The following is a 55,956-nucleotide window of genomic DNA, read 5'->3' as shown; positions in this document are numbered from 1 at the left end:
AACTCCGCTGCCCGGCGCCACGAGCGCCCTGTCGCCGTACGGCTGTCCGTCCCTAGCCGATGCGGGACACCTGATAGTGGGCGATGTACCAGTCGTCCTCCACGCGGGTCAGGAGAACCGCCAGCTTGACCGCGAGCGCGGGCCGGTCCGTGAACGAGAACTCGGCGTCCAGGTAGCCCAGGACGACACCGTCGGCGGGTCGCCGTGTCTCGAGGACGCGGTAGGCCGCCTTCAGGCCGGGCGGCTGGGAGTCGTAGTACTCCGCGACGCCCTGGCGTCCCACGCTGTAGGGATGCAGCCCCTGGAAGACGGCGTCCTCGGTGAACAGGGCGGCCACGCGCTCCGGTCGGTGGGCGTCGACACCCGCCTTCCAGCGGTCGAGGACTGCGCTCAGGATCGCCTTGTCATCCATGGAAGTGGTCATGTCCGCTCCTTGGCAAATGAGTTGACGGCCCGTCAATGTCCGGCGCTCATACCGCCGTCGACGTGCAGGATCTCGCCGGTGACGAACGGTGCCGTCTCCAGGAAGAGCACGGCGTCGACGATGTCGCTCACCTCGCCCATCCGCCCGACCGGGTGCAGGGCGGCGAGGAACTCGTGGGTCTCCTCGGTGTGCATCGGCGTCTTGATGGTGCCGGGCGACACGGCGTTGACGCGGATGCCGCGGGTGGCGTACTCGACGGCGAGGGACTTGGTGGCGGACTGCACTCCGCCCTTGGTCAAGGAGGCCAGGACGGACGGGACGTTGGAGTCCGCGTTGTCGACCAGGCTGGTCGTGATGCTGACGATGTGGCCGCCGCCCTGGGCGAGCAGGTGCGGGAGCGCCCGCTGGGTGAGATGGAAGACTCCGCCGACGTTGATGCCCGTCACGGTGGCGTAGTCCTCGGCCGTGTACTCGGTGAACGGCTTGGCGACGAAGACGCCCGCGTTGTTGACCACGGTGTCGATGCGGCCGAACCGCTCCAGGGCAGCCTCGACGACGCGGCGCGCGGTGTCGGGGTCGGCGATGTCGCCCTGGACGGTGAGGACGTCCGCGTCGTCGACCGGGGCGATGGTGCGTGAGGTGGCGACGACGGCGTGTCCCAGCTTGCGGTAGCCCTCGACGAGGGCGGCGCCGATGCCCTGCGAGGCGCCGGTGATGATCGCGACCTTCTGGTTCCGGGTGCTCATGGTGACCTTCTTCGAGTCGGTGACCGGTACTAGCCGACCGGTCGACTATTCGGAAGGTAGGCCGGTCCGCCGACCGGAGGAAGGATCGGCTTCCTCCTGCCTGGAAGGCAGGGACTCCCAGCGCAGGTCAGCCCGGGACCGCGTACGGATCATCGGCGGGCAGCCAGGCGTCCGGGGCATGGATGCCCAGCCGGCGGCCGAGGTCGCCGGCGTCCTCGCACAGCGCGTCCACGACGGCCAGGACACCGGCGCGGTCCTCCGTCGCCCGCCACACCAGGGACCACGTCCAGTAGACCTTCGGTGCGACGATCTCCCGCCGCACCAGGTCCGGCGGCAGCGGACTGGTCTGCCCCTTGGGCGAGTTGACGACGGGACGGGTGCAGCGGCGCACGTGGTCGAAGAAGGCGGGGCCGGTGATCGCGCCGTCGGAGATGCGTACCGTGCGGGCGCCGGTGTCCTGTGCGAGCTCTTCGGCGTACACGTTCCAGGCGGCCCAGGCGGTGAGGTCGTCGTCGACGAGCACGTCGGTGTCCCGGGCCTCGACGTCGGGCACGTCGCCGCTGTCGCCGCCCCTGGAGACGGCGTAGAGCCGGTCGGCGCCGATCAGCCGGGCCCGCAGCCCGAGCCTGCTCAGGTCCTCGGTGCGCACCCAGCACACCGCGAGGTCCAGGCTGCCGTCCGCGACCCGCGCGGCCTGGGTGTGGGAGGGCGCGACCCAGGCGTCGACGTGCACCTGGGCCACCGCCGCCGTTCGCGATGTCAGGTCCGGGGGAAGCCAGTTGACGTACCCGAGCCGCACCGACCGCGAGCCGGACAGGCTGCCGGCCCGGCGTCTGAGGTCGTCGGCGCGGTCCAGCAGGGCGCGGGTGTGCGGAAGGAGGGCGGCGCCGGCCTGGGTGAGGGAGACCTTGCGCCGGTCCCGGTCGAACAGCCGGACACCCAGGTCCCGTTCGAGCGCCTTGATCTGCTGGGAGAGCGAGGGCCCGGCGATGAGCAGCCGCTCGGCGGCCCGGCCGAAGTTCAGCTCCTCGGCGACCGCGACGAAGTACCGCAGCTGGCGCAGTTCCACGGGCGCCATCGTACGCGCGCTGGGAGGCTGCGCCTATCAGCAGCGAGGCAGCCGGTCGTGGCATCGGTGCAGGTGACGCGCGCAGGATGGGATCACCGACGACGAGTGGAGCGCGTCATGCGAGAGTTCCTGGTCGAGATCACCACCATCGTTCCCGAGGGCACCGCGCAGGAGGAGGTGGACCGGCGCCGGGCCGCCGAGGCCGTCCGTGCGAAGGAGCTGGCGGCGACCGGCCGTCTGGCCCGACTGTGGCGCCCCGTGGGCGAGTTGCGCAGCATCGGCGTGTGGCGGGCCGCCGACGAGGAGGAGCTCCATGAGAAGGTGCTCGGCACTCTGCCGCTGCACCCGTGGATGACCTTCACCGTCACTCCGCTGGAGGCGCACCCGAACGACCCCGGCACGAAGTGAGCGCCGCGTCCCCCTGGGGCCATGCCGCCCGGGCGGCGGCCGCGCTCGCGGCGGCCATGGGAGTGGGCCGCTTCGTCTACACCCCGATCCTGCCCCTGATGCACACCCAGGCGGGCCTGTCCGCCGGGGCCGGGGCAAACCTGGCCACCGCGAACTACGCCGGCTATCTCGTCGGCGCCCTCGCGGGCATCCTGGCCCCCGTGCTGGTCCGGTCGCGTGCCGTACTGCGCGCCTGTCTGCTCCTGCTGACCGGCACGCTCGCCGCGATGCCCCTCACCCACAGCACTACCGTCTGGAGCCTGCTGCGGCTCGTGGCCGGCATGGCGAGCGCCCTGGTGTTCGTCATCGCGGCCGGCTCCCTCCTGCACCATCTGCGGGCACACCCGCCGCACCTGTCCGGCTGGGCGTTCGGCGGAGTGGGCGGCGGCATCGCGCTGTCGGGGCTGCTGGTCCTGGTGGTGCGGCCCGTCGCCGACTGGCGCACCGCCTGGTGGACCGCCGCCGCACTCGCCGCGCTGCTCGCCGCCCTCTCGTGGCAGCTGCGGCCCGAGGAGGCACCCCTCACCACCGTGCACCGGAGCGGCACCGGGCCGCCCCGCACCCACCGCTGGTTCGCTGCGCTGTTCGTCAGCTACACGCTGGAGGGCGTCGGCTACATCATCGCCGGGACCTTCCTGGTCGCCGCCGTCGGACAGGGTTCCCCCGGCTGGGTCGGCAGCGGCGCCTGGGTGCTCGTGGGCCTGGCCGCCGTACCGTCCGCGGCACTGTGGGCCCGACTGGGCCGCCGCTGGTCACGCCCCGGACTGCTGCTCACGGCGCTCGTGGTCCAGGCGGTCGGCATCGCGCTGCCCGCCCTGGTCGGCGGGACGGTCGCGGCCCTCGGTTCGGCGTTGCTGTTCGGCGCCACGTTCATCGGCATCAGCACGCTGGCCCTGGCCGCCGGTGCGCATCTGCGGTTTCCCCGCTCGGTCGCCCTGCTGACCGCCGGATACTCGGTCGGCCAGATCCTGGGCCCGCTGCTCGTCGCCCCGCTGCTGCACGACGGGCACGACGGCTACCGGCGGGCGCTGCTCCTGGCCGGCCTCGTGGTCCTGGTCGCAGCCGGGGCCGCCGCCGTGCTGCGGATCGGTTTCCCGTACCACGTCGCCGCAGAAGGCCCCACGGTCCCCGGACAACAGCGAGAATCGACCGGGGACGCCCGGCCCGCCCCGGCCGGCCCCTGAGCACTCACCGCCGCACCCGGCCAACTGATGTGGAGCCGCTGATGACCACCGCACGGGACCTCGCGATCGTCGCCCTTGACGTGGCCGCCGACAAGCCGGTGGAACAGGGCGATCTCTCGCTCGCGCTCGCGGCGGCCGAGGTGCTCGACCTCCTCGACGCCCGCGCCCTCGACCTGGACGGCGACCGCATCCTGCCCCTGGCCCCCTCCCCCACCGGTGACCGTCTGCTGGACGAGGCCGCCGAGGCTCTCGTACGACGGGAACCGTACGAGTCGGTCGAGGACTGGCTGTGGCGCCGGGGCCGCGGGCTGTCCGCGGCCTACGTCGACGACCTGGAGCGGATCGGGCTGACCACCCGCACGCGGGGCCGCCGGATCCCGCTGCGGACCGGGCGCACGGAGCTGGTCGACTCGGCGGCCAGGCGGCAGGCGCAGGAGCGCCGGGCGGCCGGCGACCCCGTCCTCACGGCCCTGGCGTCCGCCGCCGGGATCGGCGACGCACCGGCCGGCGAGCTCACCGACGAGGCGGTCACCGTCCTGGCCGCCGTCGGGGACGCGGTCATGGAGCTGGAGGCCGTGCGTCAGCGGAAGGTCATCGAGGACGCCGCCTTCGACAACGTCTGGCGCGGTTACTAGGCGGCGCCTGCACCGAGCAGGGCACGGCAGTTGTCCCACAGGGGGGTCAGGCGCCGGGGGCTGTTGTAGAGCTTGGCGAACATCACCTGGCCCTCCAGCTGGGCCACCACCGCCCGCGCCGCCTCCCGCGGGTCGGCCGCGGTGACGTCGCCGCGGTCCCGGGCCTCGGCGACGACCGCCTCGACCATGTCGACCTGCGCGTCGAAGATCTCCTGGAGCCGTCCGCGCACGGGCTCGGCATGATTGCTCAGCTCCAGAGCGAGGTTCCCGAGCAGACAGCCCGAGACCGTGCCGCAGCCTTCCTGGACGGCGCGCTGGCCGGCCTCGGTCTGCTCGAAAAGCCCGCGCAGTCGCTCCAGTGGGACCGCGTCCCCGCCCAACGCGCTCTCCCAGTCCTGTCGTTGGGCCGCCCAGTGCTCGTCGACGACGGCGAGTGCGAGGGCCTCCTTGGACTCGAAGAAGTAGTAGAAGCTGCCCTTCGGCACCCCGGCCGCCTTGCAGATCTCGGCCACGCCCAGCGCCGAGTAGCCGCGCCGCTCGATGAGCGAGCGTGCGGCACCGAGAATCTTCTCCCTGGCGTCACTGGTGCGTCCCACACCTCCAGTGTAGGGAGTACTAGACCGGTCGGCTAGCAAGCTGTCCGTCTCGCCCGTCACAGCACCGGGAGCCCGTCGGCCTCCCGTCGCTCCAGACGCGCGACGAGTTCCGCCGCCGACGACTTGATGGTCTCCAGACCGGACTTCCCCCAGCTCCGGGGCTCCACGTCCACCACGCACACCGTGCCCAGCACCATCCCTGTGGAGTCGAGGAGCGGTGCGCCCAGATAGGAGCGGATGCCGTACTCGTCGACCACCGGGTTGCCCGCGAAGCGCGGGTAGTCGCGCACATCCTCCAGGACCAGCGCCTTGCGGCGGACGACCACATGGGGGCAGAAGCCATGGTCGCGCGCCATATAGCGGCCCACTTCCGGCTTGGCCTCCTCGCCGTCCGCCGGGGGCCGGGCCGCGGGGATCCTGAGTCCGGCGAAGAACTGCCCGTTCTCGCCGAGGAAGTTGACCATGGCGTACGGCGCCCTCGTGCGCTCGGCCAGCCGCTCGGCGAAGGCGTCCAGCGCGGGCTCCGGATGCTCCCCGAGGCCCAGCAGTCCGAGCCGTCTCGCCCGGGCCGGAGCCTCCTTGTCCTCCGGGGTGAGCAGCAGACGACCGGCCGGGCGTGGTGGGTCGTAGCTCATGGGCGGCCGTCGATGTGGACGTCGGTCATATGCGGCTCCGTGGCGGTGGGTGCGGGGGTCACATGTGGGCGCCGTGGCTCGGCGCGGGCGCCGGGCTGTGGGCGATGAGATGCCGTACAAGGGTGAGCAGGGTCTGCACACCGGAACTGGAGATCCGGGCGTCGCAGCGCACGATCGGGATCTCCGGAGGGAGGTCGATGGCGGCGCGGACCTCCTCGGGGTCGTAGCGGTACCCCCCGTCGAACTCGTTGATCGCGACGATGAATCCGAGGCCGCGCTGCTCGAAGAAGTCCACGGCCGCGAAGCAGTCCTCGAGGCGGCGGGTGTCGGCGAGGATCACCGCCCCGAGCGCGCCCTCGGAGAGCTCGTCCCACATGAACCAGAAGCGCTCCTGCCCCGGCGTGCCGAACAGATAGAGGACGTGTTCCGGATCGAGGGTGATGCGGCCGAAGTCCATGGCCACCGTCGTCTCGACCTTGTTCTCGATGCCGTCGAGGCTGTCGGTCGCGGCGCTGACCGTGGTGAGCAGTTCCTCCGTGCTGAGGGGGGCGATCTCACTGACCGCTCCCACGAAGGTTGTCTTGCCGACTCCGAACCCGCCCGCCACAAGGATCTTGAGTGCGGTGGGGAACGGGTCAGAGTTGTCGTCGTAGTCCATCGAGCACTGCCTCCAGAAGAGCCCGGTCAGTCGGGTTGTGGGTGAACTCGGGGGGCTTGGTGGTCAGTGCCCCGCAGTCCACCAGGTCGGACAGCAGCACCTTGGTGACCACCGCCGGCAGCTTGAGATGGGCGGCCACCTCGGCGACCGAGACGGGCGCGCGGCACAGGTCGAGTGCCTGCGCGTGCTCGGGGCCGAGGTAGCCGATGGGGGTGGCACCGGTGGCCATCACGTGCGACAGGAGGTCGAACGTGATGGACGGCCGGGTGCGGCCGTTGCTGACCGTGAAGGGCCGCACCAGCCGCCCGGCCGCGTCGTCGAGCCAGGGCCCGTCGCCGGCCGCCGCCACGCTCAAGGCCTCATCGCCGGGGATTCGACGGCGTGCTGCCGGGGCGCGGTCACGAGGTAGGGGCGGACGCTCTTGACGAGCATCGCCATCTCGTAGCCGAGGACGGCGGCGTCGGCCTCGCGCCCCGCCAGTACGGCGAGACAGGTGCCGGAGCCCGCGGTGGTCACGAACAGCAGCGTCGAGTCGAGTTCGACGACGACCTGGCGGACGTCTCCGCCGTCGCCGAAGCGGACGCCCGCGCTGCGGCCGAGGGAGTAGAGGCCGGAGGCCAGGGCCGCCATGTGGTCGGCACTGTCCCCGTCGAGGCCGTGAACCGACTTCACGAGGCCGTCGCAGGACAGCAGGACCGCGCTGCTGGTGTGCGGCACGCGCTGCACGAGGCCGCTCATCAGCCAGTCGAGGTCGGATACATGGCCGGTCGGCGCTTCGCTCGCCATGGTGGATCGACTCCTTGAGGTACGAAGGTCTGCGGGAGCGCTGGGGGGTGGGGTGTACACGGGGGTGGTCATCCGGCGGGTGCGCTCCCGTCGTGCCGGGGGGTGGTGCGGTCGTGATCGAGGCCGTGCGCCTCGGATATGTGGGGCCGCTCCATGGAGGTTGCGTCAATGGCGGCGGTGTCGGTCGTGGGTGCGGTGTCCGTGTGGTTCGCGCCGCGTCGGAAGGTGAGGTCGAAGTCGAAGGAGGCGGACGGGTGGGGGGACGGGGTGCGGCGGGGCTCCAGCGGTGCGGCTGCCGACGATCCGGTGCCGGTGGTGTCCGTGCCGGTATGGGCGGTGTCCGTGTGCGGGCGGCCCGTGGTCGCCGCGTCCGTGTGGGCGGGGCCCATATGGGCGGGGTCCATATGGGACGGGTCCATGGGTTCGCGGGCCGCAGCCGGGGAGGGCATGGCAGTGGGGTCCATGGCTGCGGACGACACCGTGTGTGTCGGGTCCAGGTGGCCGGCCTCCCTGCGCGGTGACGGCAACGGCAACGGCGTGGTCGGTTCACCGTGCTCCGCCTCCAGGTGCTGCTGGGCCTCGGCGAGACTGATCCCGCGCTGGAAGGCGGCCATGAGTCCCGGGTCGTGGAAGGCGAGGTGCTCGGCGTCCTGCCGTGGCGCCGGTCCGCCGCGCAGCTGGGGTGCGATGTGCTCCTGGGCGCGGCGCCGGGGCAGTTGGGGCTTGCCCATGGTGCCGCGCACGGTCCCGATGCGCGGGGTGGGCGGCGCGGCCACATGCTCGGCGACCAGCCGCCGGTCGTCGGGCCTGATCCCGGGCACGGCCTCGGCAGGGGTGGGCCGCTCCCCGCGGGCCCCGCGCACGGGCAGCGGCGCGGGACGCACGGGGCGTGCCCCACCGCCGTTCGGCCCGCTTCCACCACCGGCCGACCGGTCGGCCACCGTGCCCTTGTCACCGGCCGGGGACCCGCTCCCACCGGACACGGCACCGCTTTCGCCCACGAGGGGCCCTTGCCCGCCTCCGCCAGGACCGCTCCCGGACACCCCCGAGCCACCGCCCACGAAGGACTCGCCGCCCAGCACCGAACCCCTGCCACCGGAGGCAGGCTGCTCCCCGCTCGACACGGCACCACCACCGAGCGACGCAGACCCGCCACCGCCCGGAACGCTCCCGCCCCCGTGCGTCGGCGACCCGGCTCCGCCGGTCAGGGAGCCGCCGCCTTTCGGTGCACCGCCGCCGTCTCCCGGCGCGCGCCCCCTGCCGTTCGGTGCCGGCCCGCGGCCGTTGCGTACGTGCCGGGCGGCCTGCGGTACCGGCTCGCCGCTCTTCGCCGTGGGCGCCGCGGTGCCGTTGAGACCGGGCTGCGTGCTCGGGGGCTCGCGCCGCTGCGTGTCGGTCCCGGGGCGCGGCTCCGCGGGCGCTCCCCGGTGCCGTGCCTCGTGCCCGGGCCGCGGTTGCCCCGGGTCCTGCGGCGATACGGCGGCCCCCACGGCGCCGCTCGTCACCGCGGCTTGCGGCGGCTGCGCACCGACCGCTCCCGGCGCCGTACCCAGCAGCGCCTGCGGCACGACGAGGACGGCCTGGACGCCGCCGTAGATGTTGGTCTGGAGCCGCACGTGGATGCCGTGCCGCTTCGCGAGCTGCGAGACCACGAACAGCCCGATGCGCCCGTCCGCCAGCAGGCTCGCGACGTTGACCTGGTCCGGGTCCGACAACAGGGCGTTCATCCGGTGCTGTTCGGCGACCGGCATGCCGAGCCCGCGGTCCTCCACCTCGACGGCCAGCCCGGAGGTCACGAGGTTGGCGCGCAGCAGCACTTGGGTGTGCGGGGCCGAGAACACCGTGGCGTTCTCGACCAGTTCGGCCAGCAGATGGATGACGTCGGCGACGGCGTGCCCGCGCAGCGTGCCGTCGATCGGCGGCACGAGTTTGACGCGCGAGTACTGCTCGACCTCGGCGATGGCGGAGCGCAGCACCTCGGTCATGGAGACGGGGTTGCTCCACTGCCGACGGGAGACGGCACCGCCGAGGACGGCGAGGTTCTCGGCGTGCCGGCGGATCCGGGTGGCGAGGTGGTCGACGTGGAAGAGTCCCTTGAGCAGGTCGGGGTCCTCGATCTCGTTCTCCAGCTCGTCGAGGATCGAGATCTCGCGGTGCACCAGCGACTGAAGCCGCCGCGCGAGGTTGACGAAGACCTCCAGTTTCTGTTCGCTGCCGGCCTGGCTGGAGAGCTGGGCGGCCTGGACGACGGCGGTGACGGCCCCGTCGTGGGCCCGGGTCAGGTCGGCGGCGAGCAGCTCGAAGTCGTCGGCGCCGTCGGGCGGTCCGCTGCGCGGGCCGGGCCCCGGCGGCACCTCGCCGCGGCGCAGCCCCTCGACCAGGGCCCGCAGGTCGGCCTCGCGGCGCGCGCTGCTGCGGCGCAGTGCGCCGACGCGGTCGCTCACGGTCTTGGCGGCGCGGTCGGCCGCCACGGCGGCGATGAGGATGCCCGCGAGGGTCACCGAGACCGCTCCGGCCAGGACTCCCCACAGGATGAGGCTGGGCTGCGCCCCGGTGGAGCGGACGGTGAACAGGACGGCCGCGCAGCCGCTGAGGGCGACCGCGACCGGCGGGAGCACGGCCAGCCGCACAAGCTGTGGCCGTAGGTGCGTCTCGGGCAGCGAGGGGGCGGGGCGGGCGACCGGGCGACCGTGCCGCCCGCCCTCACGGCGGTCTGCGCGTGCGGCCGGTGCGCGGAGGTGAGACATCGGTGTCCTTGTAGTGGTCCGTCGGTCCTGTCGGCCGGAGGGCCCCGGGCCGACCGGCCCGGATCGGCGAGCTCCGGCGCGTGCCCCTGCGGGTTTCGGGGCGGGTTGCCGGGCGGGTCGCGCGGCGGCATGGTCGTCGGTCACCGGCGCGTCGCCTCCCTCCTCCCCGCACCCCGGCTGTTCGCCGTGGGCATGCGTCATGGCGTACCGGTCGAGAGACCGAAGACTTCAACCCCTCGTCGCCCGGCGGACACTCACAGTAGTCGCCAACGCATCATGTGCGAGCGGCAGTTGACAAAGTCCCCCGCACGACGTCCCGCTCTGGTATGAGTCCTCGCACGACAGACCGACAAGCCGACCGGACAGGGGGACCCGAACGAGTGAATACCGATCAGCCCTGTTCAGAAGCGGTCAGGCCCGACCGGCCGGGCCGGGGGCGCGCACGCACCCCGGTCGTCATGCCGGCCCGTTTCAGGCGCACGAAAACCTGGCCCACGCCCCTCCGGAACGTTGGCCCGAGCCTTCCGCATTGTCACTGAACGTGTCGGCCGCACGGGAACTGCGGTCCGAAATCCGGGTCGCGTCCGACGGCTCCGCGCGACGCGGCCCGCCACCGGGTCGGCAAGATCATCATGAGCTGCGGCACGCAGCCGCGAAGGGACCACGGCAGGCAGCCCTGACGGACCGCGGCACACAGCCGTCACCGAGCGACGGGGCGCTCCCGGCCCTCGGAGCGTGCGCCGTCGAAGCACCCTCAGCAGCACCCACCCACGGCCGCGGGGACTATGCGAGCGCGCCGTCGACGCACGCTCAGCCGCACCCACACCCACGGCCGCGGGAAACTACACGAGCGCACGCCGCCGAAGCACCCTCAGCCACACCCGCACAGGGCCGCAGCGAACCACGCGCCCATCCCCCACCGCCCCGCAGCCGCCCGGCAAAACTCGCCCCCCTTAGGAGGCGACACCACCGCTCAGTGCTCGACCACGACCTCCGGTTCCCCCACAGCCGTCGGCACCGCGGCCCACCCCCCGGCCGGAGCCTTCGCCACCGCCCGCCACCAGGGATCGACCACCGGCGCCGCCCCCGGCTCGAACGGCTCTCCCGGACGCGGCGACGCCATGGCGACTCCCGCCTTGTGCGCGAGCAGCATGGTCCGCTCCGCGGGCTCCGCCCAGGGATGCATCGCGAGGTTGAACGTGCCCCAGTGGATCGGCAGCAGCACCCCCTCCGCCGCGTCCCCGCCCTGCAGATCCAGATGGGACCGCACGGCCTCCTCGGGCGTCATGTGGATGTCAGGCCAGAATTCCGAGTAGGCGCCGAGCTGGATCATCGTGGCGTCGAAGGGCCCGAAGGCCGCGCCGATGTCCTTGAACCCGTCGAAGTACCCGGTGTCGCCGCTGTGGTAGATCCGGTGCTCCTCGCCGGAGACGACCCAGGACGCCCACAGGGTGTGCTGGGTGTTCCGCAGGCCCCGCCCGCAGAAGTGCCGCGCCGGGGTCGCGGTCAGCGTCAGCCCGGCGACCCGGGTCGACTCGTGCCAGTCCAGCTCGTGCAGCCGGTCCGCGGACACTCCCCAGTGCTCGAGGTGGGCCCCGACTCCGAGCGGCACGGCGAAGACGGTGTCCGTCCCGGCCAGTTGCCTGATCGTGGGCATGTCCAGGTGGTCGTAGTGGTCGTGGGAGATGACGACCACGTCGACCGGTCCGAGCGCGGCGAGCGGCAGCGGTACGGGGTGCAGCCGCCTGGGCCCGGCGAAGGGGAACGGGGAGCACCGCTCGCCCCACACCGGATCGAAGAGCACCCGCCGCCCGTCGATCTCGGCGAGAACGCTGGAGTGCCCCATCCAGGTCAGCCGGAGGCCGGCGGCCGGGGGCCTGGAGAGGTCGGCGAGCGTGGTGGGATGCACCGGGATCCGCCCCTCGGGAGCCCGCTGCTGCCGGCCGTCGGTGTCGAAGAAGGCCTTGGTGAGCTCCACCGCGGACGCGTCGGGACGGGTGCGGGTGGTTCCGCCGGGGTTCTGGAAGACGCCGTCCTTGAAGTGGGGGGATCTGCGGATACGCGCCATGCGCTCGCCGCTCGGGTCCGCACCGAAGGCCGCGGGCTGCAGCGCGCGGAGCCCGGAGCTCAGGGAACGGAAGCCGGTCACGGTACCTCCAGGTGGAGTGGCTGAGGAATCCATTATGGTCCGCCCCTCTGACAGTGCCGGGGTCTGTCCGGTCACACGGGGAAGGACGCAGGAGGGGCGGTCCACGTTGACAGAGCGCACCCGGATGCCAATACTGACTGCCCGTTCAGTAGCCGTCCGTCCACTCCGGAGCCCGCGTGACCACCCCCCTGCTGTCGCTCACCTGGACCGACCACGTCACCGGCCGCCAGGGCTTCCTGGTCGTCGACCGGCTGGTGCGGGGGGTCGCCAGCGGCGGCCTGCGGATGCGCCCCGGCTGCACACTGGACGAGGTCGCCGGCCTCGCCCGCGGCATGACCATGAAGGAAGCCCTGCACTACGACCCCGCGGCGCGGTACGTCCCGCTGGGCGGGGCGAAGGGCGGCATCGACTGCGACCCCCGGGACCCGGAGGCGTACGGCCTGCTCGTGCGCTATCTGCGGGCCGTGCGACCGTACGTCGAGAGCTTCTGGACGACCGGCGAGGATCTCGGCCTCAGCCAGGACCTGGTGGACCGGGCGATCGAGGAGACCGGCCTGGTCTCCTCGATCCAGGCGGTCTATCCGCTGCTCGACGACGAGGCCGCGGCCCGGCGGCGGCTCTCGGACGCGTTCGCGGTCGAGGTGGACGGCATCGGACTCGACGAGCTGGCGGGCGGCTGCGGAGTGGCCGAGTCCGCGCTGACGGCCCTGGACGCGGCCGGAGTGCCCTGTGCGGGCACGCGCGTGGCCGTGCAGGGTCTCGGCACCATGGGCGGGGCCACGGCCCGCTTCCTCACCCGCGCGGGGCTCACGGTCGTGGCCGTCGCCGACATCAAGGGCACGATCCACAACCCGGCGGGGCTCGACGTCGAGACGCTGCTGGCCGCACGGGACACCTACGGCACCGTGGACCGCTCCGCCCTTCGCCCCGCCGACCGCGAACTGCCCGGTGACGCCTGGCTGTCGCTCGACGCGGAGGTACTCGTGCCCGCGGCGGTCTCGTACGCGATCGACACCGGCAACCAGGAGCGGATCAGGGCCCGTTGGATCGTGGAGGCGGCCAACATGCCCGTCCTGCCCGCGGCGGAGACGCTGCTGGCCGCGCGCGGGGTGACCGTGCTGCCGGACGTCGTGGTCAACTCCGGGACGAACGCCTGGTGGTGGTGGACCCTGTTCGGCGACATCGGCGCGGACGCGGACGAGGCCTTCGCGCACATACGGCGTTCCATGCGCGCCCTGGTCGAGCAGTTGCTGGCGCGCGCCGACGCGGACGGCACCTCGCCGCGCGCCGCCGCGCACGCCCTGGTAGCGGACCGGTTGCCGGTGATCGCGGAGCGGTTCGGCCGGTACCGCTGACCTGGCTCGCCCGGGCGGTGCCCCGCAGGGGGACGGATTAGGGTGATCCCGTGGCGAGAGTGCGGTTGACAGTGGCCGAGCGGCGCGAGGAGCTGCTGCGGGCGGCCATCGAGCAGATCGAGGCGCGGGGCGTGGCGGCCGTCAGGATCGCCGACGTGGCCTCGGCGCTCGGGGTGAGCAACGCCCTGGTGCTCTATCACTTCTCCACGAAGGAGAAGCTGGTCGCCGCCGCGTTCACCTATGCCGCCGAGGAGGACCTGGCCCGGCTGCGCAAGCTCCTCGGCCGCCGCACGGACGCGCTGCGCCGGCTCCGGTCGGCCGTGCGCTGGTACGCCCCGACGGGCCAGGCCAAGGGCTGGCGCCTGTGGATCGAGGGCTGGGCGGTGGCCCTGCGCGAGCCGGCGCTCCAGGAGGTCATCCGTGACCTCGACCGGCGCTGGAAGGCGGCGCTCGCCGAGGTGATCGCCGAGGGCGTGGCAGCGGGAGAGTTCCGCTGTCCGGACCCGCAGGCGACGGCCCTGCGCCTCACCGCGCTGCTCGACGGCCTGGCCGTCCAGCTGACGTCCTACGCGGGCGCGGTGCCCAGGTCCCGGGCCCAGGAGTGGGTGGACGAGGCCCTGGCGCGCGAACTCGGGCTGGACGGCACGAGGTCCGCATAGCGTCGGGCAGGAGCACCTCGCCCCGCCCAGCTCCGGTTCCGCGCGTGTCTCAGGCCACCGAGGCGATCCGCGACTTGATGTCGTCCGGCGACAGCACGCCCTTGGCCGTCACATGGTCCCCGGAGGACTCCCCCCGGAGCCGGCGCCCGATCCACGGCACCAGGTACTCGCGCGCCCAGTGCACGTCGTCCCGCCGCACGTCCAACGGGCCACGAGGGGGAAGCGGCGGCCAGGGCTGGTCCGGATCCGCCGGCACCTCGAGACCGAGCACCTGTCCCGCGCGGAGCGCCACGCGCGTGTGCCCCTCCGGGGAGAGGTGCAGCCGGTCGCCGTCCCAGGCCCGCCGGTCCTGGACGGTCTTCAGGGACCACAGGTCGAGCACCGGGCATCCGTACCGGTCGGCGATGGCCCGCACATGTCCGTTGTACGTGGCGATCTTGCCGCGCAGATGCTTGAGCACGGGCACGCCACGGGTGTCGAAGCCGGTCGTCACCATGACCGTGCCGCACACCTCGGTGAGCCGGGCGATCGCCCGCTCGAAGCGCTCGGCGACCTCGTCGGGGTCGGTGCCGGGCCGGATGATGTCGTTGCCGCCGGCGCAGAACGACACCAGGTCCGGTGCCAGTTCGACGGCCTGCGGAAGCTGGTCCTCGACGATCTGGTCGAGCAGCTTCCCGCGTACGGCGAGATTGCTGTACCTGAAGTCGCCCTCGGGCCGCCGGTCCGCGAGAAGCACCGCGAACCGGTCGGCCCAGCCGACGAACGCCCCGTCGGGGCCGGGGTCGCCGACGCCCTCGGTGAAGCTGTCCCCCACCGCCACGTACGACCCGATCACTGATCTGCTGTCATTCTTCGAATCGTCTGCCACAGCAGTTCATGATTCACCTTCGATTGTGACCTACGCGACCGTAGGAAGGACTTGACTCGCGGTGAGATAAGCCACTCCTAAAGGGTTGACCAAACCAGGAATAGGCCTCCCGTCAGGGATGTTGACGCTGCGACCGCCACACCCTGAAGTCGCTGATCCTGAAGTCGCTGATCCTGAAGTGGCTCCAGGTCGTCCGGAACGCGAAGTGCCCCTTCGTGTAAGGCTCCTGGTCGGTGTAGTCGAAGACGAGCCGTCCGTTGTTCCACCACTGCACCGTGGGGCCGTCGGAGACGATCCGCACCCGGTTCGGCTCGTTCGCGACGAGCAGCGGCTCGGTGCAGTCGCGGATCAGCGGCCGCACTCCGGGTTCACCGACGTATCGGCGCAGCCGTGTCGTGGTGTTGTAGTTGGCCCCGTAGCCGGAGTAGTACGTCCTCAGGTAGTCGTACTCCGCGAGCGCCCCGCCCCGGCGGGTGGCGAACAGGTCGGCCGGGGACCGGACGTCGACCGCGTTCCAGAAGTTGTTCAGGTCGGACACCCGGTCGTTGACCCCGCCCTCGGACACGGGCGTGGCGGTGTACTCCAGGACGTACGGCCCCTCGAGCGGCTGCCTGAACCAGATCGTCGCGCCGGCGGGCACGTCGACCTCCAGGACTCCGTGCCGCGCCGTGACCGTGCCGCCCTGCTCCAGTTCGACGGCCCAGCACCGCAGGCCGTGGCGGAACTCGTCGTGTGCGATGAGGCGCCGGTGGCGGGGCGAGGCGCTCGCGGTGCCCGCGGGGGCGAGGGCGGCCAGAGCCGCTCCGGCGGCGAGGGCTCCGAAGGCTCTGCGCGTGGTCGTCATGGCGGACGGTTCCTTCCGTAAAGGAGCTGACCCGTAGAAAGCGCTTGCACAGCAAGGGAGTTCACTGTGCCCGGCCCCTCCCCCACCTGTCGACACTCACGGACGCCTGCCACGAGAACGCAACGAAGTGACCATGAAGACGCGGTCGGATACGGCCGCACCGTCTCTCGCGCGGAGAACACCGAAGGCCGGACCCGGGGATCGGGGTCCGGCCTTCGGTGGCACAGGGGGCGTCGTCAGCCGACGGCCACGCCCTTGGAGCGGAGGTAGGAGACCGGGTCCACGTCGGAGCCGTAGTCCGGCGTGGTGCGGATCTCGAAGTGCAGGTGCGGGCCGGTCACATTGCCGGTCGCGCCGGAGAGTCCGATCTGCTGGCCCTCGCTCACGGTCTGGCCGGCCGAGACGGAGAGCTGGGACAGATGCGCGTACTGCGCGTAATAGCCGTCGTTCAGCTTGATGACGACCTGGTTGCCGTAGGCACCGCCCCAGCCCGCGGAGACGACCGTGCCCGCGGCCACGGCCTTGAGCGAGGTGCCGGTCGGGACGACGAAGTCGACGCCGGTGTGGTAGCCGCTGGACCACATGCTGCCCGTCACGCGGTAGCCGGTGCCGACGGTGGCGCCGCTGACCGGGAGGGTGTAGCCGCTGGAGCTGGTGGTGTCGGCGCTCTGCGTGACGGCCGTCGACTTCGAGGACGACTTCGACTCGGCCTTCTGCGCCTTCTTCGCCTTGGCGGAGGACTTCGCGGAGGACGACGAGGAGGAGCCGCTCTTCGTCGTGCTCGCCGCGGCCTTCTTGCCGATCGAGAGCTTCAGACCCGGGTGGATCAGCGACGGATCGTCGCCGACGGCCTCCCGGTTGTCGGCATAGAGCTTCTTCCAGCCACCGCTGACATTCTGCTCGTCCGCGATCTTCGAGAGATAGTCACCGACGCGCACCGAATAGGTGCGCACGGTCGAGGTTTTGGCGGCGCTCTTCTTGGCGGCCGCCTTTTCCGCGGACTTCTGCGTGACCGGAAGCGACTGGACGGCCTTTTCCGACACCGACTGGGAAGTGGCGGCGTGAGCGCCGGTGGCTCCCATGAGCGGGAGGGCGAGCGCGGCGCCCCCGGTTCCGGCGACGGCGATCGAGCGGGTGAAGCGCTGGGACTTCGGACGGCGGTGCTTACCCTTCGCGGGCATGGCGAATTCCTCTCCGGCGCCTGCGAGGTGAGCTGTCGGGTGCGAGCTGGAGATGCCCGGCCGCGCCGAGACGCGGCTAAACCCCAAGCCTGTTCCGGAGACCGGAACAGGCGGTACTGCCTGTGGGTCCCCCGCTCCTGCCGTGGACGGGTGAGTGTGTGCGGAATCCGTTCGGCGGCAGGATTGGGCGTCCGACCGGATCGGTGGCGAACGTAAGCGAGCAAGACGCAAAGGGACAAGTGAGAGGTTCCCTGTGCATGCCTTCCTGTTGATCCCTTATGAGAATTACCGGTCACCCTGCGTCAATCGGGCACCCGTCATCCGACCTGAATCCCCTTGAAAAGCACGTGAATTACGTGAACATGACGGGCGACACACCGTCACCGATATGACGCTCCTCACGTCACGAATTCACAGGAGCCCTATTCATGGGCGGAGTTGGAGGGAAGCCATTAATTCGGACAGAAGCCCTAGATGCGACGCAGCCGGAGAACCGTCGCATCGAGGTCGCCACGCAGACCGGTGCGAAGTCCGTGATGCAGCAATACGGCCCCTCGGTGCACTTCGCCCGTTTCGAGGCATTCGTACGACGCTGTCGGGTCGAGTCCGCGCAGCCGCAGGGACGGCACGGGCTCGCCGTACTTCTGCGCCTGAAGCCAGGCGAGGACGACGGTCTCGTCCCCGAGGACGTACTGCACCGCACTGAGCCCACCCCGCGGCGGCCGCAGCCGGTAGAGCTCGCCGCGCTGCACCAGGGGTCGGATCTCCTTGTAGAGAGCCACCCACCGCCCGGCTTCGGCGAGCTCCTCCTCGGTCCACTCCGCGAGGTCGCCGCCGACTCCCAGCACTCCGGCCATCGCGCTCACGAACCGGAACCGCAGCGAGCTGACCCGGCCGTTGAGCTGGGTGTTGGGGCTGTCGGTGACCCAGGCGGCCATCACGCGCGCGGGGTGGATCTGGCTGAAACCGTGCTGAATCGCGAGTCGGTCGAGCGGGTCGGTGTTGTCGGAGGTCCACACCTGGTCGGTACGGCTGAGCACCCCCAGGTCGATCCGGCCGCCACCTCCCGAGCAGGACTCGAAGGCCACACCGGGGTGCGCCGCCCGCAACCGGTCCAGGAGGGCGTAGAAGCCGCGCACATGGTCGACCCACAGGCGCTGCGGGTAGGACTCGCCGGGCCAGCCCGCGTCCGTGAAGCAGCGGTTGAAGTCCCACTTCACATAGTCGATCGGGGCCGAGGAGAGCAGGGCGTCGAGCTGCTCCCACAGGTACTCCTGGACATCCTCGCGCGCGAGGTTCAGCACGAGCTGATTGCGGAACTCCGTCCGCTTTCGTCCTGTTTGGTACTGCACCCAGTCCGGGTGGGCGCGGTACAGCTCGCTGTCCGGGTTGATCATCTCCGGTTCGACCCAGATGCCGAACTCCATACCCAGCGCGTGCACGTAGTCGCCGAGCGGCTTGAGGCCGGAGGGGAAGCGGTCGGGGTTGGGCGCCCAGTCGCCGAGCCCGGCCCGGTCACTGGTGCGGGCACCGAACCAGCCGTCGTCGACCACGAACAGCTCCACGCCCATCGCCGCGGCCCGCCGGGCCAGGGTGCCCTGCTGCTCCTCGGAGATGTCGAAGTTCGTGGCCTCCCAGGAGTTGAACAGCACGGGACGGTCCTGCTCGGCGTCCGGGATGACATGCGCCCGCTGGTAGGCGTGCCAGGCGCGGCTCGCACCGCCGAAGCCGCCGTCGCTCCAGAGACCGGCGAAGACGGGGGTCGTGAAGGACTCCCCGGCCGCCAGCCGGAGCAGACCCGATTCGTCGTATCCGACGCCGCCGGTGATCTGCACGCGCGCGTCGGGCAGTTGCGCCACGGAGATCCGCCAGGACCCCGACCAGCCGAGGGCGCAGCCGTAGACCTCGCCCCGCTCCTCGGTGGCGTCGGTGTCCAGGGCGACCCAGGGCAGGTGCTGGTGCCCGGTGTGGCCGCGGCGGCTGCCGATGACCTTCTCGCCGTAGGTGAGGGGGGTCCGGGTGAGGAGGGACTCGGCGGCCCAGCGGCCGTGCAGCTGGGACAGCCGCCAGCCGTCCTCGCGGTCGGGCAGGGTCCAGGTGGCGGAGTCGGCGCGCAGCAGCTCCACCGGTGCCGGGTCCTGGTTGTCCAGGGTCACCCAGCGCTCCAGGACGTCGCCGCGCATCCGGTAGTGCAGCGTGATGCTCAGCCCGCCGTCGCGGAACCGCAGCCGCAGCTCGTCGCCCTCGCTGTCGTACGCCTCGAAGCTCCACTCGGTGCCGCGCCGCTCGTCGGTGCGCACGGACAGTGCGGGGCGGGTGAAGCGGGGGCCGCCCTCGACGGGGTACTCCTCGCGCCCGTCGAGCGGGGCCTCGAAGGGCCAGTACGCGGGCAGCGGGCTCACGGCGAGGGCCTCGGCGTCGGCGAGGGCGATCCTCGGGCCCCAGTGCAGGTGCAGCAGCTCGTCCTCGGCGGTGAGGTGCAGGGCGTAACTGCTGGCCGGCCCGGACAGAATCCACGTACGGCCGTTCTCGGCGATCTCCAGCATCGTGCTTCCCTCACAGATCCGAACAGGTGCCAACAGGTGCACTCAGGCACCAACATCATCAATGGCCGACCGCCCTGTCGGCAACGGCTGTGGACGACTCATTGCCAGGCTTGTGGACAACTCATTGCCCCAGGAACCCATGTCGTATCGTCGAGAGCGTGCCCCGCCGACGAGCCGCGTCGGCGGAGCCCGGCTGGGAGGAGCCCCCGTGACGCAGCAGATCCCGTCGACCGAACCCGAACTGGCAGGTGTCCGCAACTTCCGCGATGTGGGCGGACTGCCGACGGCCGACGGGCGGCGGGTGCGGTACGGGGTGCTGTTCCGCAGCGGTCACCTCGCGCACGCGACCGAGGAGGACGCGGCCTTCCTGTCCTCTCTCGGCCTGCACACCGTCTTCGACTTCCGCAACGCGGCGGACCAGAAGCTGGAGGGCCCGGACGTCGACCTGCCGGGCGTCACCAATGTGAACCTGCCGCTGAGCGACCCGGCGGAGGGGACCTGGTTCTGGAAGATGGTCCGCGACGGCGACATTGAGCAGCTGCGCGAACTCCTCGGCGACGGCAAGGCCGCCCAGCGCATGACGAACTCCTACCGCACGATGGTCAAGGAGCGCACCGCCGAGCACTCCGAGGTGCTGCGCTCCCTCGCCAAGGACAGCGTGCCCGCCCTCATGCACTGCGCGGCCGGCAAGGACCGCGCGGGTCTGTCCATCGCGGTGACCCTGCTCGCCCTGGGCGTGGAGCGCGAGGCGATCGTCGCCGACTACCTGGAGTCGAACGCCAAGCACCGCCGCTACAAGGTGCGCCGCACCAGCACCTCCGCCGACGCCTACTCCCCCGAGGTCATGGAGCTGCTCAGCCCCCTCTTCGAGGCGCGTGCCGAGTATCTGGCGGCGGCCTTCGAGACCATCGAGGAGACATGGGGCGGCGTCGAGGAGTATCTGGCAGAGGGCCTCGGCCTGACTCCGGAGCTCCGTGAGCGGCTGCGGGAGCGCCTGCTCGACTGAGCCGTGCGACCGCTACTGCCCGGCTCCCACCTCGAAGAGCAGGAAGATGAAGGCCGCGAAGACGTGGCCGATCGCCAGGTAGATGATGAGGCGCACCCACAGGGCGCGGGGGAACTTCTCTTCCATGTCCTTCATCGCGTCTCTCCAGGGGTGGGACCCAGGCACAGCGCGGCCGTGGGACTCTGCAACAGGGTGTGGACGAACAGGAGCTCGACGCCGTCGGGATCCTGGGCGGCGATGCGGTGCGGGGTCAGCGAGTCGAAGTGCGCGCTGTCGCCCGGGCCGAGCAGGTGCGTGGTGTCGCCGAGGCGGAGCCTGAGCCGTCCCTTGAGGACGTACAGCCATTCCTCGCCGGGGTGCACCCGCACGATGTCGCCCTGGGAACCGTGCGGCACCTGCACCCGCAGGGCCTGCATGGCGCGTCCCGGCGCGCCCGCCTGGAAGTAGGTCCAGCCGCCCGCCGCGGTCGGTTCCATGTCGGCGGCGCGCACCACGGCGTCCCGCTCGGCGACCGTCTCGCCGAGCAGCTCGGAGACCGTCGTACTGTAGATACGGGCCAGCGCGAGCAGCATCGGCAGCGAGGGCTGGCGCTGCCCGGTCTCCAGTCGGGAGAGGTGGGCGGGGGACAGCCCCGCCGCACCGGCCGCCGCCTCCAGGGTGAGGGAGGCGCGGCGGCGCAGGGCGCGAAGCTGGGGAGCCACCGAGGGCAGCTCCGTGGAGGCTTCCGAAGAGCTCATACCTCCATTGAGCCGTGGATTTGCCTCTGCGGCAATTTTCTTGCCTCAGAGGCAAACCTGCGCGGTCAGCGGTTGGCCACCGCCTGCTTCACCAGCGTCCTGCCGAAGTCCCACATCAGTCCGCCCCCGCTGTGCGCGTCGTCCATGACGTCGGTGAAGGCGTCGACGAACCGGTCCACTTCCTTCTCCCCGATCACCAGCGGCGGAATGAGCTTGATGACCTCCAGGTGGTCACCGGAGACCTGGGTCAGGATCCGGTGCCGCTGCAGAAGGGGGACGACGACCATCTGCGCGAACAGGCCCTTGCGCGCGGCCTGGAGCATGGTCCAGCGGCTGCGCAGCTTCAGGGACTTCGGCTTGCCGAACTCGATGCCGATCATCAGACCCCTGCCGCGCACGTCGGCGAGCAGCTCGTACTTGTCGATCAGGGCCGCGAGCCGGGACCTCAACAGGTCGCCGGTGGCGCGGGCGTTCGCGACGATCTGCTCGTCGTCCATGACCGACAGGACGGCGAGCCCGGCCGCCATCGCCTGGGCGTTGGACCCGAAGCTCGCCGAGTGCACCAGCACCCGGTCCATCGACGAGTAGACCTTTTTGAAGATCCAGTCCTTGCCGAGGGTGGCGCCGACCGGGACGTAGCCGCCGGAGAGCGCCTTGGCCACGCACACCAGGTCGGGTTCGACCCCGTCCTCGTGCTGGTAGGCGTAGAAGTCGCCGGTACGGCCGAGTCCGGTCTGCACCTCGTCGGCGATGAGCAGGGCCTTGTGCTTGCGCAGCAGTTCCTGCGCGGACCGCAGATAGCCGGGCGGCGCCTCGTGCACCCCCTTGCCCTGGATCGGCTCGACGACCAGGGCAGCGACGTCCCCCTTCTTCAACTCCCGTGCCAGGGCGTCGAGATCGCCGAGAGGGACGGCGGTGTCGGGCAGCAGGGGCGCGAACCCGTCCCGGAAGCCGGACTCGCCGTTGACCGACAGCGAGCCCGTGGTCAGCCCGTGGAAGGCGTGGTCGCAGTACAGGACGCGGGGCTTTCCGGTGGCGTACCGGGCGAACTTCAGCGCGGTCTCCACCGCCTCGGTGCCGCTGTTGCCGAAGAACACCCGGTCCAGGTGCGGGCTGTACGCGAGCAGCTTCTCGGCCAGCAGCCCGGGCAGCGGCTGGCAGTCGAAGCGGGTGAGGTCGGCGAGCTGCGCGTCGAGGACGTCGTGCAGTGCCTTGCGGACGACGGGGTGGTGGCGCCCCAGGCCCATCACCCCGAACCCGGCGAGCATGTCCAGGTAGTCGTTGCCGTCGGCGTCCCAGAAGTAGGCGCCCTCACCCCGCTCGTAGACCTTGTCGAAGCCGATGGTGTGCAGCATGCGCGGGAGTTGGTGGTTCAGGTACTTCCCGTGCAGCTCGTAGCGCTCGGCTCCGCGCTCGGCCAGGAGTCTGCCGAGGTCGAACTCCGTGGTCATTCAGGTTTCTCCTTGACTTCGGCCTGCTCCTGCACCAGGACCTCGGCCTGTTCCTGCTCGACGGCCTCGGCCTGTCGCTTCACGGCCAGGCTCGCGCTGATCCGCCCCGCCACCTCGACCGGCGTCAGACCGATGTCGGCGAGCACCTCTCCCCGCTTGGCGTGCGCGAGGAACTGCTCCGGGATCCCGAACCGGCGTACGGACACGTCGACCTCGGCGTCACCGAGCGCCAGCGCCACGGCCGCGCCCACCCCGGCGGCCCTGCTGTTGTCCTCGACGACGGCCACCAGCCGGTGCTCCGCGGCGAGACCCGGCAGCGCGGCATCGACGGGCTTGACCCAACGGGGGTCCACGACCGTGCAGTTGATGCCCCGAGCCTCCAGCAGCTCGGCGGCCTGGAGACAGACGGGCGCCATGACACCGACGGCGACCAGGAGGACATCCGGCACGTCCGAGGAGCGGTGCAGCACGTCCAGCCCGCCCACCCGGTCGATCGCCGGCACCGCCGGACCCACGGACTCCTTCGGGAACCGCACCAGCGTCGGCGCGTCGTCCACGGCGACCGCCTCCCGCAGCTGCGCCCGCAGCTGGTCGGCGTCCCGGGGTGCGGCGATCCTCAGCCCGGGCACGACCTGGAGGATCGACATGTCCCACATGCCGTTGTGGGAGGCCCCGTCGACGCCCGTGACCCCGGCCCGGTCGAGCACGAAGGTGACCCCGCAGCGGTGCAGCGCGACATCCATCAACAGCTGGTCGAAGGCACGGTTCAGGAAGGTGGCGTAGACGGCGACGACCGGATGGAGTCCCCCCGTCGCGAGACCGGCCGCGGAGACCGCCGCGTGCTGTTCGGCGATGCCGACGTCCCACACCCGGTCCGGGAACCGCGCGGCGAACTTGCCCAGCCCCACCGGGTGCAGCATGGCCGCCGTGATCGCCACGACGTCCTCGCGCTCCTCGCCGATCGCCGCGATCTCGTCGCCGAACACCGAGGTCCACGACGGCCCGTTGGACGGCGCGAGCGGCTCGCACGTGAGGGGGTCCATCACCCCGACGGTGTGGAAGTGATCCTCCTCGTGGGCGAGGGCGGGTTCATAACCGCGGCCCTTCTCCGTCAGGCAGTGGATGAGCACCGGCCCGTGGAAGCGTTTCGCCCGCCGCAGTGCCGACTCGACGGCCCCGATGTCGTGTCCGTCGATCGGGCCGACGTACTTCAGCCCGAGGTCCTCGAACATGCCCTGCGGCGCGAAGGCGTCCTTGAAGCCCTTCTTCGCTCCGTGCAGGGACTCGTAGACGGTGCTGCCGACCAGCGGGGTCTTGAGGAGTACGTCCTTCCCCCAGGCCAGCACCTTTTCGTAGCCGTCGGTCGTGCGCAGGGTGGCCAGGTGGTTGGCGAGGCCGCCGATGGTCGGCGAGTACGACCGCTCGTTGTCGTTGACGACGATGATCAGTGGCCGGTCCTTCGCGGCCGCGATGTTGTTCAGCGCCTCCCAGGCCATGCCGCCGGTGAGCGCGCCGTCGCCGATGACGGCGACCACATGGCCCTTCTCGCCCTGCACCTGGCGGGCCTTGGCGAGCCCGTCGGCCCAGCCGAGCGCGGTGGAGGCATGGCTGTTCTCGACGATGTCGTGCTCGGACTCCTCGCGCGAGGGGTAGCCGGACAGGCCGCCCTTGCCGCGCAGCTTGGAGAAGTCCTGGCGTCCCGTCAGAAGCTTGTGCACATAGCTCTGATGGCCGGTGTCCCACACGATGCGGTCGACCGGCGACTCGAAGACCCGGTGGAGCGCGATGGAGAGTTCCACCACCCCCAGGTTGGGCCCGAGGTGTCCGCCGGTCCTGGCCACCGCGTGCACCAGGAACTCCCTGATCTCCTCGGACAGTTCGCCGAGATCCGACTCGGACAGCGCCTTCAGGTCGCGTGGTCCCCGGATGTTCTCCAGAATGGTCACGGTCGGGCCCCCTTCGGTCCGTGCTGTTCAACTCACGGTGACGGCCGGCTCCCCCGCCGCGACGCCGTCCTGTTCCATCTGCTCGGCGATCTTCATCGCCTCCTCGATGAGGGTCTCCACGATCTTCGACTCCGGGACGGTCTTGATGACCTCGCCCTTGACGAAGATCTGCCCCTTGCCGTTGCCGGAGGCGACCCCGAGGTCCGCCTCCCGCGCCTCGCCGGGACCGTTGACCACACACCCCATCACCGCGACCCGCAGGGGCACTTCCATGCCCTCGAGACCCGCCGTGACCTCGTCGGCCAGCTTGTAGACGTCGACCTGAGCGCGCCCGCAGGACGGACACGACACGATCTCCAGGCGCCGTTGCCTCAGCCCCAGCGACTCCAGGATCTGGATGCCGACCTTGACCTCCTCGGCGGGCGGGGCGGACAGCGAGACCCGGATGGTGTCGCCGATCCCCCGTGACAGCAACGCCCCGAAGGCCACGGCCGACTTGATGGTTCCCTGGAAGGCGGGCCCGGCCTCCGTGACGCCCAGGTGCAGCGGATAGTCGCACTGCTCGGCCAGCTGCTGGTAGGCGCTGACCATCACCACGGGGTCGTTGTGCTTCACGGAGATCTTGATGTCCCGGAACCCGTGCTCCTCGAAGAGCGACGCCTCCCACAACGCGCTCTCCACCAGGGCCTCGGGGGTCGCCCTCCCGTACTTCTGGAGCAGCCGCCGGTCCAGGGACCCGGCGTTCACTCCGATCCTGATCGGCGTGCCGTGGTCCTTCGCGGCCCGTGCGATCTCCTTGACCTTGTCGTCGAACTGCTTGATGTTGCCGGGATTGACGCGTACGGCCGCACAGCCCGCCTCGATGGCCGCGAACACGTACTTGGGCTGGAAGTGGATGTCGGCGATCACCGGGATCTGCGACTTGCGCGCGATGGTCGCCAGCGCGTCCGCGTCGTCCTGCGTGGGACAGGCGACGCGGACGATCTGGCAGCCGGACGCGGTGAGTTCGGCGATCTGCTGGAGCGTGGCACCGATGTCGGAGGTACGGGTCGTCGTCATCGACTGCACCGACACCGGGGCCCCGCCCCCGACCGCCACCGGCCCGACCATGATCTGCCGCGACACGCGCCGCTCGGCGATCGGCCGGACCGGTACCTCGGGGACGCCCAAGGGAATGGCGGTCATGGCGCTACTCGCGGTTTCCGGAGACCGTCTCGCGCATGGCGCGCAGCGACTCCTTGAGCGAGCCCATGGTGGCGAGGACGGCGGTGGGCTCGTAGCCGCAGTGCGCCATGCAGTTGGCGCACCGCGGGTCCTTGCCGCGGCCGTACTTGTCCCAGTCGGTCTCCTCGATGAGTTCGCGGTACGTCGGCACGTAGCCGTCGCTCATCAGGTAGCAGGGGCGCTGCCAGCCGAACAGGGAGTAGTTCGGGATCGCCCAGGCCGTGCACGGGAAGTCGACCTTGCCCTCCAGGAAGTCCAGGAAGAGCGGTGAGTGGTTGAGCCGCCACTTCTTGCGGTTGCCGCCCGCGAAGGCCTTCTTGAACAGCTCGCGGGTCTGCTCCACGCCCAGGAAGTGCTCCTGGTCGGGCGCCTTCTCGTAGGCGTAGGCGGGCGAGATCATCATCTCGTCGACCTTGAGGTCGTCGTTGAGGAAGTTGAGCACCTCGATGATGGTCTGCGGGGTGTCGGTGTTGAAGAAGGTCGAGTTGGTGGTGACCCGGAAGCCGCGCTTCTTGGCCTCCTTGATCGCCTCGACGGCCTCGTCGAACACGCCCTCCTTGGCCACCGACTCGTCGTGCCGCTCGCGCAGTCCGTCGATGTGCACCGCGAAGGCGAAGTAGGGGGAGGGCTTGAACTTGTCCATCTTCTTGCGCAGCAGCATGGCGTTGGTGCAGAGGAAGACGTACTTCTTCTTGGCCACCAACTGCCGCACGATCTCGTCGATCTGCGGGTGCATGAGCGGTTCACCGCCGGCGATGGACACCATCGGCGCACCGGACTCCAACACCGCCCCGACGGCCTGCGCCACCGGCATGCGCTGCTTGAGCACACCCGCCGGATGCTGGATCTTGCCGCAGCCCTCGCACTTGAGATTGCACGCGAAGAGAGGCTCGAGCTCCACGATCAGCGGGAACTTGTCCCGCTTGCGGAGCTTCTGTTCGGCCAAGTATGTAGCGACCTTGATGGACTGACGCAGCGGCATGGCCATCTGGCTCACCTCCTGGGGAGCAGCAAGGAACGGTGCCATTCGTAGAAAGCTGGAAGAACGGAACGAAGGACGCGGAAGGCTGATATTCCACCGCGTACCGTGCCGATCCGGACGAGTTCATGTTGTGGAGCGTCCACGACCACCCGGACGGCCGCAACGGGGCGCTCGCCCGCGCGCACGGCGCTCAGAAGCGTGGCCGCGGACTCCATGTCGACCGCGATCGCGCCGGTCGCGAACAGCTCCGACCGTTCGAGACCGCGGATGATGTGATCGGAGCCGGTGAGGGGTCCGGTGTGCACGGTACGTCCCGGTACGGCCCGTACGAGCTCCTTGACGAGTAGGTCGGTCTCCACACAGGGAACGGTTCCGTCCGGATCCCGGGTCTCCTCGGCGACCACCAGATCGCCGGGGTGCATCCCGGGGGCGAGCCCCGCGCAGAAGCCGGTGGCCAGGACGGCGGCCCCGGCGAGCGCGGGGTCCGCCAGGCGCCGGGTGACGGACCGTTCCGCCGCCTTGGGACCCATGCCCGTCCGGAGCAGGGTGACCGGCCCGCCGGCCCCGCCGCGCTCGCCGGTGCGCAGGGCGAGGTGCTCGATGCCGAGGGCGCAGGCGATCAGCAGCGGAGCGGTGGCGGGCTGGGTGCTCATCAGAGGGCCTCGGTCCGGGAGAACGGTTCTCCATGGACGTAGCGGCCCAGGGCGGTGAGCGGGAAGACCTGCCGGTAGAGGTGGTAGTTGATGGAGAAGTCCCAGGGGAAGCCGGTGCCGGTGAAGTAGGGCTCGTCCCAGGAGCCGTCCTCGCGCTGGGTGCTCGCGAGCCACTCGATGCCGCGTTCGACCGCCTTGGAGTCCTTCTCCCCCGCGGCCAGCAGCGCCATCAGCGCCCAGGCCGTCTGCGACGCGGTGGAGGCGCCGCGGCCGCTCCATTCCCTGGCGTACTTGTAGGAGCGCAGGTCCTCGCCCCAGCCTCCGTCGTCGTTCTGCACCTTCTCCAGCCAGGCCACCGCCCGCCGGATCGCGGGGTGCGAGGCGGGCAGACCCGCGGCCGTCAGCGCGGGCACCACCGAACCGGTGCCGTAGACGTAGTTGACGCCCCAGCGCCCGAACCACGAGCCGTCCGGCTCCTGTTCGGCTAGCAGCCACTCGATGCCGCGCCGGGTGCGCGGGTCGTGGGAGAGCCCCTCGACGGCCAGCATCTCCACCACATGGGCGGTGACGTCGGCCGACGGCGGGTCGATGACCTCGCCGAAGTCGCAGAACGGCAGCCGGTTGGGGAACGGGCTGGTGTTGTCGACGTCGAAGGCGCCCCACGCTCCGTTCTTCGACTGCATCCCGAGGTTCCAGCGCACCCCGCGCCCGATGGCCCGCTCCACCCGCTCGGGGTCGTGGTGCCTGACCCGGCGCAGGGCTAGGACGACCTCGGCGGTGTCGTCGATGTCGGGGTAGTTGTCGTTGTGGAATTCGAACGCCCATCCTCCCGGCGGGAGTTGGGGTCGTTTGACCGCCCAGTCGCCGGGTCGCACGATCTCCTCGCCGAGCATCCAGTCCGCGGCCCTGACGAGCTGCGGGTGGTCGGCGGGCACGCCCGCGTCGACGAGCGCGATGGTGGCGAGGCAGGTGTCCCAGACCGGCGACTGGCAGGCCTCGATCATCCGGGACCCGTCCTCGCGCCAGATGGCGAAGCGGTCCAGGGACTCGAGCCCGGCCCGCATGACCGGGTGTTCGAGGTCGTAGCCCAGCAGGTGCAGCGCGATCACCGAGTACACGGCCGGCGGCTGGATGCCGCCCCAGCAGCCGTCGTTCTCCTGCCGCTCGATGATCCAGCGGGCCGCGGAGTTCATCGCGGCTCTGCGCAGTCTGCGCGGGGCCACCTTGCGCAGCTGGTGCAGGGCCTTGTCGAGACGCTGGAAGGCGCCGTCCCAACTCGCCACGGGGGCAAGGGGCTTGGCCGGGTTCGGGTCGGCCGGGTCGGCGTGCAGCTCGTCGAGCGGGAAGGGCGCGGGCCGCACCGGGCGCTTCGCGGAGACGATCGTCAGCGGGACGATGGTCTGGCGGGCCCAGCAGCCGAAGTCGTAGATGTTGAGGGGGACCCACTTGGGGAAGTAGATGAGTTCCGGCGGGAGTTCGGGCAGGTCCTCCCACTTCCACCAGCCGAACAGGGCGAGCCAGATCCGGGTGAACACCCGGGCGGAGGCGATACCGCCCTGGGCTCGGATCCAGGCGGAGGCCCTCGCCATGTGGGGGGCGTCCGGCGCGTCGCCGTCCATGCGGAGGGCGACGTACGCCTCGATGGTGGTGGACAGTTCGCCGGGCCCGCCGTAGAAGCTCGCCCAGGTGCCGTCCTCGCGCTGCTCGCCGCGGATGAACTGGGCGGCGGCCCGGGTGGTCGACTCGTCACGGATGCCGATGAACTGACGGAGCAGCAGGTCCTCGGCGTCCATCGTGACGTTGGTCTCGAGGTCGCCCTTCCACCAGCCCTGGGCGTCCTGCCGGGCGAGCAAGTGCTCGGTGGCGCGCCGGACGGCGCGTTCGGCGGCTTCTTGTACCCCGGCCGCCACGGGGGTGTCGAGACGGGTTTCGCTGGCCGCGGCAGCGCGGGGCGGCAGAGCCCCGGTGCTTCCGTCGGTCGTCGCTGTCATGGCTTCCCCTTCGTGCAGTGTGCAATGTGGTGCTCTGCTGTGGGTCCGCCGTCGGCCGGTGCCTTTCCTTTCCTCGCAGCACCGGCCGGCGACTACGCGAGGGCTATTCGACCGATAGTGATCATCTCTTTCGTACGACGACGAAGTCCGCGAGCGCCGTGAACTGCGCCCGTACCCGCTCGGGCATGTCGACGGCGTTCAGGGCCTCGATGGCAATGGTGTGCTGACGGCGGGCCTCCCCGGCCGTCCACTCACGGCCTCCGGCCTCCTCGATGAGGGCGGCGCGGGCCGCGAACTCCTCCTCGGAGAAGTTCTCGAAGTCGCTGCTCTTGGCGTCGGCGGCGAGGATCTCGCCGAGCCGGTCGGAGGCAGCACCGCCGGCTGCGAGCGCGGCCACGACCGGCAGGGACTTCTTGCGCTGGCGCAGGTCGCTCCAGGTCTGCTTGCCGGTGGAGACCGGGTCGCCCCAGATGCCGAGGAGGTCGTCGACGGCCTGGAAGGCGAGGCCCAGGTGGTAGCCGTACTTCTCCAGGGTGTCGGCGGTACGGTCGTCCGCGCCGCCGAGGACGGCGCCGATGGAGCTGGCGCAGGCGAGCAGGGCGCCGGTCTTGTTGCCCTCCATCTCCAGGCACTCCTCGACGCTGACGCGGTCGCGGTGCTCGTAGGAGATGTCCTGCGCCTGGCCGTCGATCAGGGCACGGGTGGCGGTGGTCAGCCGGCGGGTGGCGCGTCCGGCCTCGACGGTGCCGAGTTCGAGCAGGACCTCGTTGGCGAGGGCGAACAGGGCGTCGCCGACCAGGATGGCCTGGGCGGGGCCGTGCACCTTCCAGACGGTGTCGCGGTGGCGGCGCTGCTCGTCGCCGTCCATCAGGTCGTCGTGGAGCAGCGAGAAGTTGTGGACGAGTTCGACGGCGACCGCGCCGGGGATGCCGGTCTCGGGAGCGGCACCGGTGACCTCGGCCGAGAGCACCGCGAGCGCGGGGCGCACGGCCTTGCCGCCGTCCCCGTCGGCGGGGTTGCCCTGGGCGTCGATCCAGCCGAAATGGTAGGCGGAAACGGTGTCCATCGGGGACGCGAGACGGTCCACGGCCGCCTTCAGCACCGGAGTGGCCAGGGTCCGGCCGCGCTCCAGGAGCGCGGTCACGTCCACCGCGGACCTCACAGCGGCCGTCTCGGCCGGGGGCACAGTGGGCACAGTCTCTCCTCTTGTTGCGGTACCGGAGGTGCTGGGGCCTGTCGCGCCGTGCTGATCGAGCATCACGCCGCCTCCTCGAACTCGAAGAGACGGGCGGGGCGGGGCCGGCCCAGGGCGGCGAGGGCGGCGTCCGCCGCACTCACACCGCTGCGGACCGCACTCTCCATGGTCGCGGGCCACCCTGTGGCGGTCCACGCGCCGGCCAGGTAGAGGCCGGGGGCTTTCGTACGGGCGCCGGGCCGCAGCCGTCCGACACCGGGGGTGGGAGCGAAGGTCGCCGTGCGCTCCCTTGTCACGAAGAAGTCCTTGACCTCGGCGCCGCGGGCGACCGGCAGCAGCCGCTCCAGCTCGGGCAGATAGCGCTCGCGCAGCACGGCCACCGGCTCGTCGATCTCGTCGTGCGCGGCCGACTGGGACAGGGCGAGGTACTGGCCCTCGCGCAGCCCGGAGGCCTCGGTGCGGTCGAAGACCCACTGCACGGGGGTGCCGAGAGCCGCGAAGAACGGCTTGTCGAGGACCTTGCGGTCGTAGACGACATGGACGTTGAGGATCGGCGCGGTGCCGATCTCCCGAAGATTTTCCGGAGCGTCGAGCGCCCCCTCCGGCAGCAGGTCACCCGCCTCCTGCTGCGCCACGGCGAGCACGACCGCGTCGGCCCGGAGCGTCTCCCCGGGAACCTGAACGCTCCAAGTGCCGTTCTCGTCAGTAGAGATGGAGGTGACGCGTGTACGGACCTCGGTACGCACGCCCGCGGAGTCGAGCGCCTTGCGGGCCAGCCGGTCGTGCAGTTCACCCAGCGGGACATGCGCCCAGCCGATGTCGGCCGCGCCCGGGTCGGACAGCAGACCGGTCTTGAACACCATCGCGGCGAGCCCCAGCGAGGCGTCGCCCGCGACCGCGTTGAGGGTGGCGACCCCGACCAGGTCCCACAGGGCCTCGACGGCACGCGTCGACTGACCGTGCGCGGTCAGCCAGCTGCCGAAGTCCTGTGCGTCCAGGCTCGGATCGGCGAGGTCCAGCCCCTTCAGCGCGAGCGCGGCACGCCCCACCCTTGCCCGCTCGGCGAGCGAGAGATGCGGATAGGTCGCGAGGCTGCGCCCCAGATGCAGCGGGACGGGCAGCGCGTCGCGCCGCAGTCTGCCGAGCCGTCGGCCCGCGGGCCGGGCCACGTCGAGCACGGGCACGTCGAGACGATCCTGCAGCGGTGCCAGCGCCGTCCCCTCGATGCGGTCGAGGAACCAGCGGTAGGCGGTGCAGCAGCGCAGGTAGACGTGCTGTCCGTTGTCGACGGTCAGTTCGCCGCGCTGGAAGGAGAAGGCGAGCCCGCCCAGGCGCGGCCTGCCTTCGAGCAGGGTGACGCGCACTCCGGCGTCCGCGAGCGCGAGCGCGGCGGTGATGCCGGCGAGCCCGCCGCCGATCACGACGGCGTCCCGCCCGGACCGCTGTCCGTCGGTCATCCCACACCCTCCCCTGCCCGGACGTCGTGGTGCGCGAGCGGTGCACGCCCGGCCGTTGCAGTCAGGGACGCCGTCGTCGACTGGAGGGTTGCGTGCCACTTTTCTCCAGCGGCATCACCTTGGACCGAATTGTCCACCTCGTCCATCAGGCGCGCCTCCTGAGGGCCTGCCGCGTCACATGCCTCGCGTCCAGACCGGACAGCCCGCGGACGGCGACGTACGCCTTCTCGCGTCCGGGCAGCGAGACCCGGCCGCGCAGCACCGCCTCGGGGTCGCGCTCGATGCGGTCGAGCAGCCGGCGGTAGATGCCGGCCATGGCGGCGACGCAGGCGCCGCTGCGCCGGTCGAGCATGGGGAGGAGCCGGTAGCCCTCGGCGAAAAGGGCGCGGGCCCGACGCACTTCGAAGTGCACGAGGCCCGCGAAGTCGGCGCCCTCCGGTGGCTGCGACCCCTTGAAGCCGGCCGAGCAGCCGAACTTCGCGAGATCGTCGGCGGGCAGGTATGTGCGCCCGCCCTCGGCGTCCTCGCGGACGTCTCTGAGGATGTTGGTGAGCTGGAGCGCGAGACCGAGCGTGTCGGCGTACTCCGGCGCGCGTTCGGCGGCGCGCGCCCCGGGTTCGGTACCGAACACGCCGAGCGAGAGCCGCCCGATGGCGCCCGCCACACAGCGGCAGTACACCTTCAGGTCGTCCCAGGTCTCGTAGGTCTCGCCGCGGACGTCCATCAGGACGCCGTCGATCAGTTCATCCAGGCCGTCCAGCGGGATCGGGAAGGTCTCGGCGGCATGGGCGAGGGCGACGGCCACCGGATCGGTGTCGTCCGCGTCGACCGAGCCCTCCCGCACCCGGGTCAGCATCGCCCGGGTGTCCTCGAGTCTCGCGGCCTTGACGTCGCCCGCCAGCGCGCCGTCCCCGATGTCGTCGACGCGCCGCGAGAACGCGTAGAGCGCCGACATCGCACGCCGCTTGGACGTCGGCAGCAGCCTGATGCCGTACGCGAAGTTACGGGCCTGCTGTCCGGTCACGGCCTCGCAGTAGCTGTAGGCGGCGAGTACCGGTGCGGACACATGCGATGGTGACTCCACGGTCCGGATCACCCCTCTCCTCGCAGAGTGACGCCCACCTCGCGCAGCAGCTGGAGCTTGCCGGGCTTGGGCGGGCCGGGAAGTACGTCGTGTTCTGCGGCGGCGATCGCACGGAGCGCCGCCCTTCCCCCCGCCACGAACCCTGCGAGCAGCAGCTTCAGTCTGCCGTGGACGCTACCCACGAGGGGGGCGCCTTCATTCAGGAGTTCGCGGGCGCGTTGTGCTTCGTATGCAACCAGAGCGCGCACCGATGCGCCCGCGCTTTTCGTGACGAGATCCGCCTCCTGGACGTGAAAGCGCTTCATGTCCGCGGCGGGCAGATAGATCCGGTCGCGGCCGAGGTCCTCGGCGACGTCCTGGAGGTGTTCGACGATCTGGAGGGCCGTGCAGATCGCGTCCGAGAGGCGGATCCGCTCGGGGGTCGAGGTGCCGGTGACGGCGAGCACGAGACGGCCGACGGGGTTGGCGGAGAGCTCGCAGTAGGCAAGCAGGTCGTCGTAGGTCTCGTAGCGGGTGACGAGCTGGTCCTGGCGGTTGGCGGCGATCAGGCCCAGGAAGGGCTCGGGGGCGAGCGAGCGACGGCGGACCGTGGGCTGGAGGCGGCGCAGCAGCGGATGCCGGGGCTGTCCGGAGAAGACGCGGTTCAGGTCGGCCTCGAAGGCGTCCAGCAGGACCAGCCGGTCCTCGGCCTCGGCCGGCGACACGCCGAGCAGACGGGCGTCGGCGCCGCCGGGGGCGAGATCGCCGTCGCCGATGTCGTCGACGAGGCGCGCGAAGCCGTAGACCGCCATGAGGTCGGTGCGCCAGGCCCTGGGCAGGAAGAAGGGGGCCACGGGGAAGTTCTCCGCCGCGGCCTTGTCGAGCGTTCCGCGCTCCGTCGCTCCGGGGCGCGTCGTGCCGGTCTCCGTCATCGCGGCCTGCCCGGTGCGGGGACGGCACGTGCTGCGTTGAGCTGGGGAGTTTCCGTAGCCATCGCCGTCACATCTCCCGTTCTACACCGCCGACCCAATACACACTATTTCGGACACGCCGCCCGGCCGCCCCCGCGGCGTCCCAGTGATCGGGTGTCGCGCATTATCGCCCTACTTGCCGCGATTGGGCACCGGTACAGCTTACGTTGTACAACGCGGCAAGGATCGTCGGGGTGTCCTGCACATCACAACAACACACCGATTGGCCCCAAGATTCCTAAGGGGCGCCGAAGTTGACGTTTCCTTTGCAGACGCAGGGCCCCGCCGGAGCAGTTCCGGCAGGGCCCGGTCAAGCGGAGCGGTGTCTTTCGTCCGGGGCGGGGTGGACTACTTGCCCGTGAACTTCTCGTACTCCTTGATGACCTCGTCGGTCGGACCGTCCATGCGCAGCTCACCGCGCTCCAGCCACAGGACGCGGTCGCAGGTGTCACGGATCGACTTGTTGTTGTGACTGACGAGAAACACCGTGCCGGCCTCCTTGCGCAGTTCCCGGATGCGTTCCTCGGAACGCTTCTGGAACTTGCGGTCACCGGTGGCCAGCGCCTCGTCGATCATGAGGACGTCGTGGTCCTTGGCGGCGGCGATGGAGAAGCGCAGCCGGGCCGCCATGCCGGAGGAGTAGGTGCGCATCGGAAGGGTGATGAAGTCGCCCTTCTCGTTGATCCCGGAGAAGTCGACGATCTCCTGGTAGCGCTCCTTGATCTGCTCCCGGGACATCCCCATGGCGAGACCGCCCAGGATGACGTTCCGCTCACCCGTCAGGTCGTTCATCAGAGCGGCGTTGACGCCGAGCAGGGAAGGCTGGCCGTGCGTGTAGACGCGACCGCTCTCGGCGGGCAGCAGACCGGCGATCGCACGCAGCAGGGTCGACTTGCCGGAGCCGTTGGAGCCGATCAGGCCGATCGCCTCGCCCTTGTACGCGACGAACGACACGCCCCGCACGGCGTGCACCTTGCGCACACCGCGCTCCTCGCCGCGCTTGAGAATGCGGCTCAGCGCGGCGGTCGCACTGCCCTTGCCGGTCTTGGCGCCGTTGACGCGGTAGACGATGTGCAGGTCGTCCGCGATGACGGTGGGGGTCTGCTCGCCCCGGGTGTCCTCAGCCACGGCCGTACCTTTCCTCCGCCTTCCAGAAGTACACGAAGCCGCCGAGCGCGAAGAGCGCGGCCCAGCCGCCCGCGGCCGCCCAGACGTGGTCGGGCAGGTTCTCGGCGCCGTACTCGTCGATCAGGGCGAAGCGCATCAGGTCCATGTAGATGGCCGCCGGGTTCCACTGCAGGACCGTGGCGACCCACTGCGGCTTGTCGGCCAGCATGATCGGGATCGAGAACATCACGCCGGACGCGTACATCCACGTACGCATCACGAACGGCATGAGCTGCGCGAGGTCGGGGGTCTTCGCTCCCGCGCGGGCCATGATCAGCGCGAGGCCGGTGTTGAAGAGGAACTGCAGGATCAGCACCGGGACGATCAACGCCCAGGACAGATCCGGGTAGTGGCCGAAGCCGATCGCCACGGCGAACAGCACGATCATCGAGAACAGCAGCTGCTGGAGCTGCTGGAGCGCGAAGGAGATCGGCAGGGAGGCCCGCGGGAAGTGCAGCGCGCGCACCAGGCCGAGGTTGCCGGAGATGGCCCGCACGCCCGCCATGACGGAGCTCTGCGTGAAGGTGAACACGAAGACACCCGTGACCAGGAACGGGATGTAGACGTCCTTGGACATGCCCCGGCTGGCGTTCAGGATGACGCCGAAGATGAAGAAGTACACGGCCGCGTTCAGCAGCGGCGTCGCCACCTGCCACAGCTGGCCGAGCTTGGCCTGGCTGTACTGGGCGGTCAGCTTCGCCCGCGAGAACGCGAGGATGAAGTGGCGCCGGTCCCAGAGCTGGCGGACGTACTCGACGAGTGAGGGCCTGGCGCCGCTCACGGACAGGCCGTACCGGCCGGCGAGCTGTGCCGCCGAGAGGCCCTCGTCGGGCGACGCGGGCGCGCTCACCGCGACCGTGCCGTCGTGCGTTGTCTCACTCACTGATGGATAGCTTTCCTCTTCGGGATGCCTCGGGATGCGCGGCCTGTACGGGCAGGGCACGAGCGGGGGGCCGTGGTGCGGCCCCGGCCGCTCTCAGCAACGAGCTTGTCAGATGACCGGGGGCCGGCCCAGTCGGGTCAGGCGCCAGACGGTACGCCACTTCATCGGCCTGCGCGGACCGCAGGGAGTGCTCCAGCCCTCCCGGAAGCCCCCGAACCAGGCCTTCAGGGCGGGCCGCGAGGGCCGGCGCAGCAGGGTGAGCAGCAGCCACACGCCCAGGTAGACCGGGACGAGGAGCGCGGGCAGGTTGCGGCGGGCGAGCCAGACGCGGTTGCGGGCGACCATGCGGTGGTAGACCGCGTGCCGCGAGGGAGCGGTCGTCGGGTGGTACAGCACCATGTCGGACCGGTAGTCGATCATCCAGCCCGCGTCGAGAGCCCGCCATGCCAGGTCGGTTTCCTCGTGGGCGTAGAAGAATTCGTCCGGGAGACCGCCGACTTCGGCGAAGACCCGGGTGCGTACGGCGTTGGCGCCGCCGAGGAAGGTGGTGACCCGGGAGGAGCGCATCGGGTCGGCGGCCCGCAGCCGGGGGACGTGCCGGCGCTGGGTGACCCCGGTGTCGGGGTCGGCGATGCGGAAGCTGACGATGCCGAGCCCGGGGTCCTCGGTGAACGCCCGGCGGCACAGTTCGGCGGTGTCGTGGTTCGGGAGCAGACCGTCGTCGTCCAGGAAGAGCAATATGTCGACGTCGCGGCCGCCGGGGCCGAAGGCCTCGATGCCGACGTTGCGGCCGCCGGGGATGCCGAGGTTCTCGGGCAGCTCGATCGTGCGGACGCCCTCGGGGACGTCCGGGACGGGCGAGCCGTTGCCGACGACGACCACCTCGACCGGGTCGCCGTCCTGCTTGGCGACCGAGTCGAGCAGGGCACGCAGCTCCTCGGGCCGGTTGCCCATGGTGATGATCACCGCGCCGACCTTCATGCCGGTGCTCACTTCAGCCTGCTGGAGGCGAGGATCGACACGAGGTGCAGCAGCGTCTGGAGCAGGGCGATGGCGGCGAGCACCGCGACGCCGAGCCGGGAGAAGAACAGGTCGCCGCGCATCTGGTCCACGACCGCCAGGACCAGGATCAGCAGGGACGCCTCGATGCCGAGGATCAGCCGGTGGAACCTGAGCAGGGAGGCGGCCTTGCGGGCCAGCGCCATGCCGGAGGAGCGCATCTCGGCGGCCGCCTCCTGCACGGGCGGCTTGCCCGCCTGGTGCCGGGCGACACCCACGAGGTCGGTCTCCGCCTTGATGAGGATCGCGCCCAGGGCGGCCAGGGTCCCGAGGAAGGCCCACAGCCAGTCGATGCGGCCGCTGCCGAACAGGTCGGCGGCGCGCAGACCGAAGCCGACGAGCACGGCGGCGTCGGTGAGGTAGGCACCGACCCGGTCGAGGTAGACGCCGTTGAGCGAGTACTGCTTCTTCCAGCGCGCGATCTCGCCGTCGACGCAGTCGAGCAGCAGGTACATCTGGACGCAGACGACGCCGAGCACGGCCCCCGGGATCCCCGGCACCAGGAGCGCCGGGGCCGCGAGGACACCGAAGACGGTCATCAGGTACGTGAGCTGGTTGGGCGTGACCCTGGTGTTCACCAGGTAGCGGTCCACCCGCAGGGACACCTCACGCATGTAGAGGCGTCCCATCCAGTGCTCACCGCTGCGCCGGTCCTTGACCCCTGCGGGGTGGACGACCGGACGGAGTTCAGCTACCGATGGCCTTGACATAGTCGGTGTAGATGTCCTTGATCTGGTCGGTCTTGAGGTCGAGGTGTTCGAGGATGGTGTAGCGGCCGGGGCGGGTCTGCGGGGCGAACTCCACGGCGCGGACGAACTCCGCGGGCGTGAAGCCGATCTCCTCCGGCAGGACCGGCAGTCCGTGCCGGCGCAGCACCTCGGCCATGTACGCCGATTCCTCGTGGGCTCCGCGCAGGTACATCGCGAAGGCCGCGCCCAGGCCGCACTGCTCGCCGTGGGCGGCCGCGCGCTTGGGGTAGAGCAGGTCGAACGCGTGGTTGATCTCGTGGCACGAGCCGGACGCGGGCCGTGAGTCGCCCGAGATCGACATCGCGACGCCGGTGAGGACGAGCGCCTCGGCGAGCACCTGGAGGAAGTTGTTGTCCCCGACGCCTCCCGGGTGCCGGAGCACGGCCTCGCCGGCCTGGCGGGCCATGGCGGCCGCGAGTCCGTCGATCTTCTCGCCCTTGACGCGGTTCGCCAGCTCCCAGTCGGCGATCGCGTTGATGTTGGAGACCGCGTCGCCGATGCCCGCGCGCACGAAGCGCACCGGGGCCTCGCGGATGACGTCCAGGTCGATGACGGCCGCTATCGGGTTGGGCACGCCGTACGAGCCGCGGCCCGCGTCGTTGTCGAGCGTCGCGACGGGCGAGCACAGGCCGTCGTGCGCGAGGTTCGTCGGTACGGCGACCAGGGGCAGGCCGATGCGCGCCGCGGCGAACTTGGCACAGTCGATGATCTTGCCGCCGCCGAGTCCGACGACCGCGTCGTAGTGGCCGGCCTTCATGTCGCCGGCCAGCCGGATCGCGTCGTCGAGGGTGCCGCCGCCGACCTCGTACCAGGTGGCCCCGGGCAACGAGGGCTCGAGCCGCCGGCGCAGCCGTGCGCCCGAGCCGCCGCTGACCGCGACGGCCAGCTTGCCGGAGTGCGAGATCCGCTCGTCGGCGAGCACGCAGGCCAGGTCGTCGAGGGCACCCGGGCGGATGTCCACGACGACCGGCGAGGGAATCAGCCTTGTCAGTACCGGCACGCGATCTCCCGTCCGCGGGCGAGATCGTCGTGGTTGTCGATCTCCACCCACTGGACGTCGCCGATCGGAGCGACGTCGATACGGAAGCCGCGGTTCACGAGCTCCTGGTAGCCGTGCTCGTAGAACTGCTGCGGGTCGGTCTCCCAGACCGTCTTGAGCGCGCCGGCCAGTTCGGGGGCGGCGTCGCCCTCGATGAGGGTGACACCGATGTACTCGCCGGTGGCCTCGGCCGGGTCCATCAGCTTGGTGATCTTCGTCATGCCCTTCTCGGCGTCGACGACGACCTTCATCTCCTCGTCCGCGAGGGACTTCACGGTGTCCAGGGCGAGGATGATCCGCTTGCCCTCGCCGCGTGCCGCGAGCAGGGTCTTCTCGACGGAGACCGGGTGGACGGTGTCGCCGTTGGCGAGGATCACGCCGTCCTTGAGGGCGTCACGGCCGCACCAGAGGGAGTAGGCGTTGTTCCACTCCTCGGCCTTGTCGTTGTCGATGAGGGTGAGCTTGAGGCCGTACTTCGCCTCGAGGGCCGCCTTGCGCTCGTACACGGCCTCCTTGCGGTAGCCGACGATGACCGCGACCTCGGTGAGGCCGATCTCCGCGAAGTTGGCGAGAGTGAGGTCGAGAACCGTGGGTTCGCCCTCTATGCCCGCGGGGCCCACCGGCACCAGAGCCTTGGGAAGGCTGTCGGTGTAGGGGCGCAGTCGCCGTCCGGCGCCGGCCGCCAGCACGAGGCCGATCATGCGGTTTCTCCTTCGTCGTGTACGGCGGGCGCCCCAGCGGACACCCAGAAGCGGATGCTCTCGACGAGCACCACCAGGGCCACGGCCACGGCCAGGACCGTGAGCGCGACCGTGAACTGCGAAGCGGTGAGCACCGCGGCCGCAACGGCGACGAGGAGCGTGCGCCCCTCCTGCCCCCCGACGGCACGCACCAGCCAGGCCGGGGGCGCTCCGGCGTTGCCGCGGATGCGGTACACCGTGTCGTAGTGATGGTAGGCGACGGCCGCCACCAGGCCGAAAGCCGCAGGAAGGGCTCCGTTCACGTCCGCCTGGACCGCCAGGATCAGGACGGTGCCGTACTCGGCGGCGCGGAAGAGCGGGGGGACGAGCCAGTCGAGGGCGCCCTTGAGGGGGCGGTGCAGGGCCTGGGCGGCGGCGATCGCGTAGACGACGGCACCGGCGACGGGCGCCCAGGTCACGCCGGAGAAGAGGGCGACGGCCAGGACGGCCGTGCCGGCCAGGGCCACCAGGAACGGGGCACCGAACGGGGCGCGCGCGACCCTGGCCAGGAGCCCGGCCAACGGCCCGTTGTCCGCGAGGTCCGCCAGCGCCTTCGCCGCCCGGTCCGTCCGCTGTGCCTTGCGGGTCAGCGAGCGCAGCACCCGGCCCGCCGTGGTGTACGTCGCCGCGAAGGCGCAGCCGACGAGAAGGACGTAGAAGGTGATCCGCGGGGTCGTGACGGCCGTGAGCACCGCGATCATCGCCCAGCGCTCACCGATCGGCAGGACGATCATCCGCCGCACCCAGACCGTCCAGCCGACGCTGTCGAGCTTGTCCGAAAGGGCGGCCGTGGGGCTGGTGTTGGCGGTCGCGTCGTGGTTCGCCTCGTTGAAGGAGAAGTCGACGACGTGCCGGCAGGTCTGGAGGATCATCGCGCCGAGCGCCAGGGCCCACACGTCGTCGCCGCCCCGGGCCGCTCCGAGGGCGAGGCCCGCGTAGTAGGCGTACTCCTTGGCGCGGTCGAAGGTGGCGTCGAGCCAGGCGCCGAGCGTGGAGTACTGGAGGGAGTAGCGGGCGAGCTGGCCGTCGGTGCAGTCCAGGACGAAGGACGCGATGAGCAGGACGCCCGCGGCGACGAAGCCGCCCCGGGTGCCGGTGGCCGCGCAGGCCGCCGCGATCAGGGCGGTGATCAGGGAGGCGGTGGTGACCTGGTTCGGGGTCAGGCCCCGGCGGGCGCACCAGCGGGCGATGTAGCGGGAGTAGGGGCTGATGAAGTGCGTGGTGAAGAAGCCGTCGCGGGACTTCACTGCCGACTTCAGGCGTACGGCCTCGTCGTCGACGTCCGCGACGGCCTGCCGTGCCTCGTTGCGGGCCTGCGGGTCGACGGGGACGGTGGCGACCAGGCTGCCCAGCTCGGGGCGGTACACCTCGGCGCCGTCGTCGGCCAGCGCGGTGACGATGCGGTCCGGGAGGCTGTCGACCGCCACCGCCGTACCGCCGCCCGCGGAGTTCTCGCGGGCCAGGGCGCGGGTGAGGATCACGCGGCCGTCGGGCTGTGCGGTGACGGCGCCGGGCACGGCGGCGAGGGAGAAGCGCGGGTCGGTGAGGCCCAGGCGCAGGGCGTGGACGTGGCCGACGAAGCGGGCGTCGACGAGGGCGATGCGCTGCTCGCAGGGCGCCTCGGCGACCAGTCGCTCGGCGTCGGCGGCGTCCACGGCGACCCGTACGTCGAAGCCGAGGGACCGCAGATCACCCTCGATCGACGATCCGGGGACCGGCTGACCGGTGAGGATGGCGGTCGACAACCGAACTCACTCCCTGGGTGCCGACGCACGGGCGCCGGTCATGTGCACGATGGGGGCGCCCCTTGGCTGCACCAGGCGGGCGGCATGTCGGCAGAGGCTATCGGATGCCAAGAAGGCCTTGTTCACCGCCCGTTAACGGGCAGATCAACACCGCCTCCCCCGGCCTTTGCCGCGATCATCATCGGTGATCCGGGCCCCCGCCCACAAACCGCGCCCCACAGAGCGGACATCCAGGACATCGTGAGGGCCTCCGCGGCATCGGCATAGGGTGGACGACCATGACGTGGCTGATCACCGGCGGTGCCGGGTACATAGGGGCGCATGTGGCGCGGGCCATGACGGGGGCCGGAGAGCGGGTGCTCGTCCTGGACGATCTCTCGGCGGGCGTGCCCGCGCGGCTCCCCGCCGACGTGCCGCTGGTGCGGGGCTCCGCAGCGGACGGCGGCCTGCTGAAGCGGGTGCTGGCCGAGCACGCGGTGACGGGTGTGGTGCATCTCGCGGCGCGCAAGCAGGTCGCCGAGTCGGTGGCGCAGCCGACCCGCTACTACCAGGAGAACGTCGGCGGTCTCGCGACCCTCCTGGAGGCGGTCGCCGAGGCCGGGATCGAGCGCTTCCTCTTCTCCTCGTCGGCGGCCGTCTACGGCAACCCCGACACGGGACTGATCACGGAGGAGACGCCCTGCGCCCCCGTGAACCCCTACGGCGAGACGAAGCTCGCCGGGGAGTGGCTGGTGCGGGCGGCCGGGCAGGCACACGGGATCTCCACCGTCTGTCTGCGCTATTTCAACGTGGCGGGGGCGGCGGCTCCGGAACTGGCGGACACCGGTGTCTTCAACATCGTCCCCATGGTCTTCGACCGGCTCACCCGCGACGAGGCCCCGCGGATCTTCGGCGACGACTACCCGACACCGGACGGCACCTGCGTCCGGGACTACATCCATGTGTCCGACCTGGCCGAGGCACACCTCGCGGCGGCCCGGCGCCTGTCCGAAGGCGACCTGAGCGGTGATCTGACGGTCAACATCGGTCGTGGCGAGGGCGTCTCCGTGCGCGAGATGGTCACGGCGATCGGCGAGGTGACCGGGGACCGACGGCCGGCCCTCGTGGAGCCACGGCGCCCGGGGGACGCGCCCGTGTCGGTGGCCTCCGCCGCCCTGGCGGCCCGGACGCTCGGCTGGAGTGCCCGTCGCGGGGTACCCGAGATGATCGAGTCCGCGTGGCGCGGCTGGCTGCTGCACCACCAGTGAGGGTGCCCTGACCTGCGGATCGTTTGCCCAGGTCAGGGCACATGACAACGGTGTTCAGTGCCGCGTTGCCGGATACCCCCCGCCCGTAGTTCACTGTGATCCCGGACGGGCTGTTCCGGACCGACGCGCAGGAGGCGGCTTCCATGGGGGCAGGGCACGATCACGGGCACTCGCACGCGCCGGCCGGCGGTACGGCGACCGCCGCGTACGTCGGCAGGCTGCGGGTGGCGCTGTCGATCACGCTCACCGTCATGGTGGTCGAGATCGTCGGCGGCTTCGTCGCGGACTCCCTCGCCCTGGTCGCGGACGCGGCGCACATGGCGACGGACGCGCTGGGCCTCGGCATGGCGCTCCTCGCGATCCACTTCGCGAACCGCCCGGCGACCGGCAACCGCACCTTCGGCTACGCCCGCGCCGAGATCCTCGCCGCCCTCGCGAACTGTCTGCTCCTGCTCGGCGTCGGCGGCTACGTCCTGTACGAGGCGATCCAGCGGTTCGTGACGCCGGCCGACACCGAGGGCGGGCTCACCGTCGTGTTCGGCGCGATCGGCCTGGTGGCGAACATGATCTCGCTGACGCTGCTGATGCGCGGCCAGAAGGAGAGCCTGAACGTACGCGGGGCGTTCCTGGAGGTCGCGGCGGACGCGCTGGGCTCGCTCGCGGTGATCCTCTCGGCGACGGTGATCCTCACCACGGGCTGGCAGGCCGCCGACCCGATCGCCTCCCTCGTCATCGGCCTGATGATCGTGCCGCGCACCTTCAAGCTGCTGCGCGAGACCCTCGACGTCCTGCTGGAGTCGGCGCCCAAGGACGTCGACATGTCGGAGGTGCGGACCCACATCCTGGCGCTGGACGGTGTCGAGGACGTGCACGACCTGCACGCCTGGACGATCACCTCGGGCATGCCGGTGCTGTCCGCGCACGTGGTGGTGCGCTCGGACGTCCTCAGCGCGATAGGGCACGAGAAGATGCTGCACGAGCTCCAGGGCTGCCTCGGCGACCACTTCGACGTGGAGCACTGCACCTTCCAGCTGGAGCCGATCGGGCACGCGGAGCACGAGGCGCATCTGTGCCACTGACACACGTGTACGGTGCATGAAACGCCCGTTCTGGCGGAATGCAGCGATCCGGCGCACCTTTGCGTCCTCCACCCCACAGCACCGCCCCGAGCGGTTCCCCTGCCGCCGCGCCGGGCACGACAACTGCCGGGAGTGCCGGATTCGTGCGGCACACTTGGGGCGCGAAGACCGATGTGAAGGATGGGTATGCCGACCACACCTGCCACCACGACGCACACACCGTCGAACGGCGCCGCGAACGCGATCCTGCTGGAACTGGTCGACGAGCACGGTGTGACGATCGGCACCGCGGAGAAGCTCGCCGCCCATCAACCGCCGGGACAGCTGCACCGCGCCTTCTCGGTGTTCCTCTTCGACGAGCGGGGCCGGTTGCTCCTCCAGCAGCGTGCGCTGGGCAAGTACCACTCCCCCGGTGTGTGGTCCAACACCTGCTGCGGCCATCCCTACCCGGGCGAGGCGCCCTTCGCGGCTGCGGCCCGCCGGACGTACGAGGAGCTGGGCGTCTCCCCGTCCCTGCTCGCCGAGGCGGGCACGGTGCGCTACAACCACCCGGACCCGGACTCCGGTCTGGTCGAGCAGGAGTACAACCACCTGTTCGTCGGGTTGGTGCAGTCCCCGCTCGGCCCGGACCCGGAGGAGGTCGGAGCGACCGCCTTCGTGACCCCGGCCGAGCTGGCGGAGCGGCACGCGAAGGACCCCTTCTCGGCCTGGTTCATGACGGTGCTGGACGCGGCCCGTCCCGCGGTCAGGGAGCTGACGGGCCCGTCGGCCGGCTGGTGAGCGCCGGCGCGCTCAGGACACGCGTACGGCCTTGAGCGGCAGGGCTGCCCAGATCACCTTGCCTCCGCTGGACGTGTGCTCGACGTCGCAGACGCCACCCGCCTCCCGGGTGATCTCGCGGACCAGCAGCAGCCCCCGGCCCCCGGTCTCGCTGTGCGCGGCCTCCAGGGCGGTCGGCCGGTAGGGGTGGTTGTCCTCCACGGACACCCGCACCCACTCCGCGCCCACGGCCACCTCCACGGCGAGCATCGGCGAGAGGAGGGCCGCGTGCCGCACGGCGTTCGTGACGAGCTCGGACACGATCAGCAGGAGGCCCTGGACCAGGTCGTCCGAGACGGGCACTCCCTGGCGGTACAGCAGGTCCCGCACGGCGTGCCGTGCCTGCGGGACCGACGCGTCGACGGCGGGGGCGGTGAACCGCCACACGCCCTCGTACGGCAGCGGGTCCGGTGCGAGAGGCTCCGGTTCGAGGGGCTCCGGTCCTGGAGGTTCCGCTCCGCCGCCTGGTGGGCGGGGGTCGTACCCACGCCCATGGTCGTCCATTCTTCGGTCGCCACCCTTGCGCTCGATTGTCACCACACATCGAGTGTTGGCAGCAGGTCGCTCCACTCCGGATGCCTGAACAGAAGTCAGCGCATATCGAGTACCTATGGCCGTTTCCGCACGCATCCACTCGGGTTCTGTCGGTTTGGTGGCCGCCTCTTGCTGATCGGTGACCGTTCCTACGATCTTGCGCCCGCCGAAGCCGGTGGTGGTGGTGCCGATCACGTCCTTGCCGCTGCTTGATCGAAAGGTCGAGGGTTGGAGCTAGCATCCGACGCATGGAGCTCCCGGATCCGCAGCTGCTGCACACCGTCGTCGACTCGGTCGCCACCGTCGTGGTCCACCATCCGGCCAAGCGCAATGCGATGACAGCCGCGATGTGGCGGGCGCTGCCGCCGCTGCTGGACACGCTGGCCGCCGACCCGGACGTCCGGGTGCTCGTGCTGACCGGTGAGGGCGGGACCTTCTGCGCGGGCGCCGACATCTCCACGCTGCGTCAGGGGCCCGAGGAGGCGCAGGGGCTCGCGGTGGGCGCGGAGGAGGCACTGGCGGCCTTCCCGAAGCCGACCCTGGCGGCGATCCGGGGGCACTGCGTGGGCGGCGGGTCGCAGCTGGCGGCCGCGTGCGACCTGCGGTTCGCCGAGCAGGGCGCGCTGTTCGGGGTGACGCCGGCGAAACTGGGGATCGTGTATCCGGCGTCCTCCACCCGGCGGTTGGTGTCGCTGGTCGGACCGGCCACCGCCAAGTACCTCCTGTTCTCCGGTGAGTTGATCGACGCGGAGCGGGCGCTGCGCACGGGCCTGGTCGACGAGGTGCTGCCCGGGGGCGAACTCGCCGCACGAGTGGCGGAGTTCGCCCGGATCCTGGCGTCCCGCTCGCAGCTGACGCAGGCCGCGGCGAAGGAGTTCGCGAACGGCCGCACGGACCGGGACGCCCACTGGACCGCACAGGCGCGGGACAGCGGCGACACCGCGGAGGGGGTCGCCGCGTTCCTGGAGCGCAGGACGCCGCGCTTCACCTGGACTACGTCAGGATGAAGCGGCTCTTGGAGCGGAACTCCTCGACGAGGTGCGCGGGCGCCTTGTGCGGCGAGCCGGCGTCGTAGGGCGGCTGCGGATCGTACTCGGTCAACAGCTGTACGGCCTGGGCGTGTTCGTCGCCCGCGATCCGGCCGAGCAGAGTGAGCCCCATGTCGATGCCGGCGGAGACCCCGGCCCCGGTGACGTACTTGCCGTCGAACACGACCCGCTCGCCCGTCGGTTCGGCGCCGAACTGCTTCAGGAAGTCCAGGGCCAGCCAGTGGGAGGTCGCGCGGCGGCCCCGGAGCAGCCCCGCGGCCGCGAGCAGCAGGGAGCCGGTGCACACGGACGTCGTCCAGGTGCTGGTGGCGTCGGCGGCCCGCAGCCAGTCGAGCAGCACCGGGTTCTCCATCTGCGGGGTCTGTCCGGGGCCGCCCGGCACGATCACGATGTCGGGGTCCGGCACCTCGGCGAGCGTCCGGTCGGCGGTGAGGGCGAGCATGCCGGTGTCGGTGCGCACCGGGCCGGTCCGCTCGGCGACGAACACGGTCTCCGCGTCGGGGAGGCGGCCGAGGGTCTCGTACGGTCCTACGGCGTCCAGGGCGGTGAAGCGGTCGTAGAGGACGATCGCGATCTGCACGGGTGGTCCTTTCAGTGGGCCGGGGTCGGGTGGAAGCGGCGGCGGTACTCGGAGGGGGCCGTGCCGAGGGCTTTGACGAAGGCGCGGCGCATCCCCTCGGGTGTGCCGTAGCCGCTGGCGCGGGAGACCTCCTCGACACCGTCCGAGGTGTCCTCCAGGAGGCGGCGGGCGTGTTCGAGCCGGACCCGGTCGACGTAGCGGCCCGGAGTCATGCCGGTCTCGGTCTGGAAGGCGCGGGCGAAGTGGCGGGGCGAGAGGCGGGCGCGGGCGGCGAGGGTCTCGACGCTCAGGTCGTCGGCCGGATGCTCGGTGATCCACTGCTGGACCTCCCGCAACGGCTCGCGCCGGGCGGTCTGGGCGGCGAGCTGGGCGCTGAACTGGGCCTGGTTTCCTGGTCTGCGCAGGAAGACGACCAGATGGCGGGCGATGGCCAGGGCGGCGTCCCGGCCCAGGTCCTCCTCGACCAGGGCGAGCGCGAGGTCTATGCCCGAGGTGACGCCGGCGGACGTCGAGACCCGTCCGTCGCGCACATAGATCGGGTCGGGGTCCACCTCGACGTCCGGGTGATCGCGGGCGAGCCGGTCGCAGTACGCCCAGTGGGTGGTGACCCGGCGGCCGTCCAGGAGCCCCGCCTCGGCGAGCCGGATGGCGCCGGTGCACACCGAGACCAGGCGCTCGGCCCGGGGCCCGTGCTCGCGCAGCCAGTCGGTGAGGAGGGCGTCGGGGTGCCGGGTGCCCTGGCCACCGGGCACGAGCAGGGTGTGCGGGGCCTCGGCCCGCGCGAGCGCCTCGTCCGGTACGACGGTCAGGCCGCTGGAGGTGCGTACGGCGGCTCCGTCCAGCGAGGCCGTACGGATGCGGTAGGTGCCCGGGGTGTGCTGCTCGGCCCCGGCGAAGACCTCCAGCGGGCCCGTGATGTCGAGGCTCTGCACGCCGTCGAAGAGGACGAAGAGAACGGTTCGCTGCGCCATGCCCTTGATTCTTGGGCCCCACCGCGATGGCGGCAATGACGAGTTCCCCACCTTTCCTGCCATGCAGGACACACCCGTCGAGCGGATACCAAGCGGTCGGTAACCTGCGGAGCATGACTACTGACGTCCTGGAACCGCGCGCCGGCCGCCGCTGTCACAACCCGCTCAACTCCCTGCACGCCGCGCACTACTTCTCTCCCGACCTGGGCAGGGAGCTGGCCGCGATCGGGGTCACGCACCCGAGGGCCGTCAACTTCGCGGTGCGGGCCGCCGCGCTGGGGCCGGTCGGTCCGGGGGCGGTGACGGCCGCGTTCTACAACTACAAGCACGAGCTGGTGGCCGAGCACGTGCCCGCCGTGTGGGAGACCGCCACGCCCGAACAGGTCCTGGCGGCACGCGCGCGTGCCGTCGACGCGACCCTGCGCCGGCTGCTGGGCGACGAGATCCTGGCGTCGGACGGGATGGCCGAGGCCGCGCGGCTCGCCCTCCGCGCCACCGAGGCCTGCTCGCGTGTCGCGCGCCCCCTGTACTCCGCGCACGCCGACCTGCCGGTGCCCGAGGAGCCCCATCTGGCGTTCTGGCACGCCGCGACACTGCTGCGCGAGCACAGGGGCGACGGGCACCTCGCCGTCCTGATGTCCGCGGAGCTGGACGCCCTGGAGGCTCTGGTGACCCACACCGCGACCGGCCGGGGCATGACCCCGTCCTGGGTGTTCACCACGCGGGGATGGACCCGGCAGGAGTGGGACGCGGCCGTCGGACGGTTGCGCGACCGCGGGCTGCTGGACGCCGACGGCGAGCTGACCGAGGGGGGTGCCGCCCTGCGGGAGGAGATCGAGGCGGAGACGGACCGGCTGGACCGGGCCCCCTACGAACACCTCGGGGCCGAGGGCGTGCGGCGGCTGACCGAGCTCGCGGTGGGGTTCACGCGGGCCGCCCTGGCGGCGGGTGCCTATCCCGCGGACCTGATCGGCAAGCGCTGATCTTTTTCCGGCGCCCCGAAGATTGCCGGGCCGTCCGGGAGGTACCCGTTCCCTTCCCGGTCGCCGTGGCCGGGAGAGGAAAGGGGATTTACATGTTCCGCGCGATCGCAGACGTCCTCCGCCAGATCGGTGGCGCCATCGCCACCGTGGTGACCCTGCCCTTCCGGGCACTGGCCCGGCTCTTCGGCGGTGCGTCCAGCTCCACGCGGAGCCGCAGGGCCTGATGACAACGGCCGGATGACCGCGCCCTGATCCCCTGCTGTCGGTGCCGCCTGCCACAATTGCCGCGCAACCTCAGTGAGAAGGCGGTACGGGATCGTGACGACACCCGGGTCCAGCGGGTCCAGCAGCGCAGGGTCGATCGAAGGCAGGATCGCCGAGGAACTCGGCGTACGGGAGCGGCAGGTCAAGGCTGCCGTGGAACTGCTCGACGGCGGTTCCACGGTTCCCTTCATCGCCCGCTACCGCAAGGAAGCGACCGAGATGCTCGACGACGCGCAGCTGCGCACGCTCGAGGAGCGGTTGCGGTATCTGCGGGAGCTGGAGGAGCGGCGGACGGCGATCCTCGACTCGGTGCGCGAGCAGGGCAAGCTCACCGAGGAGCTGGAGGCGCAGATCCGGGGCGCGGAGACCAAGGCGCGCCTCGAGGACATCTATCTGCCGTTCAAGCCGAAGCGCCGCACCAAGGCGCAGATCGCCCGCGAGGCCGGCCTGGAGCCGCTCGCCGAGGGCCTGCTCGGTGACCCGGGTGTCGCGCCGCTCGCCGCGGCCGCCGCGTTCGTCGACGCCGACAAGGGCGTGCCCGACGCGCAGGCCGCGCTCGACGGCGCCCGGGCCATCCTCACCGAGCGCTTCTCGGAGGACGCCGACCTCATCGGCGAGCTCCGCGAGCGCATGTGGGTGCGCGGGCGCCTGGCAGCAAAGGTGCGGGACGGCAAGGAGGAGACGGGCGCCAAGTTCGCCGACTACTTCGACTTCGCCGAGCCCTTCACGAACCTGCCCTCGCACCGGATCCTGGCGATGCTGCGCGGCGAGAAGGAGGAGGTCCTCGACCTCGTCCTGGAACCGGAGGAGGCCACCGAGGGCCCCTCGTCCTACGAGGGCATCGTGGCCCACCGGTTCGGGATCGCCGACCGTGGGCGCCCCGGCGACAAGTGGCTGACGGACACGGTCCGCTGGGCCTGGCGCACCCGCATCCTCGTGCACCTCGGCATCGACCTCCGGCTGCGGCTGCGGACGGCCGCCGAGGACGAGGCGGTCAACGTGTTCGCGGCCAACCTCCGCGACCTGCTGCTCGCCGCCCCGGCCGGCACGCGCGCGACGCTCGGCCTGGACCCCGGGTTCCGTACGGGCGTGAAGGTCGCCGTGGTCGACGCGACCGGCAAGGTCGTCGCCACCGACGTCATCCACCCGCACGTCCCGGCCAACCGGTGGGACGAGGCGATCGCCAAGCTGGCCCGCCTCGCCAAGCAGCACGCGGTCGAACTGATCGCGATCGGCAACGGCACGGCGTCCCGGGAGACCGACAAGCTCGCCGGTGAGCTCATCACCAAGCACCCGGAGCTGAAGCTCACCAAGGTGATGGTGTCCGAGGCGGGCGCCTCCGTGTACTCGGCCTCCGCGTTCGCCTCGCAGGAGCTGCCGGACATGGACGTGTCGCTGCGCGGCGCGGTCTCCATCGCCCGCCGGCTCCAGGACCCGCTGGCCGAGCTGGTGAAGATCGACCCGAAGTCGATCGGCGTCGGCCAGTACCAGCACGACCTGTCCGAGGTGAAGCTGTCGCGCTCCCTGGACGCGGTGGTGGAGGACTGTGTGAACGGCGTGGGGGTCGACGTGAACACGGCTTCCGCTCCCCTGCTCGCCCGGGTCTCCGGCATCACCTCGGGGCTGGCGGAGAACATCGTGTCGCACCGCGACGCCAACGGCCCGTTCACGTCCCGCACCGAGCTGAAGAAGGTCGCCCGGCTGGGCCCCAAGGCGTACGAGCAGTGCGCGGGCTTCCTGCGGATCCGGGGCGGCGCGGACCCGCTGGACTCCTCCAGCGTGCACCCCGAGGCGTACCCGGTGGTGCGGCGGATGGTGAAGACCGCGGGGCAGGAGGTCGCCTCCCTGATCGGCAACACCGGGGTGCTGCGCTCGCTGCGGCCGCAGGACTTCGTGGACGAGACGTTCGGTCTGCCCACCGTGACCGACATCCTCAAGGAACTGGAGAAGCCGGGGCGTGACCCTCGGCCCGCCTTCAAGACGGCGACCTTCAGGGAGGGCGTCGAGAAGATCGCCGACCTGTCCGCCGGGATGGTCCTCGAGGGGGTCGTGACCAACGTGGCGGCGTTCGGGGCGTTCATCGACGTGGGTGTCCACCAGGACGGTCTGGCGCATGTGTCCGCGCTGTCGAAGACGTTCGTCAAGGATCCGCGGGATGTGGTGAAGCCCGGGGACATCGTCAAGGTGAAGGTGCTGGAGGTCGACATTCCGCGGAAGCGGATCTCGTTGACGCTGCGGCTGGACGACGAGGCGCAGGCCTCCGGCGGTGAGCGGCGTCAGGAGCGCAGTGGGCGTCCCCGGACTCCTCAGCAGCGCCAGCAGCAGCCTCGTCAGCAGCAACCTCGCCAGCAGCAGCGGTCGGCGCCTGCTCCTGCCAACAGTGCGATGGCCGATGCTCTGCGCAAGGCCGGGCTGCTGGATTCCAAGAAGAAGGGGCGGTAACGGTCGTGGGGGGAACTGCGGGCCGGCTGTGGCCGGTCGCGCAGTTCCCCGCGCCCCTTCAGGGCGCTTCAGTCACCTTGCCCGAGGAGAGCTCCAGTCGGCGGTTCACCCTTACCGCGTCCAGCATTCTGCGGTCGTGGGTGACCAGGAGCAGGGTGCCCTCGTAGGCGTCGAGCGCTGATTCCAGCTGTTCGATCGCCGGGAGGTCCAGGTGGTTCGTCGGCTCGTCCAGGACCAGCAGGTTCACCCCCTTGCCCTGGAGCAGCGCCAGCGCCGCCCTCGTCCGCTCCCCCGGTGACAGCGTCGCCGCCGAGCGCATGACGTGGTCCGCCTTCAGGCCGAACTTGGCCAGCAGGGTGCGGACCTCCGCCGGTTCCGTGTCCGGGACGGCCGCGCAGAAGGCGTCCAGGAGCGCCTCCTCGCCGTGGAAGAGCTCGCGGGCCTGGTCGACCTCGCCGATCAGGACACCTGAGCCGAGAGAGGCCTGACCCGCGGTCAACGGCACCCGGCCCAGCAGGGCGCCCAGCAGGGTCGACTTGCCCGCGCCGTTCGCGCCGGTGACCGCCACCCGGTCCGCCCAGTCGATCTGCAGGGACACCGGGCCGAGGACGAAGTCGCCCTGGCGGACCTCGGCGTCCCGCAGGGTCGCGACGACCGCGCCCGAGCGGGGGGCCGAGGCGATCTCCATGCGCAGTTCCCACTCCTTGCGCGGCTCCTCGACCACGTCGAGGCGTTCGATCATGCGCTGGGTCTGCCGGGCCTTCGCGGCCTGCTTCTCGCTGGCCTCGCTGCGGAACTTGCGGCCGATCTTGTCGTTGTCGTTGCTCGCCTTGCGGCGCGCGTTCTTGACGCCCTTGTCCATCCACGAGCGCTGCATCTGGGCCCGGTCCTGGAGGGCGGCCCGCTTGTCGGCGTACTCCTCGTAGTCGTCCCGGGCGTGCCGGCGGGCGACCTCGCGCTCCTCCAGGTATGCCTCGTAGCCGCCGCCGAAGAGGGTGATCCGCTGCTGGGCCAGGTCGAGTTCGAGGACCTTGGTGACCGTGCGGGTGAGGAACTCGCGATCGTGGCTGACCACCACCGTGCCGGCGCGCAGGCCCTTCACGAACCGCTCCAGGCGCTCCAGGCCGTCCAGGTCGAGGTCGTTGGTGGGCTCGTCGAGGAGGAAGACGTCGTAGCGGGAGAGCAGGAGGGAGGCGAGGCCGGCCCGGGCCGCCTGGCCGCCCGACAGGGAGGTCATCGGCTGATCCAGGTCGACCGAGAGCCCCAGGGAGTCGGCGACCTCCTCGGCCCGTTCGTCGAGGTCGGCGCCGCCGAGGTCGAGCCAGAGCTCCAGGCTCGTGGCGTACGCGTCGTCGGCGCCCGGTGCCCCGTCGACCAGGGCCTGGGTCGCTTCGTCCATCAGCCGCTGAGCCTCGGCGACTCCGGTGCGGCGGGCGAGGAACGCGCGGACGGTCTCGCCCTGGCGGCGTTCGGGCTCCTGCGGGAGGTGGCCGACGGCGGCGGAGGGCGGGGAGAGCCGGAGCTCGCCCTCCTCCGGTGCGAGCAGCCCCGCGAGCATCCTGAGCAGCGTGGACTTGCCCGCGCCGTTGGCCCCGACCAGGCCGATCACGTCTCCGGGTGCGACGACTAGGTCGAGCCCGCTGAACAGGGAACGGTCGCCGTGGCCGGCGGCGAGGTTCTTCGCGACGAGGGTGGCAGTCATCAGACCGCCGATCCTAATGGCCGTGGAGCCTGCCCGGCGCTCCGGTTCTCACCGGGCCATCGCCTCCACCAGGACGCTTCCCGAGGTCCGCGCCACCACGAACGACTCGCCTCGCACCGCCTTGGCGTCCAGGGCGATCCGGTGCCGGCCCGCTTCCAGGACGCCGTCGAAGACCTCCCGCGCATGGGTGCGGTAGAGCCGGTCGAGGCGGTACGCCGTCAGCCGCACCCGGCACGGTGAGGTGACCTCGACGCCCGCCTCGCCGTCGGCGGCGACCAGGCGGGTCAGACGGCGCTGCTCCACGGGGCTGCGGTCCAGGGCGTGCTCTATCTGGGCCACGAGCAGCGGGACGATCGGCGCGAGACCGTCGACGTAGGCCACGTCGACGCCCGCACGTTCGAAAGAGCGGCGTACGGCGGCACGTTCCTCCGCGGTGACCGCGCGGCCGAAGGCGACGGCGCCGTAGCCGCGCAGTTCGTCGGCGGGGACGTCGCCCACCCCGTGGGTGATGTCGGCGCCGATGCCGATGATGCGCAGGGCGGCGGCGAGTTTGGCGAGGACGGCGACGCGGGCGCCGATGAGCAGGACCCGGCGGCGGGCGCCCTCCGGTTGGCTGCCGCCGCGGAGCAGGGAGTCGAGCGCCGCTCGGTACTCGGCGCCGCGGAAGCGGAAGGGTCCGATGCCGTGGTAGCCGTTGAGCCGGAGGTCCACGGCCTCCTCGGTCTGCCAGGCGAAGTCCCGCCAGATGAAGTCGTCGCCGTCCCGTTCGATGACGGCGGTGACGGCTCCGCAGGCGAGGTCCTCGCACTCGGGACAGCCGTAGATGACGTAACGGCCGCCCGGAAGCGGGGCCTCCGACTCGCCCAGGAGGCTGCGGACCTGGGCGGTGAAGATCGCGGGCGGGACGTCCGAGGCGAGGGGGGAGACGGCGTCGAGGTCGGAGAGCTGGAAGAGGAGCGGGCGGCCGTCGACGATGAAGTCCAGGAAGTCCCGGTGAATCTGGAAGTCACCGTTGGCGAGGACTCCACCGGCACGCATCGCCGGTGCCAGGCCGAAGGTCGCGTATGCGGCAGACATGGTGTGAGTATTCCCGCCTTTGGGGCGGTCTGAGCACGGCATGGGTCATTCCGCTCGAAGCGGGTGCCGGATCGGCCCGCCGCGGACGAGGAGTTGGCCCTGCGGCCCGGTGCCGTCGGCGTACGCGTGGTCGAAGGGGGAGCGGGCGAGGCGGGCCTGGACGGGCGGCGGGGAGGAGGGGGCCGGGCCTGTCCCCTCCCCCGCACGCGCCGCGCTCAGCTGTGGTCGTGGCCCAGCGGGTCGCCCTCCGTCTCGGTGCCGGGGCCCGGGCCGATCTGGATCCCGAAGTCGCCGTCGTACTTGCGGTGGCCCTCGATCACGGCGAGTTCGACGGCCTCGGAGCCCATCTCGCCGCGCACGATGACCGGGTCGCGGCGCAGGTCGCGCATGAGGGCGACGCACATGCCGATCATCACGAGGACGAAGGGCGCGGCGGCCAGGATGGTGAGGTTCTGCAGGCCGGTGAGGGCGTCGCCCTGGCCGCTGCCGACGAGCAGCATGATGGCGGCGACGGCGCCGGTGACCACACCCCAGAACACGACGACGAAACGGCCGGGTTCGAGCGCGCCCTTCTGGGAGAGGGTGCCCATCACGATGGACGCGGCGTCGGCGCCCGAGACGAAGAAGATGCCGACCAGGATCATCACCAGCAGGCTGGTGACGGTGGCGATGGGGAACTCCTGGAGGACGCCGAAGAGTTGGCCCTCGGGGGTGTTCTCGCCGCCGAGCGCGCCGCCCTCCTTCAGCTTCATGGCCGTGCCGCCGAAGATCGCGAACCAGATCAGGCTGACCGTGCTGGGCACGAGGATGACGCCGCCGACGAACTGCCGGATGGTGCGGCCGCGGCTGATGCGGGCGATGAACATGCCGACGAAGGGCGTCCAGGAGATCCACCAGGCCCAGTAGAAGACGGTCCAGCTGCCGAGCCAGTCCGCGACGCCCTTGCCGCCGCTCGCCTCGGTGCGGCCGGCGAGCTGGGGCAGGTCGCCGAGGTAGGAGAAGACCGAGGTGGGCAGCAGGTCGAGCACGATGATCGTGGGGCCCGCGATGAACACGAACACGGCGAGGATCAGCGCGAGCACCATGTTGGTGTTGGACAGCCACTGGATGCCCCGCTCGATGCCGGAGACGGCCGAGAGCACGAAGGCCAGGGTCAGCACGGCGATGATCGTGACGAGCAGGCCGGTGCTGACGTCGTCCATCCAGTCGAGTTCCTGGAAGCCGGAGCCGATCTGGAGGGCGCCGAGGCCGAGGGAGGCGGCTGAGCCGAAGACGGTGGCGATGATCGCGAGGATGTCGATCACCCGGCCGGCGGCGCCGTTCGCGTGCTTCTCGCCGATGAGCGGGGTGAAGACGGCGCTGATGGTCTGGCGCCTGCGCTTGCGGAAGGTGCTGTAGGCGATGCCGAGCCCGACCACCGCGTAGATCGCCCAGGGGTGCAGCGTCCAGTGGAAGAGGGTGGTGGCCATCGCCGTCTCCATGCGTTCACCGGAGTTGGCGGGGTTCGTGCCCGGGGGCGGGTTGGTGTAGTGCGAGAGGGGCTCGCTGACGCCGTAGAACATCAGGCCGATGCCCATGCCGGCGCTGAACATCATCGCGACCCAGGACACCGTCTTGAACTC

The 55,956-nt window shown here is 71.1% G+C and carries 52 protein-coding genes and 1 riboswitch (1 of these 53 only partly in view); of the genes, 13 read left to right on the top strand and 39 right to left on the bottom strand.

Features of this window, described 5'->3' with window-relative positions; translation table 11 throughout:
• Window positions 1-52 precede the first annotated feature (52 nt).
• The 3 genes from IOD14_RS14635 to IOD14_RS14625 all read right to left on the bottom strand — a co-directional run bounded on the left by IOD14_RS14635 (window position 53) and on the right by IOD14_RS14625 (window position 2,248).
• Complete coding sequence (locus tag IOD14_RS14635; RefSeq protein WP_212670440.1) at window positions 53-424, bottom strand: SgcJ/EcaC family oxidoreductase; 372 nt, start codon at window positions 422-424, stop codon at window positions 53-55.
• 32 nt (window positions 425-456) lie between these two features.
• The gene (locus tag IOD14_RS14630; protein ID WP_212670439.1) at window positions 457-1,170 is read right to left on the bottom strand and encodes an SDR family oxidoreductase; all 714 of its coding nucleotides are present in this window, start codon (window positions 1,168-1,170) and stop codon (window positions 457-459) included.
• Between the two features lie 127 nt (window positions 1,171-1,297).
• Window positions 1,298-2,248: a LysR family transcriptional regulator gene (locus tag IOD14_RS14625; RefSeq protein ID WP_123994027.1), complete on the bottom strand. Its 951-nt coding sequence runs from the start codon at window positions 2,246-2,248 to the stop codon at window positions 1,298-1,300.
• A gap of 108 nt (window positions 2,249-2,356) precedes the next feature.
• On the opposite strand from IOD14_RS14625, the gene IOD14_RS14620 reads away from it, so the two are divergent.
• Genes IOD14_RS14620 through IOD14_RS14610 form a run of 3 tightly spaced genes read left to right on the top strand, consistent with a single transcriptional unit; the run spans window position 2,357 to window position 4,505 of the window.
• Complete coding sequence (locus IOD14_RS14620) at window positions 2,357-2,647, top strand: muconolactone Delta-isomerase family protein (protein ID WP_123994028.1); 291 nt, start codon at window positions 2,357-2,359, stop codon at window positions 2,645-2,647.
• A gap of 56 nt (window positions 2,648-2,703) precedes the next feature.
• On the top strand, window positions 2,704-3,870 hold the full coding sequence (locus tag IOD14_RS14615; protein WP_212673271.1) for a YbfB/YjiJ family MFS transporter: 1,167 nt from the start codon (window positions 2,704-2,706) through the stop codon (window positions 3,868-3,870).
• Between the two features lie 41 nt (window positions 3,871-3,911).
• Window positions 3,912-4,505, top strand: a complete 594-nt coding sequence (locus IOD14_RS14610) for a GPP34 family phosphoprotein (RefSeq protein ID WP_212670438.1) — start codon at window positions 3,912-3,914, stop codon at window positions 4,503-4,505.
• Here the strand turns inward: IOD14_RS14610 and IOD14_RS14605 are convergent.
• The 7 genes from IOD14_RS14605 to IOD14_RS14575 form a co-directional block, all read right to left on the bottom strand.
• A complete protein-coding gene (locus IOD14_RS14605; protein WP_123994030.1) occupies window positions 4,502-5,101 on the bottom strand; it encodes a TetR/AcrR family transcriptional regulator in 600 nt (199 codons plus the stop codon). The two genes, IOD14_RS14610 and IOD14_RS14605, sit on opposite strands and share 4 nt — an antisense overlap.
• Window positions 5,102-5,157: 56 nt before the next feature.
• A complete protein-coding gene (locus IOD14_RS14600; RefSeq protein ID WP_123994031.1) occupies window positions 5,158-5,736 on the bottom strand; it encodes a GAF domain-containing protein in 579 nt (192 codons plus the stop codon).
• 58 nt (window positions 5,737-5,794) lie between these two features.
• On the bottom strand, window positions 5,795-6,394 hold the full coding sequence (locus IOD14_RS14595) for an ATP/GTP-binding protein (RefSeq protein WP_123994032.1): 600 nt from the start codon (window positions 6,392-6,394) through the stop codon (window positions 5,795-5,797).
• Window positions 6,372-6,743, bottom strand: coding sequence for a DUF742 domain-containing protein (locus IOD14_RS14590; RefSeq protein ID WP_123994878.1), 372 nt, complete (start codon window positions 6,741-6,743; stop codon window positions 6,372-6,374). Before IOD14_RS14590 ends, IOD14_RS14595 begins: the two co-directional genes overlap by 23 nt.
• A gap of 2 nt (window positions 6,744-6,745) precedes the next feature.
• Window positions 6,746-7,180 (bottom strand): roadblock/LC7 domain-containing protein, encoded by a 435-nt coding sequence (locus tag IOD14_RS14585; protein ID WP_123994033.1) that lies wholly within the window; start codon window positions 7,178-7,180, stop codon window positions 6,746-6,748.
• Between the two features lie 68 nt (window positions 7,181-7,248).
• A complete protein-coding gene (locus IOD14_RS14580; protein WP_212670437.1) occupies window positions 7,249-9,927 on the bottom strand; it encodes an ATP-binding protein in 2,679 nt (892 codons plus the stop codon).
• A 973-nt stretch (window positions 9,928-10,900) separates the two neighbouring features.
• Entirely contained in the window at window positions 10,901-12,076 is a 1,176-nt protein-coding gene (locus IOD14_RS14575) for an MBL fold metallo-hydrolase (protein WP_212670436.1), read from the bottom strand.
• 176 nt (window positions 12,077-12,252) lie between these two features.
• Here IOD14_RS14575 and IOD14_RS14570 point away from each other — a divergent pair, with 176 nt between their 5' ends.
• Window positions 12,253-13,431: a glutamate dehydrogenase gene (locus IOD14_RS14570; protein WP_212670435.1), complete on the top strand. Its 1,179-nt coding sequence runs from the start codon at window positions 12,253-12,255 to the stop codon at window positions 13,429-13,431.
• Window positions 13,432-13,481: 50 nt separating this feature from the next.
• On the top strand, window positions 13,482-14,090 hold the full coding sequence (locus tag IOD14_RS14565; RefSeq protein ID WP_212670434.1) for a TetR/AcrR family transcriptional regulator: 609 nt from the start codon (window positions 13,482-13,484) through the stop codon (window positions 14,088-14,090).
• Window positions 14,091-14,139: 49 nt separating this feature from the next.
• Here IOD14_RS14565 and IOD14_RS14560 read toward each other — a convergent pair whose 3' ends face one another.
• From IOD14_RS14560 to IOD14_RS14545, 4 genes are all read right to left on the bottom strand, one after another.
• Complete coding sequence (locus tag IOD14_RS14560; protein WP_123994880.1) at window positions 14,140-14,925, bottom strand: SGNH/GDSL hydrolase family protein; 786 nt, start codon at window positions 14,923-14,925, stop codon at window positions 14,140-14,142.
• Between the two features lie 145 nt (window positions 14,926-15,070).
• Window positions 15,071-15,802 (bottom strand): DUF6250 domain-containing protein, encoded by a 732-nt coding sequence (locus IOD14_RS14555; RefSeq protein ID WP_212670433.1) that lies wholly within the window; start codon window positions 15,800-15,802, stop codon window positions 15,071-15,073.
• Between the two features lie 236 nt (window positions 15,803-16,038).
• The gene (locus IOD14_RS14550) at window positions 16,039-16,983 is read right to left on the bottom strand and encodes a LysM peptidoglycan-binding domain-containing M23 family metallopeptidase (protein WP_212670432.1); all 945 of its coding nucleotides are present in this window, start codon (window positions 16,981-16,983) and stop codon (window positions 16,039-16,041) included.
• A gap of 4 nt (window positions 16,984-16,987) precedes the next feature.
• A riboswitch (cyclic di-AMP (ydaO/yuaA leader) is annotated at window positions 16,988-17,146 on the bottom strand.
• A 307-nt stretch (window positions 17,147-17,453) separates the two neighbouring features.
• The gene (locus IOD14_RS14545) at window positions 17,454-19,529 is read right to left on the bottom strand and encodes an alpha-galactosidase (RefSeq protein WP_123994039.1); all 2,076 of its coding nucleotides are present in this window, start codon (window positions 19,527-19,529) and stop codon (window positions 17,454-17,456) included.
• Window positions 19,530-19,737: 208 nt separating this feature from the next.
• Here IOD14_RS14545 and IOD14_RS14540 point away from each other — a divergent pair, with 208 nt between their 5' ends.
• On the top strand, window positions 19,738-20,535 hold the full coding sequence (locus IOD14_RS14540) for a tyrosine-protein phosphatase (RefSeq protein ID WP_123994040.1): 798 nt from the start codon (window positions 19,738-19,740) through the stop codon (window positions 20,533-20,535).
• Between the two features lie 12 nt (window positions 20,536-20,547).
• On the opposite strand, the gene IOD14_RS14535 is transcribed toward IOD14_RS14540, so the two are convergent.
• The 19 genes from IOD14_RS14535 to IOD14_RS14445 form a co-directional block, all read right to left on the bottom strand.
• Window positions 20,548-20,670, bottom strand: coding sequence for a DUF6126 family protein (locus tag IOD14_RS14535; protein WP_123994041.1), 123 nt, complete (start codon window positions 20,668-20,670; stop codon window positions 20,548-20,550).
• Complete coding sequence (locus tag IOD14_RS14530; protein WP_123994042.1) at window positions 20,667-21,272, bottom strand: XRE family transcriptional regulator; 606 nt, start codon at window positions 21,270-21,272, stop codon at window positions 20,667-20,669. Before IOD14_RS14530 ends, IOD14_RS14535 begins: the two co-directional genes overlap by 4 nt.
• A 65-nt stretch (window positions 21,273-21,337) precedes the next feature.
• Window positions 21,338-22,723 carry an aspartate aminotransferase family protein gene (locus IOD14_RS14525; RefSeq protein ID WP_123994043.1) on the bottom strand — a complete coding sequence of 462 codons (1,386 nt, stop codon included), beginning with the start codon at window positions 22,721-22,723 and terminating at the stop codon, window positions 21,338-21,340.
• Window positions 22,720-24,669, bottom strand: coding sequence for a 1-deoxy-D-xylulose-5-phosphate synthase (gene dxs / locus IOD14_RS14520; RefSeq protein WP_212670431.1), 1,950 nt, complete (start codon window positions 24,667-24,669; stop codon window positions 22,720-22,722). Before dxs ends, IOD14_RS14525 begins: the two co-directional genes overlap by 4 nt.
• A gap of 27 nt (window positions 24,670-24,696) precedes the next feature.
• Complete coding sequence (ispG, locus tag IOD14_RS14515) at window positions 24,697-25,854, bottom strand: flavodoxin-dependent (E)-4-hydroxy-3-methylbut-2-enyl-diphosphate synthase (protein WP_123994045.1); 1,158 nt, start codon at window positions 25,852-25,854, stop codon at window positions 24,697-24,699.
• A gap of 4 nt (window positions 25,855-25,858) precedes the next feature.
• Entirely contained in the window at window positions 25,859-26,881 is a 1,023-nt protein-coding gene (gene hpnH / locus IOD14_RS14510; protein WP_037716058.1) for an adenosyl-hopene transferase HpnH, read from the bottom strand.
• A gap of 5 nt (window positions 26,882-26,886) precedes the next feature.
• Window positions 26,887-27,528: a 1-hydroxy-2-methyl-2-butenyl 4-diphosphate reductase gene (locus IOD14_RS14505; RefSeq protein WP_123994046.1), complete on the bottom strand. Its 642-nt coding sequence runs from the start codon at window positions 27,526-27,528 to the stop codon at window positions 26,887-26,889.
• Complete coding sequence (gene shc, locus IOD14_RS14500) at window positions 27,528-29,519, bottom strand: squalene--hopene cyclase (protein ID WP_123994047.1); 1,992 nt, start codon at window positions 29,517-29,519, stop codon at window positions 27,528-27,530. The genes IOD14_RS14505 and shc overlap by 1 nt, the downstream gene beginning before the upstream one ends.
• Before the next feature lie 121 nt (window positions 29,520-29,640).
• Window positions 29,641-30,714, bottom strand: coding sequence for a polyprenyl synthetase family protein (locus IOD14_RS14495; protein ID WP_174269384.1), 1,074 nt, complete (start codon window positions 30,712-30,714; stop codon window positions 29,641-29,643).
• Between the two features lie 62 nt (window positions 30,715-30,776).
• Window positions 30,777-32,171 (bottom strand): hydroxysqualene dehydroxylase HpnE, encoded by a 1,395-nt coding sequence (gene hpnE / locus IOD14_RS14490; RefSeq protein ID WP_212670430.1) that lies wholly within the window; start codon window positions 32,169-32,171, stop codon window positions 30,777-30,779.
• Between the two features lie 145 nt (window positions 32,172-32,316).
• Window positions 32,317-33,267, bottom strand: coding sequence for a presqualene diphosphate synthase HpnD (gene hpnD, locus IOD14_RS14485; RefSeq protein ID WP_212670429.1), 951 nt, complete (start codon window positions 33,265-33,267; stop codon window positions 32,317-32,319).
• On the bottom strand, window positions 33,264-34,166 hold the full coding sequence (gene hpnC / locus IOD14_RS14480; protein WP_212670428.1) for a squalene synthase HpnC: 903 nt from the start codon (window positions 34,164-34,166) through the stop codon (window positions 33,264-33,266). Before hpnC ends, hpnD begins: the two co-directional genes overlap by 4 nt.
• 387 nt (window positions 34,167-34,553) lie before the next feature.
• The gene (locus IOD14_RS14475) at window positions 34,554-35,333 is read right to left on the bottom strand and encodes an ABC transporter ATP-binding protein (RefSeq protein ID WP_123994051.1); all 780 of its coding nucleotides are present in this window, start codon (window positions 35,331-35,333) and stop codon (window positions 34,554-34,556) included.
• The gene (locus IOD14_RS14470) at window positions 35,326-36,255 is read right to left on the bottom strand and encodes an ABC transporter permease (protein ID WP_123994052.1); all 930 of its coding nucleotides are present in this window, start codon (window positions 36,253-36,255) and stop codon (window positions 35,326-35,328) included. The genes IOD14_RS14475 and IOD14_RS14470 overlap by 8 nt, the downstream gene beginning before the upstream one ends.
• A gap of 108 nt (window positions 36,256-36,363) precedes the next feature.
• A complete protein-coding gene (locus tag IOD14_RS14465) occupies window positions 36,364-37,248 on the bottom strand; it encodes a glycosyltransferase (RefSeq protein ID WP_123994053.1) in 885 nt (294 codons plus the stop codon).
• On the bottom strand, window positions 37,245-38,024 hold the full coding sequence (locus IOD14_RS14460) for a CDP-alcohol phosphatidyltransferase family protein (protein WP_123994054.1): 780 nt from the start codon (window positions 38,022-38,024) through the stop codon (window positions 37,245-37,247). The genes IOD14_RS14465 and IOD14_RS14460 overlap by 4 nt, the downstream gene beginning before the upstream one ends.
• Window positions 38,002-39,063 carry an iron-containing alcohol dehydrogenase family protein gene (locus IOD14_RS14455; RefSeq protein ID WP_123994055.1) on the bottom strand — a complete coding sequence of 354 codons (1,062 nt, stop codon included), beginning with the start codon at window positions 39,061-39,063 and terminating at the stop codon, window positions 38,002-38,004. Before IOD14_RS14455 ends, IOD14_RS14460 begins: the two co-directional genes overlap by 23 nt.
• Window positions 39,051-39,803 carry a phosphocholine cytidylyltransferase family protein gene (locus IOD14_RS14450; protein ID WP_212670427.1) on the bottom strand — a complete coding sequence of 251 codons (753 nt, stop codon included), beginning with the start codon at window positions 39,801-39,803 and terminating at the stop codon, window positions 39,051-39,053. Before IOD14_RS14450 ends, IOD14_RS14455 begins: the two co-directional genes overlap by 13 nt.
• Window positions 39,800-41,587 (bottom strand): DUF5941 domain-containing protein, encoded by a 1,788-nt coding sequence (locus IOD14_RS14445; protein ID WP_212670426.1) that lies wholly within the window; start codon window positions 41,585-41,587, stop codon window positions 39,800-39,802. The genes IOD14_RS14450 and IOD14_RS14445 overlap by 4 nt, the downstream gene beginning before the upstream one ends.
• Window positions 41,588-41,865: 278 nt before the next feature.
• On the opposite strand from IOD14_RS14445, the gene galE reads away from it, so the two are divergent.
• The 3 genes from galE (at window position 41,866) to idi (ending at window position 44,693) form a co-directional block, all read left to right on the top strand.
• On the top strand, window positions 41,866-42,834 hold the full coding sequence (gene galE, locus IOD14_RS14440; RefSeq protein ID WP_212670425.1) for a UDP-glucose 4-epimerase GalE: 969 nt from the start codon (window positions 41,866-41,868) through the stop codon (window positions 42,832-42,834).
• Window positions 42,835-42,977: 143 nt separating this feature from the next.
• The gene (locus tag IOD14_RS14435; RefSeq protein ID WP_123994059.1) at window positions 42,978-43,913 is read left to right on the top strand and encodes a cation diffusion facilitator family transporter; all 936 of its coding nucleotides are present in this window, start codon (window positions 42,978-42,980) and stop codon (window positions 43,911-43,913) included.
• A gap of 186 nt (window positions 43,914-44,099) precedes the next feature.
• Complete coding sequence (gene idi, locus IOD14_RS14430; protein WP_123994060.1) at window positions 44,100-44,693, top strand: isopentenyl-diphosphate Delta-isomerase; 594 nt, start codon at window positions 44,100-44,102, stop codon at window positions 44,691-44,693.
• A gap of 12 nt (window positions 44,694-44,705) precedes the next feature.
• On the opposite strand, the gene IOD14_RS14425 is transcribed toward idi, so the two are convergent.
• The gene (locus tag IOD14_RS14425) at window positions 44,706-45,236 is read right to left on the bottom strand and encodes an ATP-binding protein (RefSeq protein ID WP_123994061.1); all 531 of its coding nucleotides are present in this window, start codon (window positions 45,234-45,236) and stop codon (window positions 44,706-44,708) included.
• A 278-nt stretch (window positions 45,237-45,514) separates the two neighbouring features.
• On the opposite strand from IOD14_RS14425, the gene IOD14_RS14420 reads away from it, so the two are divergent.
• Window positions 45,515-46,273: an enoyl-CoA hydratase/isomerase family protein gene (locus tag IOD14_RS14420; RefSeq protein WP_123994062.1), complete on the top strand. Its 759-nt coding sequence runs from the start codon at window positions 45,515-45,517 to the stop codon at window positions 46,271-46,273.
• Here the strand turns inward: IOD14_RS14420 and IOD14_RS14415 are convergent.
• Window positions 46,260-46,895 (bottom strand): DJ-1/PfpI family protein, encoded by a 636-nt coding sequence (locus tag IOD14_RS14415; protein WP_212670424.1) that lies wholly within the window; start codon window positions 46,893-46,895, stop codon window positions 46,260-46,262. The genes IOD14_RS14420 and IOD14_RS14415 overlap by 14 nt on opposite strands.
• Before the next feature lie 11 nt (window positions 46,896-46,906).
• Window positions 46,907-47,866 (bottom strand): GlxA family transcriptional regulator, encoded by a 960-nt coding sequence (locus IOD14_RS14410; protein ID WP_123994063.1) that lies wholly within the window; start codon window positions 47,864-47,866, stop codon window positions 46,907-46,909.
• Window positions 47,867-47,979: 113 nt separating this feature from the next.
• On the opposite strand from IOD14_RS14410, the gene IOD14_RS14405 reads away from it, so the two are divergent.
• From IOD14_RS14405 to IOD14_RS14400, 3 genes are all read left to right on the top strand, one after another.
• Window positions 47,980-48,849, top strand: a complete 870-nt coding sequence (locus tag IOD14_RS14405) for a hypothetical protein (RefSeq protein ID WP_212670423.1) — start codon at window positions 47,980-47,982, stop codon at window positions 48,847-48,849.
• A gap of 92 nt (window positions 48,850-48,941) precedes the next feature.
• Complete coding sequence (locus tag IOD14_RS44745; RefSeq protein WP_252100478.1) at window positions 48,942-49,073, top strand: LPFR motif small protein; 132 nt, start codon at window positions 48,942-48,944, stop codon at window positions 49,071-49,073.
• A gap of 94 nt (window positions 49,074-49,167) precedes the next feature.
• On the top strand, window positions 49,168-51,555 hold the full coding sequence (locus tag IOD14_RS14400; protein ID WP_212670422.1) for a Tex family protein: 2,388 nt from the start codon (window positions 49,168-49,170) through the stop codon (window positions 51,553-51,555).
• Window positions 51,556-51,613: 58 nt separating this feature from the next.
• On the opposite strand, the gene IOD14_RS14395 is transcribed toward IOD14_RS14400, so the two are convergent.
• The 3 genes from IOD14_RS14395 to IOD14_RS14385 form a co-directional block, all read right to left on the bottom strand.
• Complete coding sequence (locus IOD14_RS14395; protein ID WP_212670421.1) at window positions 51,614-53,257, bottom strand: ABC-F family ATP-binding cassette domain-containing protein; 1,644 nt, start codon at window positions 53,255-53,257, stop codon at window positions 51,614-51,616.
• Between the two features lie 48 nt (window positions 53,258-53,305).
• Window positions 53,306-54,334 (bottom strand): oxidoreductase, encoded by a 1,029-nt coding sequence (locus IOD14_RS14390; RefSeq protein WP_123994066.1) that lies wholly within the window; start codon window positions 54,332-54,334, stop codon window positions 53,306-53,308.
• Between the two features lie 215 nt (window positions 54,335-54,549).
• On the bottom strand, window positions 54,550-55,956 hold the 3' portion of the coding sequence (locus IOD14_RS14385; protein WP_123994067.1) for a BCCT family transporter. The gene runs 294 nt beyond the window's last position; 1,407 of the gene's 1,701 nt are visible here — the last part of the coding sequence; the start codon falls outside the window, past its right edge; its stop codon occupies window positions 54,550-54,552.

Source organism: Streptomyces sp. A2-16, from assembly GCF_018128905.1.
Classification (GTDB): domain Bacteria; phylum Actinomycetota; class Actinomycetes; order Streptomycetales; family Streptomycetaceae; genus Streptomyces.
Note: the sequence above shows the minus strand (reverse complement) of the source record. Positions and strands in the feature narration are given on the sequence as shown.

What these genes read in the sequence shown, in the direction of transcription:
- IOD14_RS14635 (WP_212670440.1), bottom strand. Translation starts at nt 424, where the DNA reads ATGACCACTTCCATGGATGACAAGGCGATCCTGAGCGCAGTCCTCGAC.
- IOD14_RS14630 (WP_212670439.1), bottom strand. Translation starts at nt 1,170, where the DNA reads ATGAGCACCCGGAACCAGAAGGTCGCGATCATCACCGGCGCCTCGCAG.
- IOD14_RS14625 (WP_123994027.1), bottom strand. Translation starts at nt 2,248, where the DNA reads ATGGCGCCCGTGGAACTGCGCCAGCTGCGGTACTTCGTCGCGGTCGCC.
- IOD14_RS14620 (WP_123994028.1), top strand. Translation starts at nt 2,357, where the DNA reads ATGCGAGAGTTCCTGGTCGAGATCACCACCATCGTTCCCGAGGGCACC.
- IOD14_RS14615 (WP_212673271.1), top strand. Translation starts at nt 2,704, where the DNA reads ATGGGAGTGGGCCGCTTCGTCTACACCCCGATCCTGCCCCTGATGCAC.
- IOD14_RS14610 (WP_212670438.1), top strand. Translation starts at nt 3,912, where the DNA reads ATGACCACCGCACGGGACCTCGCGATCGTCGCCCTTGACGTGGCCGCC.
- IOD14_RS14600 (WP_123994031.1), bottom strand. Translation starts at nt 5,736, where the DNA reads ATGAGCTACGACCCACCACGCCCGGCCGGTCGTCTGCTGCTCACCCCG.
- IOD14_RS14595 (WP_123994032.1), bottom strand. Translation starts at nt 6,394, where the DNA reads ATGGACTACGACGACAACTCTGACCCGTTCCCCACCGCACTCAAGATC.
- IOD14_RS14585 (WP_123994033.1), bottom strand. Translation starts at nt 7,180, where the DNA reads ATGGCGAGCGAAGCGCCGACCGGCCATGTATCCGACCTCGACTGGCTG.
- IOD14_RS14580 (WP_212670437.1), bottom strand. Translation starts at nt 9,927, where the DNA reads ATGTCTCACCTCCGCGCACCGGCCGCACGCGCAGACCGCCGTGAGGGC.
- IOD14_RS14555 (WP_212670433.1), bottom strand. Translation starts at nt 15,802, where the DNA reads ATGACGACCACGCGCAGAGCCTTCGGAGCCCTCGCCGCCGGAGCGGCT.
- IOD14_RS14550 (WP_212670432.1), bottom strand. Translation starts at nt 16,983, where the DNA reads ATGCCCGCGAAGGGTAAGCACCGCCGTCCGAAGTCCCAGCGCTTCACC.
- IOD14_RS14545 (WP_123994039.1), bottom strand. Translation starts at nt 19,529, where the DNA reads ATGCTGGAGATCGCCGAGAACGGCCGTACGTGGATTCTGTCCGGGCCG.
- IOD14_RS14535 (WP_123994041.1), bottom strand. Translation starts at nt 20,670, where the DNA reads ATGAAGGACATGGAAGAGAAGTTCCCCCGCGCCCTGTGGGTGCGCCTC.
- IOD14_RS14530 (WP_123994042.1), bottom strand. Translation starts at nt 21,272, where the DNA reads ATGAGCTCTTCGGAAGCCTCCACGGAGCTGCCCTCGGTGGCTCCCCAG.
- IOD14_RS14525 (WP_123994043.1), bottom strand. Translation starts at nt 22,723, where the DNA reads ATGACCACGGAGTTCGACCTCGGCAGACTCCTGGCCGAGCGCGGAGCC.
- ispG (WP_123994045.1), bottom strand. Translation starts at nt 25,854, where the DNA reads ATGACCGCCATTCCCTTGGGCGTCCCCGAGGTACCGGTCCGGCCGATC.
- hpnH (WP_037716058.1), bottom strand. Translation starts at nt 26,881, where the DNA reads ATGGCCATGCCGCTGCGTCAGTCCATCAAGGTCGCTACATACTTGGCC.
- IOD14_RS14505 (WP_123994046.1), bottom strand. Translation starts at nt 27,528, where the DNA reads ATGAGCACCCAGCCCGCCACCGCTCCGCTGCTGATCGCCTGCGCCCTC.
- shc (WP_123994047.1), bottom strand. Translation starts at nt 29,519, where the DNA reads ATGACAGCGACGACCGACGGAAGCACCGGGGCTCTGCCGCCCCGCGCT.
- hpnE (WP_212670430.1), bottom strand. Translation starts at nt 32,171, where the DNA reads ATGACCGACGGACAGCGGTCCGGGCGGGACGCCGTCGTGATCGGCGGC.
- hpnC (WP_212670428.1), bottom strand. Translation starts at nt 34,166, where the DNA reads ATGACGGAGACCGGCACGACGCGCCCCGGAGCGACGGAGCGCGGAACG.
- IOD14_RS14460 (WP_123994054.1), bottom strand. Translation starts at nt 38,024, where the DNA reads ATGTCAAGGCCATCGGTAGCTGAACTCCGTCCGGTCGTCCACCCCGCA.
- IOD14_RS14450 (WP_212670427.1), bottom strand. Translation starts at nt 39,803, where the DNA reads ATGATCGGCCTCGTGCTGGCGGCCGGCGCCGGACGGCGACTGCGCCCC.
- galE (WP_212670425.1), top strand. Translation starts at nt 41,866, where the DNA reads ATGACGTGGCTGATCACCGGCGGTGCCGGGTACATAGGGGCGCATGTG.
- IOD14_RS14435 (WP_123994059.1), top strand. Translation starts at nt 42,978, where the DNA reads ATGGGGGCAGGGCACGATCACGGGCACTCGCACGCGCCGGCCGGCGGT.
- idi (WP_123994060.1), top strand. Translation starts at nt 44,100, where the DNA reads ATGCCGACCACACCTGCCACCACGACGCACACACCGTCGAACGGCGCC.
- IOD14_RS14425 (WP_123994061.1), bottom strand. Translation starts at nt 45,236, where the DNA reads ATGGACGACCATGGGCGTGGGTACGACCCCCGCCCACCAGGCGGCGGA.
- IOD14_RS14420 (WP_123994062.1), top strand. Translation starts at nt 45,515, where the DNA reads ATGGAGCTCCCGGATCCGCAGCTGCTGCACACCGTCGTCGACTCGGTC.
- IOD14_RS14410 (WP_123994063.1), bottom strand. Translation starts at nt 47,866, where the DNA reads ATGGCGCAGCGAACCGTTCTCTTCGTCCTCTTCGACGGCGTGCAGAGC.
- IOD14_RS14405 (WP_212670423.1), top strand. Translation starts at nt 47,980, where the DNA reads ATGACTACTGACGTCCTGGAACCGCGCGCCGGCCGCCGCTGTCACAAC.
- IOD14_RS44745 (WP_252100478.1), top strand. Translation starts at nt 48,942, where the DNA reads ATGTTCCGCGCGATCGCAGACGTCCTCCGCCAGATCGGTGGCGCCATC.
- IOD14_RS14395 (WP_212670421.1), bottom strand. Translation starts at nt 53,257, where the DNA reads ATGACTGCCACCCTCGTCGCGAAGAACCTCGCCGCCGGCCACGGCGAC.
- IOD14_RS14390 (WP_123994066.1), bottom strand. Translation starts at nt 54,334, where the DNA reads ATGTCTGCCGCATACGCGACCTTCGGCCTGGCACCGGCGATGCGTGCC.